The organism is Natranaerobius trueperi, from assembly GCF_002216005.1.
Lineage (GTDB): Bacteria > Bacillota > Natranaerobiia > Natranaerobiales > Natranaerobiaceae > Natranaerobius_A > Natranaerobius_A trueperi.
This window is the reverse complement of the sequence record NZ_NIQC01000003.1, coordinates 1-57,671: the sequence shown is the minus strand read 5'-3', so window position 1 is coordinate 57,671 and position 57,671 is coordinate 1. Positions and strand designations below refer to the sequence as shown.

Genomic DNA, 57,671 nt, shown 5'->3' with positions numbered 1-57,671 from the left:
AGAAGAACCCTCTTCGATATGCCGATATATATTTTCTAAAACTACCACTGAATTATCCACTAGCATTCCGATCCCTAACGCAAGACCTGATAAAGTCATAATATTTAAAGTTAAACCAGAAAAGTAAGCTAATGGAAATGTTGCTAAAATAGATGCAGGTATACTTATAGCTACAATTAAAGTACTTCTTATATTCCTTAAAAAAGTCAATAGTACTAAACAAGCTAATAACCCGCCAATTATAGCATTGTTTCGAACAATTCCTAAAGCTTCCTCTACAAAACTACCTTGGTTCCAAGTTGGAACTATAGAAATATTTTCATATTCCTCTTCTAATTGTTTGATTTCTTGGTCTACAGCCCTTGTTACTTGTACAGTATTAGCATCTGCCTTTTTTTGAATAATTAACCCTAGTGCAGGTTCTCCATTCAAACGTACTATGCTATCTGTTTGATAAATATCTTTAATTTCAGCAACATCTTCTAAATATATTGGATTCATTCTAGTATTTTCTAATAGAACATTTTGTTCTAACTCATTAGACATATTTTCAGTCATATTTAGACCTACAACAGTGTTTTTAAGATCATTAATATCCTCAAACTCTGCAACAGATCTTACTAGCAATTCTTCATCATCTTCGATCAGTCTACCCCCTGGAACGTTTACATTCTGCCCTTGTAGACTAGATGTAACTTCTTCATTTGAAATATTATAGTTTTTCATTTCATCCTTTAACAGGTCTACTCTTATTTGCCGTTTTCCATCACCCGATAAATCTACAGATGACACGCCTTCTATACGCTCAATTCTGTTTTTCACAGGGCCTGAAATCAAATCCTCTAAACTTTCTAAATTTTGGTCTTCTCTACTACAACCAACACTGATAAACATAACTGGCATCATAGAAGGATCTGCTTTAACTACCTGAGGTGATTCTACACTATTTGGAATTTTGTCTCTGACCATATCTACACGTTCTCTAAGCTCTAGTGAAGCAAAATCCATATCTGTACCCCAAGAAAATTCAACCATTATCATAGACATTTCTTCATATGAACGTGAAGTTATATTTTCTACATTAGAAGTCGTTCCTACCACCTCTTCCATTGGCCTGGTAACTTGATTTTCAATCTCCACTGGTGAAGCCTCTGGATACTGTGTGACTACTACCATCATAGGATAGTTCATTTCAGGTAGTAAGTTTAGTGGCATACGTGGGTATACTATGGTTCCTAATATTAATACACCAATTAATATCATAATAGTTGCTATTGGTCGTGTTACAGACAGCCGGGGAAGAGTCAATTTTCTCACCTCAATTATAATTATCTAATACTGGTTCAAGTTCTAAGTTAACCTGGCTATCATATTTTTATGTTAGTGACATGTTGACAATAGTTTTATTTTAATGATACTATTGGCATGTAATTGAAAAAAAACGATTTTATAATTAAATGCTTAACTCGTTAGGTGAGGCTCCTGGTTGAAAATAGGCTGCTGCCCAAAAACGTCGAGAGACGCCAATGGGTATAACAGACAATCCCGGCTTAAGGGATGTCTAACGCAGCTGATCCTGAATTTTGGATCTACGTCATCCAGTGCCAAAGCTTGGTTACGAGGAGTGTGTATTATTTTCTGCATTTCTATGCCGTAATAAACGACTCCTCGTGGGTCGTTTTTTTGTTTATTAAGTATTATAGGGAGGTGGTTAGTTGAATACTAAAAGTGATGTTCCGCTGATGTATAGTTCGAGTACAAATATCAATAAAAATTTAGTTCAGGAGGAGATAATATGCCGATTCTTGAAACTGTTCAAAATTATCTTGAAAACAAAAACATGGAGAATTTGAAAAAACTGTTAATGGAAACTGATATGCACGATTTAGTTCAACTTTTTAAAGAGTTAACTGGTGAACAGCGAGCACTTATATTTAGATTGTTAGATAAAGATAGAGCAATTGAGGTCTTTGAATTATTAGATGTAACAATTCAGCAAAGTGTTATAGAATCATTTCAAGAAAAGAATGCGACAGAAGTATTTACTGAGTTAGATCCAGACGATCAAGCTAAACTTTTAGATGAGCTTCCAGCAAAAATAGCTAATAAATTAATGTCTTCACTACCAAAAGAAGATAGAGCTGAAATATCCGAGCTACTTGGCTACACTAAAGGAACAGCAGGAAGGATAATGACACCTGAGTTTGTCAGTATAAAAAAGGATCAAACAATTCAAGACGCTTTAGAAAAAATTAAATCTAAAGGTGAAAATAAAGAAACCATTTACACTATATATGTAACTAATAATAACAGAAAGCTAGAAGGTGTTGTTTCTCTTCGAGATTTAGTTATGACTCCCTCTGACCATAAGGTTGCAGAAATAGTCAATTCAGAAACAACTTATGTATATACAAATACCGACCAGGAAGAGGCTTCACGGATTTTAAAGGATAGAGATCTACTTTCTATACCAGCGGTAGATAAAGAAGAACGACTTGTTGGAATAATAACTGTAGATGATGCTATGGATATCTTAGAAGAAGAAAATACTGAAGACTTATTTGAAAGGGTAGGGCTTACACCCTTAGCACAAGAGGAAACTGGAAGAAGCCTTAGATTATTAGAAGGTAGTTTACCACAAATCTGGCAAGTCAGACTACCATTCCTATTAATAACTTTAATTGGTGGTTTACTTGCTGGTGTTGTTATGGAAGCGTATGAAGAGACTCTAGATGCTATAGCTCCTTTAGCGTTTTTTATACCTGTTATAATGGATATGGGTGGAAATGTAGGAACTCAATCTTCCACAATTTTTACAAGATCACTAGTTTTAGGTCATATTAACCCTAAATGTTTTTTGCAACATTGGGTTAAAGAGATCGGTGTAGGAATTAGTATGGGAGCACTATTAGGAATAGCAGCAGGTTTTATTGCTGAGTTCTGGCAACCAATTGAAGGGATAGGTCTAGTTGTAGGTTTATCACTAGGCTTAACTGTTACTATAGCGACCGCTTTAGGATTTTTAATTCCATTTATCTTAGTTAAGTTAGGTTTAGATCAGGCTGCTGGCTCCGATCCTTTCTTAACAACAATAAAAGATATTTCCGGACTATTTATATACTTCACATTAACTAATATTTTCTTAGGTCATCTTTTATAATCATATAAAAAACTCGCACTATTTCCATCTATTTACTTATGGGTGGAGTGCGAGCTTTTTATATAGTTATTCTTTAACATCGATAGCATGTTCAGGGGAAAGTCCTGCTTTTTCAGAAGTAAACTGCTTATATATCTTATCAGCTAGCCCTAGTCCTTTAGTATCTGCGATTTTTTCAGAATAAGCCTGATCTAACATTTCTTCATAAGTATCTTCTGCAAATCCACCATCTAAAAGATCAGATTCTGGTATAGTCTTTCTCATAGACTCTATCATCTGTGAGACAAACATTGCTTCAAACTGTTTAGCTGCTTTTTTTAGTTTATGATCACTTTCTTGTGCTGCTTTTTCTAGCTCTAGGCTAAATTGATCTAAATCTTGACTAAGACCTTGTTGTCTAGTTATTGCCCCTTGATTATCAATACCAGGCAGTGATTCACCGATTTTCATGACAATCCTCCTCGTAACAATCTACCTTTTTAGTTGATTTGCGATACTCATCATCTCATCTGTGCTTTGTATAGATTTTGAGTTTGTTTCATATGCTCTCTGTGCAGTGATCATATTAACCATTTCGTCAGCGATATTAACATTTGACCCTTCTAAGTACCCCTGTTTTAATTGACCTACCTGCATTTCACCTGGTAATTGCTCTTGAGGTATACCTGAAGCCCCTGTGGCTTGATATTTATTACCTCCGATAGCTTTTAATCCAGCAGGATTATTAAAGTTAGCTAATGTGAACTGTCCAATTTCCTCAGTTTCACCATCTTCTAAAACAGCCGTTACAACCCCTTCAGAGTTTATAGAAATGTTTGAATGCTCCTCATCTATGATGCCGTCAAAGCTAGTCACTTCAGTTCCATCGGAAGTAACTAAGTTTCCTTCAGCATCTATTTTAAAAGATCCATCACGAGTAAATTGTTGTTCTCCATTAGGATCCTCTAACATAAAGAAACCATCACCTTGTATAGCTAGATCAAACTCTTGACCTGTTTCTATCATACTACCCATCGAAAAATCTTTTAAGGTAGCTGAAACTTTAGAACCGTGTCCTAGCTGAATTCCAGCAGGTGTTGTTCGCTCTCCTCTAGCAGGAGCCTCTGGACGTTCAAGTGTAGAATACATTAAATCTTCAAACTCAGCTCTGCTTTTTTGAAAACCTGTTGTATTTACATTTGCTAAGTTATTTGAAACAACATCCATATTTTTTTGTTGTGAATTCATACCTGATGCAGCAGTCCAAAGGGACCGATTCATAAAAAATACCTCCTAACTTACATCCAAGAAATATTGTAGTTAATTAGCTGGCCTCCCCAATTCATTAACTGCACGCTCAAGAGTTTCATCATGTCCTTGGACAGCCCTTTGATTAGATTCATAAGCTCGTAAAGCTTCAATCATACCTGTCATTTCTTTCACTGCACTGACATTAGAACCTTCTAAATAACCCTGCTTTACTGATACTTTCTCCATATTAGCTTGCTGTGGTTCTCCCGATTCTTCAGTCTGTTCTAATAAGTTTTCACCAAATCTTGACAAACCCTGCGGCTCTTCAAAATCAGCTACTATTAAGTTATCTACTAATTCTTCGTCTTGATAAATACTTCCATCACTGCTTATTGTAATATTATCTTGATCTGAAAGTTGGATCAACCCTTCTGACCCTAAAACTGGATAACCTTGTTGATTAACTAAGCTACCATCTGGTGCTTGTGTAAAACTACCATTTCTAGAAAAGAGTACTTTTTCATCAGGACCTTGTACTACAAAAAAACCTGCTCCATCAAGAGCAATATCTAAGGGATTATCTGTTTCTTTTAGAGTTCCTTGAGAAAAGTCATTAACTACCTCCTCTAGAACTACCCCTGTCCCAAGCTCTCCTATTTCGGGACGCAAATCCACTTCAGGACCTTCGGGGCCTAGTTGTTTGGGGTCATTTATCCGACTTAACATCATTTCAGAGAAACTACTTTTAACTGACATATCCTTCTTAAACGCTGTAGTATCAGTATTTGCAATATTATTTGAACGCATTTCTTGCACTCTTTGCTCTGTTAACATCCCTGATGCTGAAGTATACAGTCCACGTAACATAAGCTCACCCCTATCTCCTACCTTTTGAGAGATTCTTACTACTCATCAATGAACTCTCAAGCTTGTCCAGGTATTCTAAAGCCTTACCTGTACCCTCTGCTACAGATCCTATTGGATCTTCTGGAATAAATACAGGAGTATCCACTTCTTCTTGTAGGAGCTTGTCTAATCCATTAAGAAGTGCACCTCCACCAGTTATAACAATACCTTTATCCATAATATCTGCAGAAAGTTCTGGAGGTGTTTGTTCTAATACTTGTTTAATACAATCAATAATATTAGTAACCGGTTCGCGAAGAGCTTCATAAACTTCATCTGAGTTGATAACAATATTCTGTGGTAACCCTGATACTTGATTCCTTCCACGAACTTCCATGGTCTCTGATTTAGCTTGAGGATGAGCTGTACCAATCTGTTTTTTTATCTCCTCTGCTGTACGCTCTCCAATAATTAAATTATGAGAGTTTTTGATAAACTGTACTATTGACTCATCAAATTTATCCCCACCTACCCGTAGTGAAGAACTTGTTACAATATCACCTAAACTAAGGACAGCTACATCAGTGGTACCACCACCAATGTCAACTACCATACTACCACTAGGTTCAAAGATATCTAAATTAGCGCCTAGAGCAGCAGCCCGGGGTTCTTCAATTAAGAAGGTTTGTTTTCCTCCTGCACGAGTCGCGGCCTCTAAAACAGCCCGTTGCTCTACAGATGTTATTCCTGCTGGTACACACACCATTATTCTTGGCTTTAACATTAATTTTTTCTTACTTGCTCGCTGTATAAAGTTTTTTAGCATAACTTCAGTGACAGTAAAATCTGCTATTACGCCTTCTCTCATTGGACGTATAGCTACTATATTTCCTGGAGTACGTCCAATCATGTTATAAGCTTCTTGTCCTACAGCTAAAACTTTGCCACTGTCTTGATTCACAGCAACAACTGATGGTTCTTTTAGAACTACCCCATTTTTTTTACGATAAATTAGCACCGTTGCTGTTCCTAAATCAACCCCGATGTCAGAGTTAAAACCGAGCATATTAGATCCTCCCACAATTTCAAAATAAAATACGAAATACATTTAATATATTTATCGCTTTAATCTTCGACATCGGGGTCACTAATTCCTGTTAAATTTATGATTTATTTTATTATTGATCTTTTTATTTTAATCTTGATGTATCCGACTCCTCTAATTCGTCCTCTTGTGTATATTTTTGTTTTGTAGCTTCACCACCTCTAATATGTCTTTCTGCTTTGTTTTGATTTAGTATTTCTTTAATTTCCTTAGCTTTTTTAGGTCTAATTAAGGGGAGTCTTTCAGTGATGTCTTTATGGACGGTGCTTTTACTTACACCAAAACTTTTGGCTACCTGGCGTACGGTTGCTTTCGTATCGAGAATATATTGACTTATTTCAAGCACCCGCTCTTGAATATAATCTTGCATCTCCTCGCCCCCTTATCTCTTTCTGATAATGATTATATGTATTGACTACACGACTAATGACTATCATCTAGAAGAACCCTTTCTGGATCTATCGCATCATCCTTTATACTTACTGAAAAGTGTAAATAACTCCCTTCAGCTGCATCTAATACTGCAGATGTACCTACCGTCGCTATAACATCTCCTTGGTTTACTTCTTGACCTTCATTTACTTTTACACTTTCTAAGTTGCCATAACTATAAGAATACCCTTCTCCTGAAACGCTAAGCTTTAATCCATATGTTGTGTTTTCCTTCACTTTATCTATCTGACCATCCCAGGCAGCCACAATATCTGTACCTTTTGGTGCTTTTATATCAATCCCATCATGAAAACGATGTTGATTATTCACTTGATATAATTCCTCATGAGAAGTGATGATTTCACCTTCAATTGGCCATATGCTTTCTGGCATTTCTTCAGGTGAAGCTACCTTTTCACTTTCTTTTTCATCTTTTTTTTCAGTAGATACTTCGTCTGCTTCTCCGTCTAAAGTCTTTTTTTCTTCTTCAATATCTAGAGTCTTTTCTACCTCATTGTCTAGCGATGATTCCTCTTCTCTTTCTTCTAACTCATCAAAAATTTCTTGCATATCAATAACTTGAGACTCTTCAGTATATTCTTGCGCTTCAGGGGTATTTGTTGAATAATCGAACCTAAATAATATAAATCCACTCAGAAAAATAATAACCAAAACATAAGATCCTATTATAAATGCTTTTTTGGGTATCTTTCTTAATTTAGCACCAAGTTTAAAAATTGCTGCTTGTATATTTTGTCCCACTACATTTAACTTACTTCCTACTAATGATAGATACTTACTAATAAGTCGTTTTATTCTGTTTGATTGCAATTTTTATCACCTCCACTAAACATTTTTCCCACGGCTAGTCCAAAATATGTATTTTTACATAAAAAAATAAGCCCATTTAGGGCTTACTTGGATATTTGACCAAATTCGATTTCAGTAAAGTATTGTCTAATAATATCGCGATAATTATAACCTGCCTTTCCCATACCATCTGCACCATACTGACAAAGTCCAACACCATGACCAAATCCTCTTGTCGTAACACTTACAGAGTCACCACTTGTTTCCCAGTCAAAGTCTGTAGATCGTAGATCAAACATTTGTCTTATTTGCCTTCCACTAAATTCATTTCCCATTAAATTTACAGTTTTGACTCTTCCTATCTTCGACCTCTCTGTTACAGTTAGATCCGGTGGATTATCTGCCAGAACAGGAACTTGTACTCCCTCTCTTGACATCACTTGTTCAATCTCTTCAAAAGGTATAGTAGTCTCACTTTCAAAATGCGAAGAATGATTACAATAGTTACATTCAACATTTTCTAAATAAGGCATATCTGTTTGCCAAACTTCACCAGCTGTCTCTGTTGTACCACCACAAGTAGAATGATACGGTGCTTCTGGAATTGGTTTTCTATTATAAGTGACTATCTCCCCCATAGTTTCGGATACTGCGTTCGAAACTATGTTATAATATTTTTCACTTTTGTCTCCATATATTGAATTTACTTCACTTTCACTGTAATGTGCTTGACAATGATCTGGATTTGTACAAATATCAGCATTTTCATGATTGTTACATCCAGGTCCCCCACGTTTTTCTAACCTAGAATAAGTATAGCTTCTAGCAACTACTGCTTGTGCTTTTATGGCTTCTTTATTAAAGTTCGGGGGAACTTCTGAAATAACTACACCCACTAAATAATCTTCTAGATTTTTTTCTTTTACTTGATCCTTTTCATGAAAATAAACTCTAACAGTTAGATCTTCTTCTGTTTTTATAGGAAATAGTTCTTCAGGAGGTGTGGATTCTTCTACTTCAGATGGAGCTAACAAATAGAAACTAACACCTCCTATAATTCCAGCTATAATTATTATACTAGTCCCAACCATACCAGAAACCTTCAAAATACTTTTAAATTCATAGAGTAATCTCCTGTCCATTTTAGACCACCTTTACCTTATGGTTACTAGTTCTATAATTATGGTTGATAATAAAAAAAAATACCCACTGATTAAAATCAGTGGGTATTTTAAAATATTTTTTTAACTACTAGCAACAGTTGTTAGATGATCTTCGTTACGCCAAATATTAGCTCCGATACCTCTTAACCTTTCTACTAATCTATAATAACCTCGCTCGATATGATAGATTTCAGAAACTTCTGTTGTACCTTCAGCAATCAATCCTGCTAAAATCAAACTTGCTCCAGCACGAAGGTCTGTTGCTTTAACAGGAGCTCCTGTTAGTACTTTGCCTCCCTTAATTTGCGCTGCACGCCCTTCTATTGTTATGTCTGCATTCATTCTTAATAACTCATCAACATGCTTAAAACGGTTTTCAAACACTGTTTCAGTAACAGTGCTTTCACCAGATATTCTAGTCATTAATGCCATCATCTGGGGTTGCATATCTGTAGGAAATCCAGGGAAAGGCATAGTTTTAAGTTTAATAGGTGAAAGTTCTCCCTTACTAACAACTAATAGTCCATTATCTTGCTCTTCTACTTTTACACCAGTTTCTTCCATTTTGCGTATTACAGGTCTGATATGATCAGAAATAACGTTTTCAACTAGTACCTCTCCACCTGTTATAGCCGCGGCTACCATAAATGTACCAGCTTCAATTCTATCTGGTATTACTGTATGATCAGTACCTTTAAGCTCTTTGACACCTTCTATCTTTATAGTATCAGTACCAGCTCCAACTATCTTTGCTCCCATTTGATTTAAAAAGTTTGCCAAGTCAACTATTTCTGGCTCTTCTGCTGCACTTTCAATCACTGTAGTACCTTCAGCTAAAGTTGCTGCCATCATAATATTTTCAGTGGCACCAACACTCGGGAAATCTAAGTATATTCTATCTCCAACCAACTTATCAGCTTTAGCCTCTACATATCCATGGCCGAAAGTAACATCAGCACCTAGAGCAGAAAACCCTTTTAAGTGTAAATCAATAGGACGGCTCCCAATAGCACATCCTCCTGGCATAGAAATTCTAGCCTTACCTTTTTTTGCAAGTAAAGGTCCCATCACCAAAAAAGATGCTCGCATTTTTCTCATTAGTTCATATGGTGCTTCAATTTTAGAAAGATTACTAGTATCTATAAAAATTTCGTCTGGAGAATTATCCTTAACATCACAACCCAAATGTGACAAAACTTCACACATAGTTATAATATCTTTGAGCGGTGGTACTTCTCTAACGGTAACTGATTCACTTGCTAGTAACGACGCAGCCAATATGGGAAGAGAGGCATTTTTTGCTCCGTTTACTCGAATAGAACCCTTTAGACGATTGCCACCTACAACATTTATTTTATCCAATGTTAAATTCCTCCCATTACTATTCTCTATTATTAGGATACAACAATTGTTAAATAAAAAAACATATTATCAAAAATTATTTTTGGGATCCTACAGGATCAATAGACTGTTATTTCCATTCGACTTGTGAAGACTAAAATCCTTCAATATCTGTTAATTTCTTAACTTTAATAATCTGAATTCACTAAAGGTGTAGCCACACGGAAAGCAGTCTTACCTTTGATCTTATCATCAGATAAGACTAAACTAATGTTCTGTTTTTTATCATCAACCATTATAAGGTTTTCAATTTTACTACTATAACCTGATTTTTTAACTACATTACTATTTTCAAAACTTCGTTCATTTACAATATCACGTTTGTCAATTTTTTCACCCAAGAGATTTCTCTTCTCATCTTTAGTTAGTTTATCACTTAAAAAACCTGAAAGGCAAGTGGTAATTTCTCCTTCTGCACCCAAAATTGAAAATACACTTCTGATTCTCTTGTGGTAGTCATTAATTATTTCTAATTCATCTGTTTTATCAGTTATATTAATTACAATATGAGTTTGTGCATCTAATAATATATCTTTATTAGCTATACTTTGTATAGAAACATGTAACTCACATTCATCATTATTAAGAACTACTCTAGCTGTTTTGATATTATGATTTTTTGACTTATCAATAGTATATTCTTCTGAAAATAAATTCGAAACAGCTAATTCGTTCATTACAGATTGTAATACTTGTTCCATTTCATCAAATGATAGATATTTACTCTCTATGGCATGTCCTGTGAGTTCACCAAGCTCTATTTCACCATCCATATCATCAACAATGTTTTTTAAGTAAGTTACATCTTCTTCAAGGTTTTCTTCAGCTCTTATCGATTCATCCATTGAAGTGTACAATAAAAATAAAGTTATACAAACAGCTAATAAAGGAATTGTTAAGGTATTTAATGAACGTACCTTACTCAAATTATATCCCCCCGATCTAATATTATTAAGACATTACTCTCCTAATTTATAAGTATTGACATCTTTTTCATTAGTTATTCAGGGGAATTAAAAATTTTTTAAAAAAATTTTAATTATTACATGAAATACACTCTCTACCTAACATTTTATCTAGAAAAGAGATCTTTTTATAATTAGATAGCTCCTCTGGCGCTTTTTCTTCTAATTCTTTGATACAATCACTACATATATATTCCTCTTTAGCATCTATTAATTCTTCAGATAATCCTTTTTCTAATAATTTATCCTTTCTTGTCTGTACATATATTTCATTATTATCGAATGCATCATCACTAACTACAACTAAACCAATCGGTCCTACAAAGTCTGGGTCGTCTACGGTAGTAAAATTTAACCCTTGCTCCCTTGCTAATTTTATATAGTCTCTTGCATAGTCTAAATCAACTTTTCTACTTATAATTAAACGTTTTGCCTTTGGGTGCTTTATAGCCTCATTAATCTCCGGATATGTCCCTTGTTCTTGGACTTGATCAAAAGTTAAAGCTTTTATAACTCGTTCTTTAAATTCACCTAAGTGACGATTTTTTTCATCCTTTTTAAGTTCTGGTGATCCGTGTACCCCAGCAAATATTTTCCGCTCTAGTTCAGATTTTGAGGAAAGATTTTTATCATTTTGTTCTGACACTATTAACACCTCCATTTATATAATTCTCTTTTATATATTTTTTAATTACTATTATACGCTTAATTATAAAATCAAATTGAACTAAATAAAAACTCCATAGTGGACCTAACTGTAATACAATTAAATCACCTCAATAACTAATTACAGAAAGGTACACACTATGGATCATTTTAATGATACACCAATTTCCCACAAGAATAAACACTTAAATGATTTCGAGCGAGAAAAATTGAATCACTACACTATCGTTAAAATTTTAAATAGAGCATCAAACGCTAACGTAAAAGAACTACAATAACCCAAACAAATGATACTCTCAAAAGAATATATGAACTAGTCTTTAGCACTATATTAGTATTTTTAATATTAAGTAAAATTACTTATATTTCAGTAGAAAACTAGTTCAATTTAATATTACAATTAGGATTATTATTGTAATAAATTATATATATAAAGCCCTTGCGAATATCGCAAGGGCTTTACTAAACTATTTATCCTCATCTGTTCTATCTGCAGCATTTATACGTGCAATAGCTCGTTTTAAACTCGCCTGTGCCCGTGTAAAATCCGTGTTTTCTTTATTTAACCGCTCTTCTGCTCTTTTTTTAGCTGCTTTTGCACGCTCCACGTCAATTTCATTTGATAATTCTGCAGTTTGACATAGGACAGTAACTTTTTCCGGGGTGACTTCTAAATAGCCTGAACCACTAATGGCTACTGTTTCAGTCTCACCCTCAGGTTTTCTAAAATTAAAAGGTGCTATTTTTAATTTAGTTACAATTGGCCTATGATCATGTCTAATTCCAAGTCTGCCATCTTCTGCATAAGCATCAACAGACTCAATTTGGTCTGAGTACACTACTCGTTCCGGAGTGACAATCTCTAATAAAAACTCGTTTTTAGCCATACAATATCACACCCTTTCCCCGGAAAAGACCTTAATCATCCATATTTTCTGCCTTCTCAAGAGCTTCTTCAATAGTACCAACCATGTAGAAGGCGTTCTCAGGAAGGTCATCATGCTTTCCATCTAAGATTTCTTTAAATCCTCGAACAGTTTCTTTAACCTGAACATACTTACCGGACATACCTGTAAACTGTTCAGCAACAAAGAATGGTTGACTCAAGAATCTTTGAATTTTACGTGCTCTAGTAACAGTTAATTTATCTTCATCAGACAATTCATCCATACCTAGAATTGCAATAATATCCTGTAGTTCTTTGTAACGCTGTAGTACTTGCTGCACTCCTCTTGCTACATTGTAATGCTCTTCACCAAGTACTTGTGGATCTAATATTCTTGAACTAGATGCTAACGGGTCAACTGCTGGGTATATACCTTGCTCAGCAATAGACCTTTCTAAGTAAGTACTCGCATCTAAGTGTGCAAACGTTGTTGCAGGTGCCGGATCAGTTGGGTCGTCAGCAGGAACATAAATAGCCTGAATCGAAGTGATTGATCCTTTTTTAGTTGATGTAATACGTTCTTGTAGCTGACCCATTTCAGTTTGTAGTGTAGGTTGATAACCAACAGCTGAAGGCATTCTACCTAACAAAGCTGAAACTTCCTGTCCTGCCTGTGTAAATCTAAATATGTTATCAATAAATAAAAGTACATCCTGACCTGCTTGGTCTCTAAAATATTCTGCCATTGTAAGGCCAGTTAGACCAATACGCATTCTTGCACCAGGAGGTTCGTTCATCTGACCAAATACTAGTGCTGTTTTATCAATAACTCCTGATTCACTCATCTCTAGCCATAAATCATTACCTTCACGTGTTCTTTCACCAACACCTGAAAATACTGAATAACCTCCGTGTTCTTGTGCAATATTTCGTATTAGCTCCATAATTAAAACTGTTTTTCCAACACCAGCTCCACCAAAGAGTCCGATTTTTCCACCACGAGAATATGGAACTAATAAGTCTAACACTTTTATCCCTGTTTCTAATATTTCAGTTGAAGTTTCTTGATCTTCAAATTTAGGAGAAGGTCTGTGTATAGGATATTGATCTTCACCTTCAACAGCTTCTCTGCCGTCTATTGGATCACCTAAAATATTGAAAACACGTCCTAATGTTGGTTCTCCAACTGGAACCTTAATAGGTTCACCAGTGTCATGTGCTTGCATTCCACGTACAATACCATCTGTTGAACCCATAGCAACACAACGAACAACTTCATCTCCTAAATGCTGAACAACCTCTAAAGTTAAATCAATTTGATTTTGACCTTCTTCATAACTAACGGGTTCTCCCCGTTCATTTAGTCCCGCTTTTATGGTAACAGCGTTATATAATTCGGGAAGTTTTCCCTTTTCAAACTCAATGTCAACCGCAGGACCTATAATTTGTTGTACCTTCCCGACATTCATGCTATTATTACCTCCCTTTATTACCAATCTACTCTAATGCTTGGGCTCCACTGACAACTTCTAGTATTTCTTGAGTAATAGCACCTTGACGAGCTTTATTATAAGTTAAAGTTAGATCTTCAATCATATCATCCGCGTTGTCTGTGGCACTTTTCATGGCTGTCATTCTTGCACCTTGTTCAGAAGCTTTAGCTTCTAATAATGCTCTGAACAATGAGCTTTTTAGATAACTAGATAATAAGCCACCCAAAACGACGCCGGGAGAGGGTTCAAATTTATATATTTGATCTTCTAACCCTGCCATTTCTCCCGTTTCAAAAGAAGCTTTGGCTTCATCATTGCTCTCATCACCAGTACCAAATAGTTCTGAACTCATTGGTAAAACTTTTCTTGTTACTGGTGTTTGTACCATGGCATTTTTAAATTCGGAAAAAGTTAAATAAACTTCACCAACAACTCCGTCATAAAACATTTGCTCAACAGCTTCTGCTATACTCTTAGCCCGATCAAACGAAGGATAGTCATCAATATCAACATATTCCGATACAACTTGATAATCACGTTTCTTAAAATAATCTCTAGCATATTTACCGACTGCAATTATCTTAGTATCTTCTTTTTGTTCACCTATTTTACTTGCTGCTTCTTTTGAAACATTGACATTATAACCACCACATAATCCACGATCAGCTGCGATAATAATATGCGCAGTTGGTAAATCTTGTTTAGGATCTCTCATCAAAGGATGGTCTACAAGTTTTGCTTGAGATAAAATCCTATGAATAGATTGACGCATCCTTTCTTCGTAAGGTCTATTGCTTTCAACACGCTGTTGAGATTTTCTTAATTTAGCTGCAGATACCATTTCCATAGCACGAGTGATCTGTTTTGTACTATTAACACTTTTAATTCTTCTTTTAATCTCTCTTGTGCTTTGCACTTTTACTCACCACCTAGGTTTAACAGTGGACTTTTAATTTAACAAAATTGTCAAATTAAATTCACTTTATCCTGACAATTCTTTCTCTTCTTTAAAAGCTTTTTTTGCTTTTTCAATCACTTCTCTTAACTTTTCTTTAAACTCATCAGATAATTTCTCACCAGTAGCTATTTCTTTTTTGATGTCTGAATGGTTATCTTTAACGTAATCTAGAAGATAAGATTCAAATTCACTAATCTGTTCAACTTCAATGTCGTCTAATAGCCCATCTGTTGCACTATATATAATCAAGATCTGATCTTCTACTTTCATAGGACTATATTGATTTTGCTTTAAAATTTCAAATGTACGTCGCCCACGAGCAAGTTTTTGTTGGGTAGATTTATCTAAATCTGTTCCAAACTGAGCAAACGCTTCTAACTCTCTAAACTGAGCTAAGTCTAAGCGTAATGTTCCGGCAACTTGCTTCATTGCTTTTAACTGAGCAGAACCTCCAACCCTAGAAACTGAAATTCCGACATCAACTGCTGGTCTCTGTCCTGAATAGAATAAGTCACCTTGTAAGTATATCTGCCCATCTGTTATTGAAATAACATTTGTTGGAATATAAGCTGAAACGTCACCAGCTTGGGTTTCAATTATAGGTAGTGCAGTTAAGGAACCTCCACCATTTTCATCACTCAGTTTAGCTGCCCTTTCTAATAAACGAGAATGTAAGTAGAAAATATCACCAGGATAAGCTTCACGACCTGGCGGTCTTCTTAATAGTAGTGAAAGCTCACGATAACTTGCTGCTTGTTTTGACAAGTCATCATAAACTACTAAAACATGTTTACCTTCATGCATAAACTTCTCACCAATACTACAACCAGCATAAGGAGCCAAATAAAGTAGTGGAGCTGGCTCATCGGCAGTTGCAGCAACTACTGTAGTATACTCCATAGCACCGTGCTTCTCAAGAGTATCTACTACTTGAGCTACAGTAGACTTTTTCTGACCAATCGCTACATAAATACAATAAACATCAGAATTTTTCTGATTAAGGATGGTATCGATACCTATGGCACTTTTTCCAGTCCCCCGGTCACCTATGATCAACTCACGCTGACCTCGACCGATAGGAATCATAGAGTCTATGGCTTTTAATCCTGTTTGAAGTGGTTCTTCAACTGGTTGTCTATCGATAACACCAGGTGCTTCACTCTCAACAGGACGGAATTCTGTGGCTTCAATTGGTCCTTTACCATCTCTAGGCTCACCTAATGGGTTAACAACACGTCCAACCATTTCTTCACCTACTGGCACTTCAATGATTCTTCCTGTACGTTTAACCTGGTCGCCTTCTTTAATATGATTATATTCACCTAGAATAACACAACCAATGTTGTCTTCTTCAAGGTTTAAAGCCATTCCATAAACTTCTCCTGGAAACTCTATCATTTCTCCTGCCATAACATTTTCTAATCCGTGCAATCTGGCAATACCATCCCCGATGTATAGTACGGTGCCCACTTCTAATACATCAACATGAGACTGGTAATTTGCAATCTTATCTTTTAACACCGCACTGATTTCATCAGGACGAATACTCATAGGCCTTCACCTCAACTTGTGATAGTTGTCTTTTGTAATTGCTCACGGAGATTATTTAATTGACCTTTTATACTGTAATCAAAGACTTGATCTCCGATCTTCACAACTATTCCTCCAATTATGGATTTATCAATAGTTGTTTCAATCTCTACTTCCCCAGATGAGAGTTCAGATAAAGTTTGGGAAAGTGAATTAATGTCTTCATCATCTAGATTTGTAGCTGTTCTTATCTCACACAACGTAATATTTTGTTCCTCTCTTACCAATCGGCTAAAGCTTTCATACATATCAAATAAATCTTTTTCACGTTTATTATCTATTACAACCATCATAAAATTTTGAAACTCTGGTTCTAGTTGCTCTGTCAGTTCTTGTATCAGTTGCTTTTTTTCATTTATATCCATCAATGGATGACTAACTATTTGAAAAAAATCATCATTATCCGAAATACTTTCGATTAAGGCAGAAAAAGAATCAGAAACTTCAGCTAATCTTTCTTCTTCTTTAGATAGTTGAAATAAAGCTTCTGCGTATCTAGAGGCTATACTCATGATACTCGACCTACCTCTTCAAGATATTTTTTAACTAGCTGTTTTTGTTGTTTTTGATCAATTGTGTCTTGAAGAACCTTTTCTGAAATTTGAATTGTCAAGTCAGATACTTCTGTCTTTAGTGTATCAACAGCCTTTTTCTTTTCTTGTTCAATTTCACTTTTTGCTCTTTCTAACATAGCATCCGCTTCTTCTTTTGCCTCTTTTCTAGCTTCTTTCAGAATTTCTTCTTCGCGTTGGCGAGCCTTTTGAATAATTTCTTGTGCTTCACTTTTTGCACCCTTAAGCTTTTCTTCATACTGCTGTTTTAATTTTTCAACCTCTTCTCTTTCTTGCTGTGCGTGATCTAAGTTTTTCTTGATTTCATTACTCCTATTTTCCATAAAGTCACTAATTGGTTGGAATAAAAAACGCTTTAACAAATAAAACAAAACTAAAATGTTAACAATTGTCATTATAAACGTAATAGCATTAGGATCTACCAAGGTCTTTAGACCCCCTTTCTACAGCATTTCACCTAAAGCAATGGATTCGCAAATAATAGTAATAAAGCTACTACTAATGCGTAAATACCAGTTGTCTCAGCAACAGCAGCTCCTAAAAGCATAGTTCTGATAATATCGCCTTGGGCCTCAGGTTGACGACCAACAGCTTCAGCACCTTTACCAGCAGCAAAACCCTGACCAATTCCTGCACCAATTCCTGCAATCATTGCAAGACCGGCTCCAATTGCACTAGCAGCTGATATTAAAGATTCACCATCAATCATGTTAGACTCCTCCTTATAAATAGATTTCAAATTATTTTACTTAACATAAACCCCGGTTATTATAATAAGGGGTTTGCAAACAAGAGTAATAAGGAAATGACTAAAGCGTAAATACCCGTTGTTTGACCTACTGCTTGCCCTAAAAGCATAACCTTTACAATATTGCCATGGTGTTCTGGGCGTACGCTAACGGTTTCAGCACTTTTCCCTGCTGCAAACCCTTGACCAATACCTGGTCCTATACCAGCTATCATGGAAAGCCCAGCACCTATAACAGAGGCTATTACAACAAGAGCTGCAACTTCAGCCCCGATTAGTGGATTAGCAAACAAGAGTATCAAGGCTACAACTAAGGCAAAAATCCCTGATGTTTCAGCAACTGCAGCTCCAAGTAACATTACAACTGTTACTTGTCTTCCTTTAGTCGGATTAGTGCCAACTGCTTCAGCACCTTTCCCTGCTGCAAATCCTTGACCAATACCTGGTCCTATACCAGCTATCATGGCAAAGCCTGCCCCTATTACACTTGCAGCCGCCACAAGAACTGCAATATCAAATTCTAGCAACCATTTTAAAAACGCATTAATAAAATCTAAAGTGCCCTCCACATTTATTTACCTCCTTTCCTGAGAGGTTAAGGAGATCTGGATCTCTAATAATTTTAAACTAGTCTTTTGCTAAAGAAATGTAAGTCATAGTAAGCATAACAAAGATAAAAGTCTGAATGATCCCTGCAAAAATATCAAAATACATATGTGGTAAAATTGGAATCAAAATTGGTGCAAATGAGTAAATCAGATACATAATGATAAATGCACCTACCATATTACCAAATAAACGAAAAGCAAGTGAAAAGGGTTGTGCTATTTCACTAACTAAGTTTAATGGAAGTAAAAATGGCATTGGTTCTAAAAAACCCTTTAGATAACTACCTACGCCTTTCGCTTTCATACCAGAGAAATGTATTAAAACGAAAGTGATAAAAGCGAGACCAAAAGTAGTATTAACATCTGCTGTAGGTGGTCGTACCATAATCAGGCCAGTTAGGTTAGCAATAGCTAAATACAGAGTTAAAGTTCCCATATAGGGTAAAAATCCTCGATTTTCTTTTCCCATGGTACTATCTACAAGCCATAATATTCCTTCGTATACTGCTTCCATGAAGTTTTGTAAACCTGATGGTATCTTTTGAAGATTCCTAGTTGTGATTATTGAAACTAATACAAGTAATGCCATGATAATCCACGATGTAATGATCGTTTCTGTAATTGTAATACCAAAGAGATCAAATTCAGCAGGGGAAAAATCCGTATCCACTTACAGACCTCCTTTCTGCGCCAGTAGCGCCATGATAATTGAGTTTTATCAAATTATTCAATTTTATTAGAATTGCTTTCCCGGTGGTCTTTTTTTAAATATTCTAAAATTACATGGTCCCAAAAAATAACCGCCTTGGGCAACAATAAGGCTAAGATTGCACCTAAAATATGCATGTCTTCTCTCATAGCTGCTATATATAATGCTATAAATAAAATAGTAAATCTAATAAAAAAGTGTAATACAGTATAAACCTTAGCTTTAGTTGATGTAAAGCTGACAGACTTTTCAATAGTTTTAGATAATAAAAGCCAATTTAATATAGCTAATATTGTTCCAAATAAAAACCCAAAGGCAAAGGAACCATAACCTAATAAGAATAACGCAATTACTACAATTACTCCAACTAGTAATGCTTTTTTAATCACTTGTATTTTCAAATTTAATACTTGTTTCATAACCGCCACCATTTCATTAGCATTTTATAAGCACTTAATAACCCTCCTAAAAGACCGATAAGAGCCATTACAACAACCAATCCGCCGGGAAAGGCAAATCTTTCCTGCATAAAAGAACCAATAAAAAAAGCGCCTACCACAGGGGTAATGATGACCAAGCCCACTTGGGCCAATACCACTAAATATTTGTAATTTTTCCAGATTTTAATCACCTTCCGTCTTGACACTTACTGCAAATATTAAAAATATTACAAACATTGATAATTAAACACCTTCTTAAGCTATCCTATGTAAATATATTCTACATTTTCTGAAAAAATTCCTCCCAATAAACTAAAGACTGTTTGTAATTTTTCTTCACAAGCATTATCCTTTTTTTCCAGTGCCTTTAACACTTTTATTGTGTAATAATTCACCACTTATCTGGGATTTTTTAAAAAATATATTTACATATTAAAATAAAACTTTTCAAAAAAAGTTAAATAGGTTAAGATACTGCATATAGATATTTCATTATATTCTACTATGAAAGGCGGGATCTTATGAATACAGGTGTGTTTGAAGTACTAGGGCCCATTATGATTGGGCCATCCAGTTCACATACAGCAGGAGCTTGTAGATTAGGCTTAATGGCCAGGCAAATTTTACAGGGTGAACCTGTAAAAGCAACTATCTATTTGCATGAATCATTTCAAAAAACACGAAAAGGCCACGGAACGGAGGTAGCTATCCTTGGTGGAATACTAGGGATAACTCCTGATGATGAACGACTTAGAAAATCAAAAGAAATTTCAATTTCAAAAGGAGTGGAATATCAATTTTTAGAAAAAGAATTAAAGGGTCAACATCCTAATTCTTGTCAGATAAGTTTAACTAGTAAAAATGGAAAACATCTAAGTGTCACTGGTTCGTCCATTGGAGGTGGCCAAATCTCTATCTCTCAAATTGATGACTTTTCTGTGAACCTATCTGGGCAGTATAACGCTATTTTAACTAAACATAAAGACAGACCAGGAATTATAAATAGAGTAACAAAAATGATTTCTAGTAAGGGTATAAATATTGCGTATATGCAAATTTCTCGCACCAAAAAAGGAGATAGTGCCTCTTTGATCGCAGAAACAGATGAACCAATAACTGATAATATTCAAAAAGAATTGGAAAGTCATGATGATATATATCAAGTAAAAGTTATAAGGCCTTTATAAAGAGAGGGGGATTAATATGAACCACAAAAAACAAATAGCTTTCTCTAGCTTAGAAGATTTAGTAGAATTGGCCCATGAGTTTAATCAACCAATCTCTTGGGTAATTAAACAGTATCAAAGTCAGTTATTTGAAAGCAGTATAGAAAGTATAGAAAATCAAATGGAAAAACATATACAAATTATGGAAGATTCTGTTGAAGAAGGGGTAAATAATCCTAAAAGGTCATTAGGTGGTTTAATTGGTGGAGAAGGGAAAAAGTTAAATGAATATGTACAAAACCAAGGGGCTCTAATGGGACCTTTAGGAGGTAAGGCAGTAGCTAGATCACTTGCTGTTTCAGAGGTAAATGCATCCATGGGTAAAGTAGTAGCATCTCCAACAGCTGGAGCTTGTGGGATCTTACCAGGTGTATTATTAACAGTTTTTGAACAACAAAACCAATTACCTAAAGAAAAGCTACATGATGCTTTTTTTACTGCATCGGGAATAGGAATTGTAGTCTCTATGCGCGCAACTTTAGCTGGAGCAGAAGGTGGATGTCAAGCTGAATGTGGTGTCGGTGGAGCAATGGCAGCTGGTGGAGCAGTCGAGCTTTTAGGCGGTTCTCCCGAAATGGTAACAAACGCTGTGGCAATTGCTCTAAAAGGAGTTATGGGATTAGTATGTGATCCTGTAGCAGGGCTTGTAGAGGTACCTTGTCAAAAAAGAAATGCATCCTCTGTTTCCGTTGCTTTATCTTCAGCTGATATGGCTTTATCAGGAATTGAAAGTACTATTCCAGCAGATGAAGTAATAGATGTTATGTATGAGGTAGGTAAAAGTATTCCCCCGGCACTTCGTGAAACAGCCGAGGGCGGCTTAGCTACAAGTCCGACTGGGGAAAAAATCTCTCAACAGTATCAAGAGTCCATGAAAGAAAAATAATTAATCTTGACCCGTCACTAAATAATCTTTAGGGCGGGTATCTATGTTTTTAAAAAAGTAGTCTATAGCATCAACTATTCGTTTAGAGGCATTACCATCTCCATAAGGGTTTTGTCTATTTTTCATTGTATTATAGAATTCTCCATCAGTTAGTAACCTACTAGCATCTTTATATACTCTATCTGTTTCATTTCCTGTTAGAAGTATGGTCCCCTGACGCAAACCCTCAATACGTTCAGTTTTATTTCTCAAAACTAAAACAGGTACACCAAAAGATGGTGCTTCTTCTTGTATACCACCTGAATCTGTTAATATCATATAACTTCGAGCTATTAGATTATGAAAATCTCTAGTTGCAAGTGGGTCTGTTAAAATTATTCGTTCGTGATTACCAAGAATTCTTTCAGCAGGTTCTCTGACAGCTGGGTTTCTATGAACAGGAAATAACACAAAAATTTCAGGAAAGTCATCGACTAGTTTTTTAACACCTTTAAAGATGTTCTCTATAGGTTCACCAAGATTCTCTCTTCGGTGAACTTCTAGAGTAACCAGTTTAGTATCATTGTCTGATGTTAAAGAAGGTAATGCTAGATTAGCAAGTTTTTCATCACTAAATTTGTAATCAGACTGTACAGATGTCTTCAAAGCATCTACTACTGTATTACCAGTTACAAATATATTATCTGTAGGTATACCCTCTGATAACAGGTTGTCACGTGCTCCGACAGTTGGAGCAAAATGTAGATCAGCGAGAGATCCAACTAAATTTCTATTCATTTCTTCTGGAAAAGGAGCATACTTATCCCCTGTTCGTAAACCAGCCTCTACATGACCGATTGGTACTTTATTATAATAAGCAGATAAAGCTGCAGTAAAGGTAGTTGAAGTATCTCCATGTACTAATAAGAGATCTGGTTTTTCTGATGAGATAACTTCATCCATCTTAAGTAAGACATTAGTAGTTATTTCAGATAAACTCTGACGTTTCTTCATTACATCTAAATCCTTATCAGGTTTTATCTGAAATAACTCTAAAACTTGATCAAGCATCTCTCTATGTTGAGCAGTAACAACTACAGAAGAATCCAAGTTTCTAGAATTATCAATAGCATTAACTAATGGTGCCATTTTAATTGCTTCAGGTCTAGTACCAAAAACGCTAACTATTCTATGAGTCATTACTATACCTCCTGATATTAATACCAGCTTCTTGTAATATATCCTGGGACAGCTGGTCAGGGTAATCTCTATCGGTCACTATTTCTTTAACACCAGCATTAATAGCAATTTTAGCACATGAGGAACAAGGATGATCTGTTGTATACAAAACACTATTAAGTGTACTTATACCATGTAAAGCTGCTTGAATGATGGCATTTTGTTCAGCATGAAGTCCTCGGCAAATTTCATGGCGTTGTCCTGATGGAACTTGAAGCTGTTCACGAAGGCAACCAGTTTCACTACAATGACTAACATTTTGAGGGGCACCATTATAGCCAGTAGCCAAAATTCTTCGATCCTTTACTAACACTGCTCCGACTTGACGTCTTAGGCAGGTAGATCTTTTTTTAACTGTACTGGCTATCTCCATAAAATAAGTGTCCCAATTAGGTCTATTAATCATTTCGTTCCGAATAATCTATCACCGGCATCGCCTAGCCCTGGAATAATGTAACCATGTTCATTTAACTTCTCATCAACAGAACAAGTCCAAATATCTACATCGGGATGTGCCTTTTGTAGTTCTTCGATACCTTCTGGTGCAGCATTGATACACATGAATCTAATATTCTTACCACCACGATCTTTAATAAACTGAATACTAGCAACAGCTGAACCACCAGTTGCAAGCATAGGATCCATTACTATAAGCTCTCTTTCATGGATGTCCTGAGGTAACTTACAATAGTACTCTACAGGGTTTAGTGTTTCAGGGTCACGATAAACACCAATATGACCAACTCGAGCAGCTGGGACAATATCCCTTACACTTTCAAGCATACCTAGTCCAGCGCGTAGAATCGGAATTAATCCAAGTTTTTTTCCTGATAATACCTTTGTTTTAGCTGTTGTTATTGGAGTTTCAATCTCTTTTTCTTCAGTCGGAAGCTCTCTCATCACCTCATATGATAACAACATTGAAATTTCACTTACTAGCTCTCTAAAGATCTTAGAACCTGTATGCTTGTCCCGAATAATTGTTAATTTGTGTTGAATTAGGGGGTGATCTACTACATGTAGCTGACTCACTGATAAGGACCTCCTTTTATTTAGTTAATTTTACTTTAATATTTGAAACGGGGTGGGCTGTTAAAGTTGCCCAAACCCCGTTTATCATATCATAATTGTCAAATAATATGAATGGAAAATTTCAAAAAATATTTGGGATTTAAGTGTTATTTTTATCCTTTATAAAGGGGAAATTTATCACATAGTTTTTCTACCTGTTGTTTTGTTTTTTCTAAAACTTTCTCATCGTCAATATTTGTAATTACTTGGTCTAATAGTTCTGCGATTTCTTTCATTTGTTCTTCTTTAAATCCTCGGGAAGTAACAGCTGGAGTTCCTAGACGAAGACCACTAGTTACAAATAGACCTTCAGGGTCATTTGGTACAGCATTTTTATTAACTGTAATATAAACCTCATCTAGAACTTTTTCTGCTTTCTTACCAGTAACTCCCTTTTTCCGCAGATCTACTAACATCAGATGATTATCTGTACCACCAGCTACCAAGTCAAATTCTCTTTTTTGTAGTTCATTAGCTAGCCCCTGTGAATTCTTTAATACTTGCTTTTGATACTCCTTAAAGTCTTTAGATAAAGCTTCTTGAAAACTAACAGCTTTAGCAGCAATGACATGCATCAAAGGCCCGCCTTGTAAACCCGGAAAGATAGCCTTATCTAGCTGTTTCTTATACTCTTCTTTACATAAGATAACTCCTCCGCGAGGTCCTCTAAGGGTTTTATGAGTTGTAGTTGTTACAAAATCTGCATAAGGAACCGGACTTTTATGTAAGCCAGTAGCGACAAGTCCAGCTATATGGGCCATGTCTACCATTAAATAAGCTCCGACTTCATCAGCAATTCCTTTAAACTTAGAAAAATCGATTTCTCTAGGATAAGCACTAGCGCCAGCTACAATTAATTTTGGTTGATGTTTATGAGCTAGGTCCCTTACACGATCAAAATCAATTTGACCTGTATCTTCAACTATACCATAGTGCTGAAAATTAAAGTACTTACCTGAAATATTCACAGGGCTACCATGAGTAAGGTGACCTCCATGATCTAAACTCATTCCAAGTACTGTATCACCAGGATCTAATATAGCTAAGTAAACACCCATATTTGCTGAAGCACCAGAGTGTGGTTGAACATTTGCATGATCAGCACCAAATAATTCTTTAACTCTACTAATTGCTAGCTCTTCTACCTTATCTACAAATTGGCAGCCACCATAATAACGTCGGTTAGGATACCCTTCAGCATACTTATTAGTGAGAATAGTTCCTTGTGCTTCTAGTACTGCAGGTGACACAAAGTTCTCTGAGGCAATTAATTCAATCCCTTTTTCCTGACGCCCTGCCTCTTCCTGAATCCAAGAATAAATAGCTGGATCAACTTTCTTTATATTTTCCATGCTATGCATAATATTTCCCCCTTTAGAAATTTTTATGCTTCTTTTCTATCTCTAAAATTTTATTCACCCTTTTTTCATGACGTCCACCATCAAACTCTGATTCTAGGAAAGTATCCACTACTTTTAATGCTAGCCCCGAGCCAATAACACGCTCTCCCATAGCTAGGACATTTGCATTATTATGTCTTCTAGCCATTTCAGCAGAAAATGTATCATGGCATAAAGCTGCTCTAATTCCTGGTACTTTGTTAGCACTTAACGATATACCTATTCCAGTTCCACAAACTAAAATTCCTAAACTTGCTTCTCCTTCTTTAATACTATCAGCTAATTTAACCGCAAAGTCCGGATAGTCTACAGATTCTAACCCATAGGTCCCTAAATCGTTTATTTGATAACCTTTGTCTTTCAGATGATCAATAACCTTTTGCTTTAAGTTATAACCACCATGATCACTAGCAACACCAATAACCTTTGTCATTTTATATCACCCTTTTCTAATCTAAAATAATCTGCTCACGAAAGAGGTTTTAAAATTCTATTCTTTATGCTAAAAGAGCTGTCATGGAAATAATATCTGAATATAATTTCAGTCTGATAACATTATCATTATATGAACTTTCCTAAAGCTAACGAAGCTGTTACTAGTGGAAACGTCACAAGTAAATAACCATTTATAGCACCAACCCTCTAAAAGAGAGGAACTATCTTATGTTGTCAACAAGATAATTAATTATAACTTCAATAGCAGTGTCTAGCTCATGGTATACTTCCTCATATTGTTCTAAAGTTCCTCCTACAGGATCAGTAACTTCCTTACTACTGAAAACATCTCGATCCACTTTATTAGCATATTCTTTAATCAAATGTACCCGAGAGTTATTATTTGTCATTAAGTTGTTTAGTATAAATTGTTTGTGATCTTCTGTCATAGTTAAAATAAGATCACCTTGATCAACTAGATCTTTAGTAAGAGTTTTTGCCTTATGATCTGCTAAATCTCCACCATATTTTCTAACAACTTCTTGAGCATTGCTTGAAGCAGAAAAACCATCAATAGCAAAAACACCAGCTGATTTAGCCTTAATTTTATAATTTACTGAAAGGGATCTTGCCTTAAGATTAAATATCTCTTCCGCCATACTACTTCTACATGTGTTACCTGTACACACAAATATTACTGTGTAAATATGTGAACCCTCCTCTTTCTATAAAATGCGATCTCTAGCAGCTTTTTTTAGTCTATTCATTAAAGCGGTGCCCATACCTATCTTTGGAAAGGTTCTACAAAATATTATTTCTACACTATTATTATCCATTTCTCTCAGTCCATTATATAAGTTTTTAGCAACTTGATTTAGGTTATCTATGGGGCCTAAATCATACATATATATATGATTTAAGTCAGATAGATTGTCTGTTAAATAAGATTTTAATTCATCTGTTACTAGTACTCCTACACGGTAGTTCTGATTAGAATACTTCTCTACTAATTCTTTAATTTTTTCAAGTAATCTCTCACCCTCACCATCTACTAAAAACAGTTCCCCCTTTGGTGCATAATGACGGTATTTTAAACCTGGTGATTTCGGTGTTTGATCTTGACTTTTTATCTTAGCAGTCGTTTGAAGTAATTCTTTAGTCAGAACACTTTCTAGATCCTCAAAAGTAATCCCCCCAGGTCGCAGTATAGTAAATGGCTTAGTAGACAGATCAATAACTGTTGACTCTAGACCAACACCGGTTTCTCCTCCATCAATAATCATGTCAACACGCCCATTCAAATCAGAATTTACATGTTCAAAAGAGGTTGGACTAGGTCTACCTGATATATTAGCACTAGGTGCAGCAATCGGTAAGTTAGCCTCTCTAATTACAGAAAGAGCTATCGAATGATCTGGCATACGAACTGCTACAGTTTCTAGTCCTCTAGAGACCTCATGTGGTATAGCATCATTTTTTGGAATAATCATAGTAAGTGGCCCTGGCCAAAACTTTTCAGCTAATTGATAGAACTCCTTGGGTGCTATCCCAATCTGGTTTACTTGCTCTAATGAATGAACATGTAAAATTAGAGGATTATCATTTGGTCTCATTTTTGCATCAAAGATTTTTTGTACAGCAGTGGAGCTTAAACCGTTAGCCCCTAACCCATAAACAGTTTCAGTAGGAAAAACAACAGTTCCATTATTTTGTAAAATATCTGAAGCTTTTCTTATAACTTCTAATTCTGGCTTGGATTCATTTACTGACATAATTTCAGTCATTATACCACATCCTTATTCATCGATTTAGGACTTTTTAGCATTTCTTTATATTTCTACAAATAACCTAGATTTCCTGTCGATTGACCTAATTTTATCCATGACATATAATCTTCTTAGGTTTTAGTATTAAGTTTTATATTGAGGTGATAAAATTGGATCAGGATAAAATATTCGAAATTCTAACACAAGTTCAGAAAGGTACAATAACACCAACCTCTGCGTTGAATCAATTGTCTCTAGAATCAACACAGAATGGGTTTCAAGATTTAGTATATGCCAAGATAGATCATGACAGAAGTTCTCGTAATGGTTTTCCTGAGGTGATTTATTGTGAAGATAAAACACCTACTCAAGTTAGTGAAATTTTTTATAACTTAACACTTAAGAATGATAGAGTGCTAGCAACTAGAGCTACTAATAAATGTTATAATCAAGTTATTAAATATGTCCCTCAAGCAAAGTTTAATGAGCTATCAAAAACTATTGTATACCAAAATGATAGTTATAACACAGAGACCAGACATAAAAATTACGGAAAAATTGTAATAGTTTCAGCTGGCACTTCAGATCAGGCTGTAGCAGAGGAAGCTTATGAAACTGCTACAATTATGGGTGCCCCTGTTGATAGAATTTACGATGCTGGAGTTGCTGGAATTCACCGGCTCCTACACTATACAGATAAGCTTTCTAAAGCAAGTTGTATTATAGTAGTGGCTGGAATGGAAGGTGCTTTAGCTAGTGTCGTTGGTGGATTAGTTAAGGTTCCAGTAATTGCTTGTCCCACAAGTGTTGGGTATGGTGCTAATTTTAACGGTGTTAGTGCTTTATTAACTATGTTAAATAGTTGTGCCTCTGGAGTAAGTGTAGTAAACATTAATAACGGTTTCGGGGCTGGTTATCAAGGAGCTCTAATTAGTCAATTAAAAAACGGAGGTGAAGAGGGTAATGACTAAAATTTTATATCTAGACTGTTTTTCTGGTATATCAGGAGATATGTTTTTAGGATTACTTTCAGATTTAGGTGTTTCACTTTCAGAGATTGAAGATGAATTGAAATCATTGCCATTACCTAACTTTTCATTAAAGGAAGAGCGTATACAGTATAATGGTATCACTAGTACAAATCTAAAAGTTGAGGTACCTGAAGAACATCACCACAGAAACCTAGATGATATTCTTGAGATGGTTGAAAATAGTTCTTTTAATGAGCGTATTAAAAACAATACACGAATCATTTTTGAAAAATTAGCTTCTGCAGAAGCCAAGATTCACGGGACAACCCCTAATAAAGTACATTTTCATGAAGTTGGTGGCTTAGATTCTATTATAGATATTGTAGGTTCTGTTATTGGTTTATTTAAGCTAGATGTAGATCAAATATACGCTTCTCCTATACATGTTGGTACAGGTTTTATAAATTGTCAGCATGGAAAGATACCAGTACCTGCACCAGCAACATTAGAATTGTTAAAAGAAGAAAATGTTCCAATTTATTCAGAAGGTGTTTCAGCTGAATTATGTACTCCTACAGGTGCGAGTTTACTTATAAGCTATGTCAACGATTACGGACCACTTCCATCAATGCATGTATCCAAAATTGGTTACGGAGCAGGAAAGAAAAAGCTTACGCACCCTAATTTATTACGTGGAGTTTTAGGATTAAAAAGTTTACATACTCCTAGTAAAACTGATAAAGTTCATTTATTACAAGCAAATATCGATGATATGAACCCTGAACTTTTTTCAGATGTAATGGAAAAATCTTTTGAATTAGGAGCATATGATGTGTTTTTTTCTTCAATACAAATGAAAAAACAACGCCCCGGAGTAACTATTGAAATTCTTTCTCCACCAAATAAAGTAAACCAGTTACGCGAGTTATTGTTAAGACATACAACCACCTTTGGTGTAAGAAGTTGTTTAATGGATAGAGTAAAGCTTACTAAAAAGCAAACTACTATTGAAACACCACTTGGGCCTGCTGATATTAAGTTAGGTATAAAAGATAATCAAACATATAGTTGGAGTGTTGAATATGAAAGCGCTAAAACATTAGCTAAAGAAAATTCTCTACCACTAAAAGAAGTATACCAGATAATTATGAAAAGTTATGTAAGCTAAACTTAACCCCTCACTTTTAGGTGAGGGGTTAATTAATATTTTTCACAAATTATAAGGTTTCATTCATACTTCCTGTTCTATAACCATCCAAATCCAGTGTAATATATTTAAAACCTAACTCTTTTAGTTCTGTAATTATTTTTTCACGACTGTCAATCGCTAATTGTAATTCATCTAGAGATAATTCTAACCGAGCCACTTCACCATGATATCTTAACCTGTATTGAGAAAAACCAAGTTCATCTAACACATCTTCACCGCGTTCAACCTGCTTTATTTTATCTGCACTAAGTTCTTCTCCATAGGGAAATCGCGATGATAGACATGCTTTTGCGGGTTTTTTCCAAGTTATAAGTCCTAATTCTTTTGATAAGTCACGAACATCTTGTTTTGTAAAACCTGCCTCTTTTAGTGGGCTCGTTACCTGTAACTGTGAAGCAGCTTCTAGTCCTGGACGAAAGTCACCACTATCGTCGTAATTAGAGCCATCTAATACATGGGAATAACCTTCTCTAGCTGCGATTTTCCACAACTCCGTAAACAGCTCTTGTTTACAATAAAAACATCTATTGGGTGAGTTTTTACGAAAACCTTCTTTTTTTAATTCATTGGTATAGATAATCTCATGACTTACCCCAATCTTTGCAGCTAATTCTTTAGCATGCTCTAATTCTCTTGTTGGGATTGTTTCTGATGCAGAAGTTACAGCTAAGACATCATTTTTTAATACATCTTTAGTAACTTTTAAAAGAAGTGTACTATCTACACCTCCAGAAAAAGCAACTACAGCACTTCCTTTTTCTTTTAAGTTAACCCACAGTTCTTGATACTTATCTTGTAATTTTTCGGAAAGATTTAAATTAGTTGTCAATTATCTTTTCCTCCTTTTCCCTGAATCGGAAAGGAACAGAAAACCTGCTGCTACAGAAGTCAAAGGTATAACAACTACTAAACCTATAGAACCTGCTAAAGCTCTAATAATTTCTGTTGCCATTAAATCCATATTCATTATTTCAATTAGAGGAGTGTCGTACATTAATAATAATAGTAATAGGGGCATAGCACTACCTGTATACGCTAATACCAAAGTATTTGCCATAGTTCCCATGATATCTTTCCCTACATTCATTCCAGATTTTATTAACTGATTTCTATCTGTGCGTGGATTAGCTTGCACTATTTCATAACTAGAAGAAGCTATACTCATACCTATATCCATTACCGCACCTAATGCACCTATGATAATACCAGCAAATAACAACCCTTGCAAATCTATACTTCCAGTTTCTGCGAAGTGAAGCATTTGAGCTTCTTCACTTGAAAGACCCGTCAGTGAAGCCCGGTTCCCAACAAATAAAGCTAGTGTTCCAGCGACGATTAGACCTCCTACAGTACCAAACAAAGCAACCAAAGTCTTTTTACCTAATCCACCTATAGTGGCTAATGTAACTATAGCGACAAAAGAGCTGATTGCAATAGTTAACCATAAAGGGTTGTATCCTCTTAATATTAAAGGAAGCAGGACATTTACAATCATAAAAAAAGTGAATGCCAAAGTGAGAATAGTTTTTAAACCTGTGACTCCACCTACAATCACCATTAAGACTAAAAAAGCACCAAGCGTATAATAAATATAATGGTCACGAGCAATATCATAAATATCTAATTGAATCAACTTATAATTATCATAACTTGCCATTAAAAGGACTTCATCACCTTCTTCTAAGTGAATATCATAATAAGGGTGGTCGGTTAATAGATTCTCTATTTCATGTATTTCACCTTCATTAGGGCCTGAAGTAATCTCAACTTCTGCCAATTGATATTCAGTGAAAAAATTATCTTCATCTTCGACTCGTTCTTCTACTGATAATACACTACCCCTTATTATCTCTGTATCAACCATGTCTTGGGGCGTTTCTTCAGGTACATCTTGAGGAACTTCTTCAAAATCATTTTCTTGTGGTAGATCTTCTTCACTAGAAATATCCTCTGTAAAACCAACGCTTGTCCCAAAAAAAGTCAAACATAAAATAAATACTAAAACATATCTAAAACACCTTACAACTCCCATCAGTTACTCCCCCTTCTGCTGGCAGTCTTTACAGTATCCATAAAACTGAAGTCTATGATCGTAAATTTTAAACTCTTGTTCTCGTTCAATATTTTCTTCTAATTTAAAAAGAAGATCATCTTTCACTTCTAAAATTGCATCGCATTTTAAACATACTAAGTGGTGGTGATGATGTTCTTTTTCAGTGTGAGTTAATTCATAACGACTTCTACCATCTCCAAAGTTCATTTTATGAATTATTTCTAGTTCTTCTAATAAATCTAATGCTCTATATATTGTTGCAAAACCAATATCAGAATTTTTTTCTTGTGCTAACTGTAAAACTTCTTCTGCACTAAGATGATGATCACTATTTTCAAAAAAAACTTCTAACACAGCTCTCCTTTGAGGAGTAAGTTTATAATCCGTAAAACGGTTTTCAATCTCTTTAATACTAGGCTTATCACGCATTATTTACACCACCTTAAGAAAGTACCGTCTACTAATCACGACCAAGAATTATTCCACATAAATTTGTGGAATGATCTCCAATACGTTCAAAATTACTTAAAATATCTAAATATATCACGCCAGACGAGGGATGACAACGTTTTTCATTTAACCTTAACATATGGTGTTTTCTAAGGATTTTTTCCATTTCATCTATTACATCATCATAGTCTACTACTTCTTGAGCTTTTTCGTAGTTTTCGTTTTCAAAAGCATCAATAGCCATCCCATACATTTCTGAAAGCTTTTCATGAAAATCCGTTAACTCTTTCTTTGCAGTATCTGAAAAAGGTAGGTTATCTTCTATAGTACTCTTTGTAAGATCAATCAAATTTTCACTATGATCCCCTATTCGTTCAATATCATTAATTGCATTTAATAGATCAGTCACCTGTTTACTTTGATTCTTTGTTAAAGAACTATAAGAAATGGTAGATAAATAAATTGAAATCTCTTTCTCTAGCTGATCTACTACTTCTTCTTTTTGTTCTACTAACTTCATTTTACGAGAATCACCTGATAAAAAGGCTTCAAAAGCTTCACTCACCATCTCATGAGCTACTTTACTCATTCGAATAACTTCTTTACGAGCATTAGATATTGCTACACTCGGTGTAGATAATACCCTCTTATCTAAATATTTACTACCTTGTTCTGGAGCATCTTCTTCACCTGGAACAAGCTTTGTAACTAACCTAACAAATTGACTTGTAAATGGTAAAAATAATAAACCCATTCCAACATTAAAAATTGTGTGTGCATTTGCTACCTGACGCGGGACTGAATCTGCTGTTAATACTACTATTTCGGAAAAAGGCCTTAAAACGATTAAAATTAATAATGTACCAACAGTATTAAATACTACATGAGCAGCTGCAGTTCTTTTAGCAGCTAAATTTGAACCAATACTTGCAAGTAAAGCAGTTACACAAGTTCCTATATTTGTACCTAATATAAGAGCCATCCCTGATTCAAAAGTTAACAAATCCTGAAGAGTCAAAGCAATTATTACACCTGTTGAAGCACTACTACTTTGAACCGCAACAGTAAAGATAGCACCAGCTAAGACACCTAATAAAGGAAACTGACCGAAATTTTTCATCATTGAAAGAAAGTATGGGCTATCTTGTAATGGTTCAAGAGAATCACTCATTAAGGTCATACCAAGAAACAAAATACCGAAACCCAAAATAGCTCTTCCTACATATTTTCTAAGTCGGCGTTTTGCAAATGAATTTAATGCTACACCAACTCCAATAGCGGGAAGAGCAAACATCCCTAAATCAAAAGAAACAATTTGTGCTGTAATAGTAGTTCCAATATTTGCACCAAAGATAGTCCCTGCTGCTTGTCCTAAACCAATCAAACCTGCATTTACAAAACTAACTATCATAACCGTACTTGTACTACTGCTTTGAACTAATACAGTTAATATTATACCAGTAAACATAGACACAAGTGGATTTTTAGTTAGAACTTCTAATATGTTTCTTAGTTTGTCACCTGCTGCTTTTTGCATACCCTCCGACATTATCTGCATACCAAAAATGAAAAGACCCAAACCACCTAGAAGACCTGCAAACACTGAAAATACTTGCTCCACTTCTATTTCCCCCCGCCATTGTAATCAATATTATAGTAGATGACTGAAAATATCTCTCAAATACTGAGACTCTATGCCATTATAATTTATATTGTAACCATTCGCAACAGTAGTAATGATACAATCAACTTAATAAATCAAACAGCCAGTCTACTACAACAAATTTAACCTCTGGTTTTTCTTGCTTTGTATCGTCTTTTTGACTGTCACCAGCAACAGTTAGGTCAACATAGCATAAAGGGGGAAATAATACACACCACCAATTACTACCATTCCCTTCTCCAATTACCACTTCTAAAGCCTCATATTCTCCTCCAGGGATTACTTCACCACGATATCTTCTAGTAGGGAACTCTTTAGTTTTTATATTCACATATGCTTCTTTGTTTACATTTCGTTTTTTGAGATATTGGTGTAAATCTTTTTCAATAGTATTTTTATTTATATTTAAAAAGTCTATGAACTGTTCTTGTGAATTTATTTGATCTTTAGCTGGCTGTAAATAATTAATTATCCAATCCCTTACATGATACTTCATTTCTTGATCTTCTTTTAAATCACTATTTGCTCTAACATGCAGACGTAATATATCATCAGAATGGTTATTCTGGACTTTTTGTATACCTTGGATAATTGAAACCCCTAAAACAATACATCCAAGTACACATAATATTGAAATTAAGACCTTTCTTTCTTTGATTTTTTCCCAATCCAATTCTTTAGACATTACATTCCCCTCCTTCAACCTTGGGTTCATTTGACTCTGTATCAATCTTTTCCTGCATTAGGTTCCGTATATTTAACAAGGCACTTTTTTCTAAACGTGAAACTTGAGCTTGAGATATATCAACTTCTTGTGAAACCTCTACCTGAGTTTTTCCCTGGAAAAAACGAAGTTCTAATATCATCTTCTGTTTGTCTGGAAGCTTAGCTATGGCTTCTTTTAAAGCTATGTTCTCAACCCAACTCTCTAATGTCTGTTTTTTATCACTTAATTGATCTACTAATAACACTGGATCTGTACTATCAGTATATACGGGATCATAAATACTAACAGGATCAGAAACTGAGTTCATAGCTTCAACAATTTCTTCCCTTGAAACATCCATTTTTTCAGCAATCTCGTCTACAGTTGGCTCGTATGCTTTTGCTTTTCTTAGCTCTTCAGTAACTTGTGCTGCTTTTTGCCCTAAGTTCTTCAAACTTCTGCTTACTCTCATAGGACTATCATCTCTTAGATATCTTTTAATTTCACCTGTTATCATTGGCACAGCGTATGTTGAAAACCTTACCCCTTGCTCTGGATCAAAGTTGTCAACAGCTTTTACTAGTCCTACACATCCCACTTGGAATAAATCATCTAGATTTTCCCCTCGATTTTTAAATTTATTTATAACACTTAAGACTAATTTTAAGTTACCATTAATTAACTCCTGTTTCGCCTCTTCTTCCCCATTATTTAACCTATCAAACAGCTTTTTTGTTTCTTTATGACTTAAAACTGGAAGCTTGTACGTATTCATACCGCTTAGTGTAACCCTGTTTAATTTCATATCAATACCCTCCTTTAAAGCTTGAGGCGCCTCTATAGGAAAGTATTGACATTTAGTTAACAATTTAAGCATATTAACTAAAAAATTTTTTAAATACTTATTAAATAGTTCTTTTCGAAAGGGGGGTTAAATAATTTTTTAATCTTATATTTAAAATAGGAATAGTACTTTATTAATATACGAAATAAAGCAATATATAAGCTGTTACAATAAAAAAAGATGACCCCTGTTCAATCCAGAGATCATCTTCTGATATCAGCCTAGGCTTTTTTAATTGTCCTTTACTAAGGATACACTTCATTTCCCAGGTGTTCTACTTAAACTTAAATTTTAGTTATTCCAACTAGCCGGTCAATACCAGCTAAGTCTTGCTCTATCCAAGTAGTAAGGTCTTTTTTTAAAAAGAGGTTAGAAACATCTTGTGCTTGATTATCCCCTACTTCTAAAAGTAGTGTGCCATTATCTACAATAGAATTTCTAAATTCTTCAGCTATCTTTCGATAATACAATAATCCATCAGATCCTGCTTTCAAAGCTTTAACTGGTTCATTCTTAACATCTATAGATAACCCACTATAATCACTTTCAGAGATATAAGGTGGATTAGCAGTTATTATATCGTACTTTTCTGATACCTTTGAAAACATATCACTTTCAAGAAAAGTGCATTTTGATTGTAGCCCTAAAGAATGAGCATTTTCTTTAGCTATTTGTAGTGCATCACTCGAAATATCTAAAAGAGTTATTTTAACAGGCTTTGATGAGTAATAACCTATTGATAACCCAACATTTCCAGAACCAGTACACATGTCTAGCACCTTAATTGGTTGTTCACAAGAAAATGTTTTTATAATATTAAGGGCACTTTCTACTAACAATTCTGTTTCTGGTCTTGGAATTAAGACATCTTTTGTTACTTTTAAATTTAAACCCATAAACTCTTTGTTATTAGTTAAATATGCATAAGGTTCACCTTGGGCACGTTTTTTAACTAGTTCAATAAACAAAGATTTTTCAGAAAAAGTTAACTCTTTTTCATGATAGGCAAGTAGTTTACTTCTATCCATTCCCATAACATAACATAAAAGATAATCGCCTTCTTTTATTGGTTCATCAAGATCTTCTCTGATTTTTAAAAAAGAAAAGGCCCAGTTTCGGGCCTCTTTAATAGTCCATATAGAACTCATTAAGCTCCCACCTCTTTTAGCTTCTCTGCCTGATAAGTGGTAATCAAAGATTCAACAAGTTCATCTAATTCTCCATCTAACACATATTCAAGTTTATGGACTGTTAAGTTTATTCGGTGATCAGTAATTCGTCCTTGTGGAAAGTTATAGGTCCTAATACGTTCACTTCTATCTCCGCTTCCCACCTGGCTTTTTCGTTCTTCTGCTTCTTCTTGTTGTTGTTCTTCTAAATATTTATCATATAACCTAGCCCGTAGTACTCTCATAGCTTTATCACGGTTTTTATGCTGAGACTTTTCATCTTGGCAGCTAACTACTATACCTGTTGGTTCATGTGTAATCCTTACAGCTGATTGGGTAGTATTTACACTCTGACCTCCTGGTCCTGTAGCACAAAATGTATCTATTCGTAATTCGTTTTGACTAATTTCTATTTCAACATCTTCTGCTTCCGGAAGAACTGCTACAGTTGCTGTTGAAGTATGAATTCTACCAGATGATTCAGTAGAAGGTACACGTTGAACCCTATGGACACCACTTTCAAACTTTAATTTAGAGTAAGCACCTTTACCTTTAATCATGAATATAACTTCTTTAAAACCACCTGCATCCTTATCATGTGTTTCGATAATTTCAGTTTTCCAGCCCATGCGTTCAGCAAATCTAGTATACATTCGATATAAGTCTCCAGCAAAGAGAGCTGCTTCATCGCCTCCAGCACCTGCTCTTATCTCAACAAAAACGTTTTTATCATCATTAGGATCTTTTGGTACTAATTGTAACTTAAGTGACTCATATAACTTTTCAACTTCTTTTTCTAATCGCGGAATTTCATCTTTTAAAAAATCTTCCATATCATCTTCTTGATTTTCATTTAACATTTCTTTCGCTTCTTCTAATTCTTGTTTAGTTTCTTGATAATTTTGATAAGTTTTCACTATTTCTTCTAGTGATGCATGTTCTTTAGAATATTCTTTTAATTTATTTGGATCATTTATCACTTCTGGATCCGACATAAGTCTCTCTAATTCTTCATGACGCTTTTTTATTTCAGCCAAACGATCTAACATGATTTCACCTCTCTTTTTTCATCTTCAGATGTCAAACTAGAGAGAGCTGTGATAGCAACTTCTATTTGATCATTATCTGGTTCTCTAGTTGTGAACTTTTGTAGAAAAAGTCCTGGTATAGACAAGATTTTTGTAATATAATTATTTTTCTTTCCAGCTAACTTAATCACCTCATATGATAGTCCTGCTACTAGTGGTAAAATAGCTAATCGGATAGCAAACCTCATCAGTAGGTTAGGCCAACCAAAGAAAGAAAATAATATTATACTAGTAAGCATAACAATTAATAAAAAACTTGTACCGCATCTAGGGTGAAGTGTGGAATATTTTTGCGCATTTTCTACCGTTAAAGGCTTACCTGATTCATGACAGTGAATAACTTTGTGTTCAGCTCCATGATATTGAAACACTCGTTGAATATCTTTCATCCTCGATATTACAAGTACGTAAGCCAAAAATATACATATTCTAATTAAACCTTCACCTAAGTTTATAAATAAAGGTATTTCTAGAGGTCCTCTAATAAGTCCCATGATAAATGTCGGGAGTAAGAAGAAAAGGCTTACTCCAAAAGCAAGGGATAACATAACTGTAAAAAAGATCTGCATATCAGTTAGCTCTTCTTCCTCTTCTTCATCAAGGACTTCATTAGCAGAATAGGTTAAAGTTTTAACACCTAATATTAATGATTCGAAAAAAGCTACCATCCCTCTAAGTATAGGTAGTTTAAAAAAAGAATACCTGTCTCCAAGGGAAAGTATCTGCTGACATTTAATTGAAATATCTTCTTCAGAACGCCTAACAGCTATTGAAAGTCTATTTTTAGACCTCATCATGACACCTTCTATGACGGCCTGACCACCAATTTGCCCGTTTTGGTTCATAATTTAACCCCCTACAAAAAGAGCAGAGCAATTACGCCCTGCTACATCAAATGTTACAATAATAATCTTTATGCAATATTATTTCAGGCCGTATTTTTTCTTAAATTTCTCTACCCGGCCTCCACTGTCAACAAGCTTTTGCTTTCCAGTGTAAAACGGATGACAGCCTGAACAAATTTCAACTTTTAATTCATCTTTAGTGGAACCGGTTTCAAAACTATTACCACAGGCACAAGTTACTTTTGCCTTTTTGTATTCAGGATGAAGCTGTTTTTTCATTGCATTTCACCTCGCTCATTTAAATTCGCAAACATAATAATAACACATATTCCTTTATAGAGCAACAACCCTAATCCTGTTACTATCTGCTATTAATTATAATTATGCAGGTTACTTAAGAATTCTTCATTAGAAGTTGTCTTCCGTATTTTTTGACTAACATTTTCTAGAAATTCTTCTGATGTAGCGTCCATCATAGCCCTTCTAAGGGTCCATATAAGTTCTAACTGATTTTTAGATTGTAATAATTCTTCACGGCGGGTACCTGATTTTGAAATATCAATAGCAGGGAAAATTCTTCTATTTGCTAATTTTCTACTTAAATGAAGTTCCATATTACCAGTTCCTTTAAACTCTTCATAAATAACATCATCCATTCTACTTCCTGTATCCACTAAAGCAGTTGCTAGAATCGTTAAGCTACCACCTTCTTCTATATTTCTTGCAGCACCAAAGAATTTTTTAGGTTTATGAAGAGCAGAAGGGTCAATCCCACCTGAGAGGGTTCGTCCACTTGGAGGAATTACTAAATTATAGGCTCTTGCAAGCCGTGTCATTGAATCTAGTAATATAACCACATCTTTCTTGTATTCTACCATTCTCTGAGCTCTTTGAAGTACAAGCTCTGATAGTTTTACATGATTTTCTGGGTGATTATCAAAAGTTGAACTTACCACCTGTGCGTTTACAGAACGTTCAATATCTGTAACCTCTTCAGGGCGTTCATCTATTAGCAAAATTATGATCTCTGTTTCAGGAGTATTTTCTGAAATACAGTTAGCCATTTGCTTTAATAGTACTGTTTTACCAGCCTTCGGGGGGCTCACTATCATCCCTCTTTGTCCTTTTCCAATAGGTGAGAATAAGTCTATCATTCTAGGGGCTAGCATATCTGATTTCATTTCAAGATAAAAGGGTTCATCAGGATGAATGGGTGTTAATTTAGAAAAGTCTTTACGCTTTTTTGCCTCTTCAGGATATCGAGAGTTTACAGCTTCTACATGTAAAAGAGCCATATACCTTTCATTATCTTTTGGTGGTCTTACCTTCCCTGAAACAAGATCACCAGTTTTTAACCCAAAACGTTTTATCTGTGATGCTGATATATATATATCATTACTGCCTTGTGTGTAACCATCTGGTCGTAAAAAACCATAACCATCCGGCATAATTTCTAATACACCTTCTGCAAACCGATAACCATCTTCTTCTGTTGATCTTTCAATTATTTTAAAAATCAAATCCTGTTTTTTATACTTTGTATAATTTTTGATGCCTCGTTCTTTGGCGATTCCATGTAATTCAGAAACCGTCTTTTTTTCTAACTCCTTGATATCCATCGTCATTCCTCCTTAAAATCGTACCAAACGAACAAACTATAAACAGTATAATGTATATATTTACACACTTATATAGGGACTTTTCACTTCACATTTTGGATTTAATAAGGGAAGGCAGAAAGTAGCTTTAAAAGATCAGCCCTGACTTAATGAGGTCAGGGCTGATAGTAAGGCAAAAACTACTAACAGGTGGGGTCATCCTGATAAAATTCCGGTTTTTTATCAAGTTGATGATATGCATCCACAAAACGAACCGTACCTGTTTTAGCGCGCATAACAAGACTATGGGTTTTAGCTCTCCCACCAGCTTTATATCTTACACCTTCAAGGAAATCTCCACTAGTAATTCCGGTTACAGCAAACATAGCGTCATCACCGTTAATTAGATCTTTCATATAAAGTTTCTTTTCAACATCATCTAACCCCATGTCTTTTATCCTATCAACCTCTGCTTGGTTTTTTGGCTTAAGTCGTGCTTGCATCTCTCCTCCTAAACATTCAAGAGCAGTAGCTGCTATAACACCTTCTGGTGCTCCTCCTATACCAAATAAAACATCTACCCCTGTATCTTCTATAGCTGTAGCAATAGCTGCGGCTACATCACCATCACTTATAAGCTTTATTCTAGCCCCGGCCCCTTGTATCTGTTGTATAATCTTTTCATGACGAGGCCTTTCTATTACTATAGCCACAAGATCAGAAATATTTTTATTTTTAGCTTTAGCTATTGATTTCAGATTTTCTTCTATAGATGCATCTAAGTCAACACACCCTTTTGCTTCTTTACCTACTGCAATTTTATCCATATACATATCGGGAGCATGTAACAATCCATCCCTTGGAGCCACAGCAATAACTGATAGTGCGTTGGGGCGTCCCTTTGCTACTAAGTTTGTTCCTTCTACAGGATCAACAGCTATATCAACTGGAACACCGTCTCTTCTTCCTACTTGTTCACCAATATAAAGCATTGGTGCTTCATCTTTTTCACCTTCTCCTATTACTACTCGACCATCAACTTGTACTGTATCAAACATATGACGCATTGCATCTACTGCAGCTTGATCAGCACCTTCTTTGTCACCTCGCCCCATAAGCCTTCCTGCGGATAATGCTGCTGCTTCTGTCACTCTAACTAATTCTAGGGCTAATTCTCTCTCCATCTTTTTTCCTCCTCATAACTTCTCTTTAGTTGTTATTTTCCCAGTCTTTTAAAAACTTTTCAATCCCTTTATCTGTTAGTGGATGTTGTGTCATCTGATAAACCACTTGTTGAGGAACAGTTGCAATATCACAACCTATCCGTAAAGCTTCACTTACATGTCTGGTATGTCTAATACTAGCCGCTATAACTTGTGTTTCTAGATTATACTGTAAAAAAGTAGAAACAATCTCATCAACTAGTTGCATCCCATCTCCACCAATATCATCTATTCTTCCAACAAATGGGCTTACATAAGTAGCACCAGCTTTTGCGGCTAAAACTGCCTGATTTAAAGAAAATATTAAAGTTACATTTGTCGGTATTTTTTTCTCTGATAAAATTTTAGTTGCTTTTAATCCTTCGTCAGTCATAGGAATTTTTACAACTACATTAGAGGCAATCTTTCTTAACTCTATAGCTTCTCTTACCATCTCTTTATGTTCAGTAGCAATTACTTCAGCACTAATAGGCCCATCACATATTTCAGCTATCTCAGAAATTCTTTTAATTAAAGATATACCTTCTTTAGCTACTAATGACGGATTTGTCGTTACACCATCAACAACTCCTAAGGAGACAGCTGACTTTATCTCATCGATATTAGCTGTATCTAAAAAGATTTTCATATACTACACTCCTTAATAAATTAGGCTTTACCCGAAGATCCAAATAAACGCATTTTTTCTTTAATAACTTCTTTCATATTATCTTTGGCAGGCCCTAATAATTTTCTTGGATCATATTCTTCAGGTTTTTCTGATATTACATTTTTAAGCCCCGAAGTAAATGCTTGGCGTAAATTTGTATCTATATTAACTTTACATATACCTAATTCAATCGCCTTTCGAATTGAATCTTCAGAAACACCCGATGCTCCATGTAATACCAAAGGTATATCTGTTGTTTTTTTGATATTTGCTAGTCTATCAAAATCTAGTTTTGGTTCACCCTTATAAGGTCCGTGCGCAGTTCCAATAGCAACTGCTAAATAATCCACTTCTGTTTCATCAACAAATTTTTTTGCTTCTTCTGGTTTTGTCATATATGCATCTTTTTCATCTACGCTAATATCATCTTCTGTACCGGCAATTTTACCCAATTCACCTTCTACAGAGACATTTGTCGCCTGTCCTACTCTTACCACTTCTCTAGTTCTCTTTATGTTTTCTTCTAACGAATATTTTGAACCATCAAACATTACTGATGTAAACCCTTTTCTAATACATTCCATGTTCTGATCGAAACTTGTACCATGATCTAAATGCAGTGCCAAAGGAACACTAGTCTGATCAGCAGCGGCTTTAACCATAGCTGAAATAAAATCAATCCCAGCATATTTAATCGCACCTTGACTTGCTTGCAATATCGCTGGGGAATTCTCCTCTTCTGCTGCTTCCAAGATAGCCTTAATTATTTCTAAATTATTTACGTTAAAAGCGCCTATGGCATAACCACCTTTATCAGCCATACTAACAAGTTCTTTTCCTGTAACTAATGGCATAATTCAGTCCCTCCTGATATTAATAATTGTTATTATTATGAAAACGCCAAATATAAAGCTACGACGCCCCCTTTTTAGGGAAGCGGTACTTTTTCTATAAATAATATTATATTTAAGCAGTTATTTGATCAAGACTTTTTTCCACTTTTTTAATCAGTTCTTGAAGATCGAAGGGTTTTTCTATATAGGATGCAATTCCCATCGATTTAATCTCTTTTTTGGTATCAGGGCACCCTAATCCACTAATTACGATCACTTTAGAAAGTGATACATATGTTTGTAATTCTTTAAATAGTTGATACCCTTCATAATCAGGTATTTTTAAATCTACTATAAAAAGATCAAAGTTATGAGATTTCACCTTATCTAAAAAAACCTCTCCAGTTGAAGCTACTTCAACTGGATACCCTTCTTCTTCTAACACTTCTTTAATAAGCATTCGGATACCGGCTTGATCATCAACAACTAAAATCCGGTTATTCATATATAGCCCCCCATCCTTATGGGATTGTCTAGATTAACAAAGTTGTAATTGATATTGGTTTCATAATTTAAATTTTTTGAATTTTGTTAAATATTTACACCACTCTTGTTTGCTTTTGTTCTACATTTCCATAAAAATTCCTGCTAATTGGTACAATAAATTTATAAAATTCTAACGTTTTACTCTATTTTTGAATACCTTCGACTAATTTATAAAAATTATAACTCCGTTCAAAAATATTACTACGTTTTATAGTTCTCAAATATGACAATTTTTATTCAACCGTCCATAAAACACCGTCACTGCAGAGCCTTCTACAGCTATTTTATTGTTTTCATAGGGGGTAAAAAATAATCTTGAGGGTCTTTGAAGTTTGGTACCTTGTTCTATAGTCAGCTTAGTACCAAATGTGACTAAATTATGGCATGCTAGATAAAGCTGATCCTGAATCAGCTGTTCAAGTAGCAGCCTCTTCATTAATCCCACCAAAGGATCAAAGTTTCTTACATATAAATCAGCTTCATGACTATTATCACAAAGTAAATAAATGCAAGCCTGTGATATCCATTTGTCGTGAAAATAACCACGCAATTTGTAACGGTAACTCATTAAACGATAAAATATTCTGTTTCAAAAGATTCATCTTCCCCTTCATCAAATTTTAATAGTTCATCTATTGCTTTATTAGAAACTTCTGACCTTAATTTTACCTCTTCATTATATGTACATATTAAAGGGTTTTTAGGGTATTTATTATAAACCTTAATAAAATATTCACAGTTATAAGTCTTTTGTCGATACGTTGTTCTGGTACTAGAAGGTGTTATACACCCAACATCTCCATTGCATAAAAAGCAGTCAAAGTTGCATGACCACAGTAGGGTACTTCTTCTTTAGGAGTAAAAAAACTGAAATATAAGTTAGAAAAACAAAAGCAGTTTCAGGTGCGTTTACTTCTCTCGCAATTTTACACATAATATCTTCAGATAATTTTTTATCGGAAAAAACTACTCTCGCTGGGTTTCCCCCAAAAATAGGCTCCCTCTCACTCGGATTTAAACCTACGAACCAACTTCCTCAATAATTTTTTAAATAAACCTCTGATAAATACAAGAAGTGGGTTGATGTCTTTTGGGTGATAAATTGCGTGGCTTAAGGGACCAATATAAGAGGAAATCCATTTAAATAGTGTCAATTCATTATTGGATATATAGTCTAATGAAGCTCTGATATCCTCGTATAAATAGACAAACTTCAGACCTTCTTCTCTATTGATCTGTTTTGTTAGTTGTTCTCCAATCAATTCATAATATAGTGTTGCTGGCAAGTTGATACCACTTTTGAGTATTACATTATTAAAATTAGTGAGTCGAGGATTGATTTCTATCATATAAAATTTACCGGTTCGTGGATCTTTTTTAAACTCTATCTCTACTATACCGTGATAGCCTAGCTTTTTCAAAAATTCTTCTCCTAAGTGAATTATATTTGGTTCAAAGGTGCTTTCTGTAAAAACAGATGCTCCGAAGTGAATAGGAAACTGCCGTTTTTTTCTGTTTGTAAAAACTTTAACTGGATTACTATTTTTATCAAAATAAGCATTATAAGTATACATATGATCATCAGATCCTGAAATTATCTCTTGAACCATGACTGATAAATTAGCATCTATAGCTACCCTAACTGCTTCTATTAATTGAGATGTATTGTTTGCTATAAATAATTTTTTTCTAAATTTCTTTACAAATTCATGACTTAGCTCGGGTTTGACGATACAAGGATAAGTTATATCTGATTTTAAGTTCTTTAAATCTTCTTCAGTTTCTGGGAAAAAGGTTTTAGGTATTGGCATACCATACTTTTGTGCAAATTCATAAAGCTTTCTTTTATTTACTAAATCTGCAACTAGCCCTCTGGGCATCGGTGGAAATAAAAAGTACTCTTCTAGTTGATCAGTATTATTAGAGATAAAAATTGCGTAGGAATCTGCCGCAGGAATAAGTACCGGCTTTTCATCTAATTTTTTAGCATATGAAATCAAAAATTCTAATAGTCCATTTTCATTTTCTTTTATATCTGGAATTATAACTTTTTCTGATACGTATTTTGAATACATCCCATATGCTGATTCATCGTTGTCCATTGCAGTGACATGTATCCCTTCTAATCCTAAAGATCTTATTACACTAAGCCCTATATAATAATTCACACCTAAGACTATTGCCGGCTTCTTAAGGTTCATAAAGATTCCTCCGTAATTAAAATCCCTGTTAATATAGGAACGGGGTGAAGGCAAAGCTCCTACCCCGTACTAATAATTAACAATATGTTTTACTGTTAAGTCCTATTTAATACATCCTTATTCAGCAGGAACACAGGCATCTACAGGACAAACATCCGCACAAGCTCCACAATCAACGCATGCGTCAGCATCAATTACATATGCTTCTTCACCTTCTGAAATTGCCTCAGTTGGGCATTCAGCTTCACATGCACCACACTTGATACATTCTTCTGTAATAGTATAAGCCATAGTTGACTCCCTCCTTTTTTAGTCTCAATTTCATATTAGCACTTTTTTGCAAAAGTTACAACATGCACTTTGGATTATTTAACTTAATTTAGGGAATAATGTGTCTGAGGTGGTTGTATGCATCGAAACACTCTAAATAAAATATATCTTTCTATAATTGGGTGGATAACTGGTTTAATAAATGGCCTTCTTGGAGTAGGTGGTGGCACATTTTTAATACCTGCTTTAACTTATTTTAGAGATCTCAAGCAACATATTGCTCATGGGACCACTATATCTGTGATATTTCCTACAGCTATAGCTAGTGCAGTTATATATGGAGCTAATCAACAGGTAGATATTGGTTTAGCTATGAAAGTTATAGTAAGTGGAGCCCTGGGTAGTTTTTTAGGTGCTAGATTAATGTCATTTATAAACCCTACCCTTCTCAAAATGATATTCGCTACATTTATCATTATTACAGGAGTTAGGTTGATTCTATCATGATATATTTAATTGGACTAATTACAGGGGTAATAACCGGTTTAGCTTTAGGTGGCGGGGCCATCTTAATACCATTTCTTGTAATTTTCATGGAAGTGCAGCAACATATGGCACAAGGAGTCACTCTTATATCGTTTTTACCAATGTCAATCATAGCTATAATCACACATTATAAACAAGGTAATATTCAGACTAAACTCATTGTACCTTTAGCTTTAGGGAGCATAGTAGGTGCAATTGGTGGTGCAATTATAGCTATGCATTTTTCATCAGATTTACTTACAAATATTTATGGGACATTTCTTGTTTTAATGGGTTGTTACGAGTTCTATAGCGCAAGAGTAAAATAGCTCCCCCTCTATGGTTACAATTAATTGTAACTCATAGAGGGGGAGCTATAATGTAGTCAATAATATTGCTTTTATTGTCTCGCAAATACTCTCATCTTGTTATAAAACTTCTTATATAAAAATTATTTAGCATAAGTATGATACTGTTATTAACAGTAATGGCTCTAGTATAATACCGATAAAGTTATAACCGAGCTCACAAATATCGAAATAATATTCGTTATTGGTAGCATTTTTACATTGTATCTACCGTTGTTCTTTAATTATTACAGTATTAGGGCTTTCAGCCACGCTTTTAATCGTGAGATGAAAGCCTATTTTTTTAATAAAATACAGGTAGCATAAAAAAAACATATACAATTAAATCATTTGAAACAAGAATAACAAGTAACACAATCAAAAAGTATGTTGAAGAACAAAAAACAAGGGGGTGACCTAATAAAGAAGCAGTAAAAATAAAACTAGTGCCAACTAAAAAACAAGAAAAACATCTGACCAATATTTCAAAAGAATATATTAACTATCTATCAATACTTTGGTATCTAAAATGGTACAAGAAGAAAAAGCATTAAAGCGTCGTCAAAAGATGTTCAAGCATCTATGCCAAGTGCAGTAAAAAATCAATCTATTCGTGAAGCAAAAGTGTCTACCGCAGATCTAAGAAGATAAAAAGAGTACCAGTCTTAAAAAAGCCCGTCTGCATATGGAACAACCAAAACTATATGATAAAAGAAAACACGGTTGAATTTTCAGTGTATCAATGGTAAATCAAAACGGATTGCAGTAAAAGCTATTTTAACAGAGTACCAACAGAATCTATTATTAGGGACACTTCGCATCACAAAAAAATCAAATAAATGGATCGCCCAAGTATGTGTAACTTATTGAGTACAAAGCAAAACTAAGAGGTATAGCAGTAGAATATGTAGATCCAAAATATACGAGTCCATCCATGCACCTGTGATAGATGGATTAGCGTAAGCAAAAGTCGATCAGCCTATACTGCTATATGCACTGGTATGGGAATGGTACTGGCATACCCTTTGCTTGGGAGCTGTCTAAAGCAGAAATGAATTGAGGACGCATAGCTACCCGAAAATCCCACGCATTCATGCGTGTGGGAGTGTCAATTCTTTACTCCTCGGTTTTATGTTTAGTCTCTTAACAATCCAATTTACAACCTAATTCTTGAATTCTATGTGTTGGTCTTTACTTAGGTTACTCTAATACAGCTCTTCAATGAATTAAGTAGTATTGCGCTCACGTCTTTAGAAGGCTGCAGACATAGCGTCAGGGTTTCGTTATAATAGTTTATCTGAAGTGATAATTATCTGAGCTTCAAAGTCCACTTTTAGGCGCTATGGCCTTTTTAATAAATGTTTTCCGAGAAGTGATTGCCATTATATGTATACCTTTTGTAGCCAAGCATCTAGGTGGAATCGCATCACTTGCACTAGGCGGTGCGACAACTATGGATATAACGATACAATTATTTTTAAAGGAGCTGAGAAACATTTTATTCCAATTGTTTTTTTATTGGAGCAATTCTTTCTATTCTAGTCCCTTTTTTAGTAAACTTTTTCATAAAGCTTAATTAAACGGCCACCATGGCCAATCAAAGTCGTCATCTTCATCGTCGTCATCGGGATACTCATATTCTTCATGAACTTCACACGTTTTTTCTGGTACTGTATTAGGTAAAAAGTTTTCTTCTATTACAGTTTCATTTGGACAACTAGGAGTTACAAGTTGTCCGGACTCTTCACAAATTTCTTCTATTATTAGACCATCAGGTCTTGTAAATTCACCTAAATCTAGTTCTCCTTGGATCGAATTCATAAAACTCTCCCATAAAGGTGCTGCTAGTGAACCACCTGTTCCTGGTAAAGCTTCCTGATTTTCATCATCAGTTATAAAAACGCTTACAACTAAGTCTGGAGTATAGCCTACAAAGACTGCGTCTTTATGTCCTTGAGAAGTACCTGTTTTTCCTGCAGCATCAAAGTTTACTTGTATATTTGAAGCTGTTCCATTTTGACCTAAAACGTCTCTTAATAAATCAGTCATTAGATAAGCTTCTTGTTCCGATAAGACAACTGACTTTTCAGGATCTTCATCATAAATGACTCTTCCTGATGAGTCTTCAACACGTTTTATCATACTTGGCTCAACAGAAATCCCTCCATTAGCAAAAGGAGCATAGGAGGAAGTAACCTCTAACGGCCTAACACCAATTTGTCCCATTGGAAATGCGACCCAAGGAGAAACAGATCTTTCTATCCCCAGCTCTTCAGCCATCTTTACACTAGGTGTTCTACCTATCATGTCATGTACTTTAATAGCAGTCACATTACAAGATTCTCTTATAGCTCTACGGATAGTGAGATCTTCATTATGATACGTACCCCCATAATCTGACGGTATATAAGGTTCGTCACGACCAGGCTCTGGAGGGAATTCTGTCTGTTCACACGTCACAACAGATGCAGCACTTATCTCTCTTTCACTTAAAGCTGCCATATATGTATAAGCTTTAAAAACTGAACCAGCATGTCTTCTTGGGACACCAGGATTTGCACGATTAAGTTGGGTCTCATGATAGTCTCTGCCCCCAACTAAGGTACTAATATAACCCGTGTTAGGATCTAATGCTACAATAGCACCCTGGGGTTGACGAATTTCATCTTCTCCCTCACCTCTTGTAACAACTAACTCTTCATCAAGAATTGTTTGTGCATTTATTTGCATATTTTGATCTAAACTCGTATAAACTCTTAAACCGCCTTGATTTATCTGTTCATGATATTCTTGTGGAAGTTTTTGTCTTAATCTTTTTCTGACTTCTTCTGCAAAATACGGAGCTTCTCTTAAAGGGCCTTGAGTTTTTTCTATATCAATTTCTGCATCTTGAGCAATTTGAGCTTTTTCTTCTGTTATCACCTCTTCACTAGCCATTTCGCTTAATACTGCATTTCTTCTATCATAAGCATTATCTGGATTTCTAAGTGGTGAATAAAGATTAGGACCTCGTGGTAAACCAATCAAAAGAGCAATTTCTTCTATTTCTAAATCATTAACATTTTTATTAAAATAATATCTACTAGCAGTCTCTATACCATAAACTCCATGACCAAAATATATTCCATTTAAATATTGTTCCATTATTTCTTTTTTGCTTAATGTCCTTTCTAGGTGAAGAGTTAGAAACATTTCACGAATCTTTCTATCAATAGTTCGGGAATGATCTAAATAGTAGTTCTTGGCTACTTGCTGGGTAATAGTACTACCACCTTCTAATATATCTCTTGCCCGAAGATTTCTAATTGCAGCTCTACCAATTCCTCGTATATCAATTCCATTATGCTCTCTAAACCTACGGTCCTCAATGGCGATCATTCCTTTTATCAATTCTTCTGGCATTTCTTCTAATGGAGTATATAATCGGTAGTCATCATAGAAATAGTGAAATTCTTCACCTTCTCTATCTAATAATATACTAGCACTATTAAATCCTGGAGGAGGTGTATCCTCTAAAGCTCCTACAACAAAGGGGACCAATACTATTACTGCGAAAAATAATATCACAGCCGTCAAAAAGAACACACGAAACCAGCGTCTAGGTGAAAAAATTCTTCTAATCAACGATTCTCTTCTTTTTCTTTTGGGTGGCAAGGGCCTTCTTGAACGGCTCAATTTTATTACCTCACTTTTTTATAATATCTCTAACACTCTTTTATAACCACTTCTACTAGTTAATATTCATTAAAAAATGTAGCTACATTTAGTATGGTACAAAAACGATCACTTTAATTCTCTATAACACCTTTTTAATTAATTTGATATTAATAACCTAAAATGATATCCTTTAAGACAATAAATAAGAAGGTGTCTTTTTTATTTGAAAAAACTGCCGAATAGTTGGCAAGAAATATATACCTCGGAAGGAGGGAATGTGATGGATAACGATTTTAAAAAGGATATTTCTGAGTCATCATTAAGAAATATAGATCTATTTGAAAGTATGCAAGCTGTTTTAAGTACAGTTGATGAGGGTATCCATATTATAGATCAAAAAGGATACACAGTTTTTTATAATCAAGCTGCCTCTCGTCTCGATAATTTATTACCTGAAGAGGTGTTACACAGACACTTATTTGATGTATTCCCTAACTTAACTGAAGACACTAGTACACTTCTAAAAGTTTTAAAATCACATGAACCAATTCTTAATCAACATCAAACTTTTACTAATTTTAAAGGAGAAAAAATAACAACTATTAATTCAACTTTGCCATTATTTGAAAATGACAAAGTAGTAGGAGCATTAGAAATTTCGAAAGATATTACACATGTTAAAGAATTATCTGAAAAAGTTAATCTTTTACAACAAGAACTTTACAAAATACAATCATCAGAACAAACGTATGAAAGAAATACCAGGCATCAGGTAGAAACTAATCCAGGAACCCAACACACTTTCAGCAACATAATTTATGAAAGCGAAAAAATGGAGCAATTAGTCAAACTTGCTAAAAGAGTCAGTCATACAGATTCACCTATATTAGTTTATGGAGATAGTGGCACAGGCAAAGAATTATTAGTCCAGGCTATGCATAACGAAGCAATACGAAAAGATGGCCCCTTCTTATCTCAAAACTGTGCAGCTTTACCAGGAAATTTATTAGATAATGTTCTTTTTGGTACTGTTTCGGGAACTGCTCTAAGTGCAGAAAATAAACCAGGGTTATTCGAATTAGCTGATGGTGGAACACTATTTTTAGATGAAATCACTTCACTTTCCTATGAAACTCAAACAAAACTTTTACAAGCTTTAGAAGAAGGTGGGGTTAGAAGAATAGGTGATACAGAAATTCGACCTGTTAATGTCAAGGTCTTTGCAGCAATGGATCAACATCCACCAGATGCTTTAAGAGATAACTTATTAAGAAAAGATTTATATTATCGTTTAAATGCAATTTCTTTGAAAATTCCTTCACTTGCTGAAAGAAAAGAAGATATTCCTATTCTAGCACGCTATTTTTTGGATAAATACAAGAAAAAACTTAATTCACCAGCCAAAAATTTTGATACTTCTGTTTTAGAATTATTTAAAAAACATAATTGGCCTGGAAATGTTAGAGAACTTGAATATGTCATTGAAGGGGCTGTCACATTAGCTACTGATAAAACAGTTCAACTTAAAGATTTACCTCCACACTTACAAGAGCTTGGAGCACATACAACCGAGAATTTAGAGGATGACCTTAAAATACAACCTTTAAGAGACGCTATTCAAAGTGTAGAAAAACAGTTAATAGAAAAAGCGCTTAATAGTTCTGGTGGTAATATTAGCTGGGCAGCTCAATTATTACAAATCCCGCGTCAAACCCTTCAATACAAAATGAAAAATTATGGTTTCAAATCCTAATAGTATTCATATGTGTGTGGTAGCACAAATTCCAAGAAGTCGTCTTGGAATTTTATGGATGTCTTTGAGAGTGGCAATCAATCCTAAATATATTAGTTTAATGGATCAAAACAACTAGATTGTCCAACTACTAACGATTAAGTTTTTAATGTAGTTGAATACATTAAAAATACACCCAAGTTGGGATGTGTTGACTTAAAGAGGTGACGGGTATTAATTTTTGTTGAAACGTTTATAGTATATTTGAGATAAATTACACAAAATAGACCATGTAAAAGTCATTAGAATTAGTAACAACTTAGTAAATAGACTAAAAAAATATCAACCATTTTAATCATCCTAAAAAAGAAAATTTAATTAGAATAACAAAGTTAGCAAAAGGAAAACAAGTTCGTTTAGAACCTAAAGAATTGGAAAGAACTAAACGTAGGTAATTTAGTTTAATTTTATTACTAAAAACATATTGCAAAACACCGGCTGTTATTAGATAATAGAAGGCATGGAGTATAACATGCAGGAGGGTGCCGGAAATGACCAAATACATTTTTATTACAGGCGGAGTAGTGTCCTCATTAGGCAAAGGGATTTCTGCAGCCTCTATCGGGAGATTGTTAAAAAATCGAGGCTTAAATGTTACTATACAAAAGTTTGATCCGTATATTAACATTGACCCTGGAACAATGAGCCCTTATCAACATGGTGAAGTTTTCGTAACAGAAGATGGGGCAGAAACCGATTTAGACTTAGGACACTACGAAAGATTTATTAATGAAAAGCTCAGTAAGATTAACAACATTACTACAGGTAAAATTTACTGGTCGGTACTTAATAAAGAAAGAAAAGGTGAGTACCTAGGTAAAACTGTTCAGGTTATTCCTCATATAACCGATGAAATTAAGGAACGTTTATACCGTGCTAGTAAAGAAAATAATGCTGATGTAGTTATCACAGAAATTGGAGGAACAGTTGGTGATATTGAAAGTTTACCGTTCTTAGAAGCTATTCGTCAAATGAGAAGCGATATTGGTAGAGATTCAGTAATGTATATTCACGTAACTTTAATACCTTATCTAGATAAGTCAGGTGAATTAAAAACAAAGCCTACTCAACATAGTGTTAAAGAATTAAGAAGCCTAGGAATTCAACCTAATATGATTATCTGTCGTACACATCACCACTTATCTCAAGAAATTAAAGAAAAACTAGCTTTATTCTGTGATATCGATGTAGAAGCTGTTATTGAAAATCAAGATGTAGAAAGCATTTATGAAGTTCCACTTTGTTTAAATGAACAAGGTGTAGATGAATTGATTAACAGTCGGTTAAATCTTCAAACAGAGCCAGCCGAACTTAATGGCTGGAAAACTTTAGTAGAAAATATTAAAAACTTAAAAAACACTGTAACAATAGGTTTAGTTGGTAAGTATGTATCACTTCATGATGCATATATAAGTGTTACAGAGGCCCTAGATCATGCTGGCTTTAAGCATGACACCGAAGTAAAAGTTAAATGGATTCAAGCAGAAGAATTAGAAAAAGATAATGGAATTAAGCAGCTTGAGAACTTAGATGGTATTTTGGTACCAGGAGGTTTTGGGGACCGCGGAATAGAAGGTAAGATAATCGCTTCAAAATTTGCTAGAGAGCATAGGATACCTTTTTTAGGCATTTGTCTTGGTATGCACTGTGCAGTTATAGATTTTGCTCGCCATGTAGGTAACTTTAAGGATGCTCATAGTTCTGAGTTCTTTGAGAATACTGATCACCCAGTAATTGATCTTTTACCTGATCAAAAAGAGGTAAAAGACCTTGGTGGAACTATGCGTTTAGGAGTTTATCCTTGTAAATTAAAAGAAAATAGTAAAACCAGAGAAGCTTACAAAGATGAAGTAATCTATGAACGCCACAGACATCGTTATGAATTTAATAATTATTATGCAGAAGAATTAGAAAAAAATGGGCTTATTTTTGCCGGTACTTCCCCTGACGGACGTCTTGTTGAAATAATAGAACTAAAAGATCATCCTTGGTTTGTAGCTACTCAATTTCATCCCGAATTTAATTCTCGACCTGAAAATCCACATCCATTATTTGATCAATTTGTTAAAAGTTTACTTCATAATTCATAACTTGAAAGACCCCACCTATAACATGGGGTCTTTTTTTATCCACAATTTAATTTAAAGAATTATTAAATTTTTTAATTATTAACAAGTAATTTAATTTTCCCCATGTTAATCCACAAAAAACACAGGGTTTTCCACAGGGTTATCCACATTATTCACAATTTTTATTCACATACTGTTCACAACTGACTTTTTACTTGTGGAATTATCAATAATAAAAAGGATGACTTTTTAGCCATCCTTTAAAATTTAAATTATTAATCATGTCTAATAACTGCAACAAAATGAGGAAGTACTTTGAATCTAACCTTATCGCCCTCTTTAACTTCTTCTTCTGGGTGAATATGAGTTAACAAATCCTTTTTAGATCCATCATTTAATTCTACCTCAACTATAGCATCAATAGATTCACCTGTAAAAATAGTTTCTTTTATAATTCCTGCAATCTTACCTGTATTATCCATCTCTAAACTATCAGGCCTAATGGATATATATACTTCTTCTCCTTCTTTAAAGCCATGAGTGTGATTACATGGTATTACTCCTATATCAGTTATTACAGACTGTTCATCTTTTCCCATTTTACCTTCTAAAATATTTGATTGACCAACAAAGTTAGCGACAAACTTATTTTCCGGGTATTGATAAATTTCTTTTGGTGTTCCGCACTGTTGAACTATACCTTCATTCATAACTACTATCCTATCTGAAATAGCTAGTGCATCTTTCTGATCGTGAGAAACAAGAACTGCAGTTGCTCCTGCCTCTTTAATAATTCGTTTAACTTCAATACGCATATTAGTACGCATATCAGCATCTAAATTACTAAAGGGTTCATCTAATAATACCACAACTGGCTTAGGTGCAAGTGCCCTCGCTAGAGCTACCCTTTGTTGCTGTCCACCTGACAATTCATGTGGATAACGTTTTTCATATCCTTTCAAACCAACTAAATCTAGAACTTCCATAACTCTATTTTTTCGGTCTTTTCCTTTATAGCCAAAGCCTATATTATCAAAAACATTGAGGTGAGGAAAAAGAGCATAATCTTGAAAGACCATTCCTACTCCCCGTTTTTCCGGAGGAACCCATGTTTTATTATCACTTACGATTTTTTCTTCTAAAGCTATCCTTCCTGTTTCAGGTCGCTCAAATCCTGCGATTAATCTAAGAGTGGTTGATTTTCCACAACCACTAGGTCCAAGTAATGTTATTATAGATCCTTTTTCAACAGTAAGATTAATATCATTCACAGCCGGATCTCTAGATCCAATATATGTCTTACTAACTCCATTTAACTCTATTGTATTCATACTCCTCACCTCCTAATATTTAGTTAACATATACTTTAAAGGTATAATTGAAACCAAAATAATTATTAACGCCCCTGGTGCTGCTAAGTGATAAATTCCTTCGTGAGCTTCGTAGTAAACTCTTACTGCTAAAGTGTCAAATCCTGCTGGTCTTAACATAAGGCTTGCAGGCAGTTCTTTAATTGAACTAACAAAAACCAAAGCACCACCAGATAGAATTCCTGGTAACATATTCGGAAGGATAACTTTAAACATAACCTTCCATGGCGGATATCCTAAACTACGTGCAGCCTCATCAATTTTAGGTGATATCAAACCCAAAGATGCTTCTCCAGCCTGTAACGCCTGAGGTAAAAACCGTACAACTAAAGCTAAAGCTATCATATAAAAAGTTCCATAAATCCATGGAAGGTGGTTATTAAATATAAAGACAAAACCCAAAGCTACTATTACTCCTGGTAGTGCATACCCGGCATAACTAAATTTATCAATAATACTAGAAATTTTTGAAGGATATCTAGACTTCAAATATATTATCGGCATAGTAAATAACATACAAATTATAGCTGCAATACTAGAAACTAACAAACTATTAAAAGCATAACCAAAGAAATCTGAATCTAAAGCTCCCATTTGGATACCAATATTTGACCAATAAATTAAGACAGTAACAGGTATCACAACAGAAAATAGAAGAATTAAGCTTACATACAGAAAAGCTACAAGTTTCCACTTGCCTAATTCTAAAATACTAGGTTTTTTAAAACTGTTAGAAGTTTGATAAAATTTATTTTTTCTTCTAGTACGAGATTCAAACCAGAGTATAATTACAGTTATTAATATAAGCACTAAACTTAATACTGAAGCTGAAGCCGTATCAAACCCAGCTCTTTGAAAGTATATAGCAGCAGTAAAAGTAACATATCTAAGCATAGCTATAGCCCCAAAGTCAGAAAGTACATAAAGTGAAACCAAAATACCACCTGCACCAATAGCGGGTCTTAACATTGGTAAATTTACTTTCCTAAAAATCTCAAAAGTACCCATACCTTGAGCACGAGCCACTTCTTCGAAGCTACGATTCATTTTACAAAGTGAAGCACTTGTAATTAAAAATACATATGGGTAAGTGAACAAGATGAGTACTAAAAATACACCCCAAAAAGAATAAATATCAAAGGGATAATTACCAACTAAATTGGTTACTAGCGATGAATTTGACCAAAAATCCTGTAACCAACCACTAGGACCGAACACAATAATAAAGGTAACTGCTCCTACATAAGGTGGTATAACTAACGGAAGAGCTAACAACCACTGCCACATTTTTCTTCCTGGTATATCTGTCCGAACAACTATCCAGGCTAAAGATACTCCAATTAGTATAGCACAGACTGTTACAGCAACAGTAAGAGAAATAGTACTCCATAATAATTGCGGTATCCTGTCATCAAGTAGGCGCATCCAGCTACTTGTTCCGGCTGAAATAGATTGCAAGATAACATAAATAATCGGAACTATCATAACTAGTGAAATACTAAAACCCAAGATGAGAAGGGGAAGTCCAGGTGGATTTCCCTTCCAGATTTCAAACCATTCTCGTTTTAGAAAATTGTTTGGGGTATTTGTTTTTTCTCCTCTTATCTCAGTATTTTCATTTATATTATAATTAATTGTTTTATTATTTTTCATATTTATCTCCTCCAAAAAAGGGAAAGAAAATCGAGTAGGAGGTAGATAATTAATTTATCTACCGACCTCTCACACCACCAAGCATACCGTCCGGTACTTGGCGGTTCAATGGTTTGAGTGCAATGCCTCGTATCTTTTGGATATGTCATCATATC

61 protein-coding genes, 1 pseudogene and 1 riboswitch (1 of these 63 running past the window's edge) are annotated in these 57,671 nt (G+C 34.7%); of the genes and pseudogenes, 11 read left to right on the top strand and 51 right to left on the bottom strand.

Features of this window, described 5'->3' with window-relative positions:
• Positions 1 to 1,317, bottom strand: the beginning of a protein-coding gene (locus CDO51_RS02330; RefSeq protein WP_158212278.1) for an efflux RND transporter permease subunit. It extends 1,776 nt beyond the left edge of the window; the window shows 1,317 of its 3,093 coding nt (coding positions 1-1,317); the start codon lies at positions 1,315 to 1,317; its stop codon lies off the left edge, out of view.
• A 141-nt stretch (positions 1,318 to 1,458) separates the two neighbouring features.
• Positions 1,459 to 1,632, top strand: a riboswitch (M-box (ykoK) riboswitch).
• Positions 1,633 to 1,795: 163 nt separating this feature from the next.
• Between CDO51_RS02330 and mgtE the strand changes: the two genes are divergently transcribed.
• Positions 1,796 to 3,160 (top strand): magnesium transporter, encoded by a 1,365-nt coding sequence (gene mgtE / locus CDO51_RS02325; protein ID WP_089022687.1) that lies wholly within the window; start codon positions 1,796 to 1,798, stop codon positions 3,158 to 3,160.
• A gap of 66 nt (positions 3,161 to 3,226) precedes the next feature.
• Here the strand turns inward: mgtE and CDO51_RS02320 are convergent, their stop codons facing one another.
• The 21 genes from CDO51_RS02320 to CDO51_RS02220 form a co-directional block, all read right to left on the bottom strand.
• Positions 3,227 to 3,610 carry a rod-binding protein gene (locus CDO51_RS02320; protein WP_089022686.1) on the bottom strand — a complete coding sequence of 128 codons (384 nt, stop codon included), beginning with the start codon at positions 3,608 to 3,610 and terminating at the stop codon, positions 3,227 to 3,229.
• Positions 3,611 to 3,631: 21 nt separating this feature from the next.
• A complete protein-coding gene (flgG, locus tag CDO51_RS02315; RefSeq protein WP_089022685.1) occupies positions 3,632 to 4,420 on the bottom strand; it encodes a flagellar basal-body rod protein FlgG in 789 nt (262 codons plus the stop codon).
• 39 nt (positions 4,421 to 4,459) lie between these two features.
• Entirely contained in the window at positions 4,460 to 5,257 is a 798-nt protein-coding gene (flgF, locus tag CDO51_RS02310; RefSeq protein WP_089022684.1) for a flagellar basal-body rod protein FlgF, read from the bottom strand.
• Between the two features lie 10 nt (positions 5,258 to 5,267).
• Positions 5,268 to 6,302, bottom strand: a complete 1,035-nt coding sequence (mreB, locus tag CDO51_RS02305; RefSeq protein ID WP_089022683.1) for a rod shape-determining protein — start codon at positions 6,300 to 6,302, stop codon at positions 5,268 to 5,270.
• 124 nt (positions 6,303 to 6,426) lie between these two features.
• Entirely contained in the window at positions 6,427 to 6,711 is a 285-nt protein-coding gene (spoIIID, locus tag CDO51_RS02300; RefSeq protein WP_089022682.1) for a sporulation transcriptional regulator SpoIIID, read from the bottom strand.
• A gap of 53 nt (positions 6,712 to 6,764) precedes the next feature.
• Positions 6,765 to 7,604 (bottom strand): M23 family metallopeptidase, encoded by an 840-nt coding sequence (locus CDO51_RS02295; RefSeq protein WP_089022681.1) that lies wholly within the window; start codon positions 7,602 to 7,604, stop codon positions 6,765 to 6,767.
• A gap of 83 nt (positions 7,605 to 7,687) precedes the next feature.
• The gene (gene spoIID, locus CDO51_RS02290) at positions 7,688 to 8,725 is read right to left on the bottom strand and encodes a stage II sporulation protein D (RefSeq protein WP_089022680.1); all 1,038 of its coding nucleotides are present in this window, start codon (positions 8,723 to 8,725) and stop codon (positions 7,688 to 7,690) included.
• Positions 8,726 to 8,827: 102 nt separating this feature from the next.
• Positions 8,828 to 10,108 carry a UDP-N-acetylglucosamine 1-carboxyvinyltransferase gene (murA, locus tag CDO51_RS02285; RefSeq protein ID WP_089022679.1) on the bottom strand — a complete coding sequence of 427 codons (1,281 nt, stop codon included), beginning with the start codon at positions 10,106 to 10,108 and terminating at the stop codon, positions 8,828 to 8,830.
• Between the two features lie 167 nt (positions 10,109 to 10,275).
• Positions 10,276 to 11,073, bottom strand: coding sequence for a YwmB family TATA-box binding protein (locus tag CDO51_RS02280; protein WP_089022678.1), 798 nt, complete (start codon positions 11,071 to 11,073; stop codon positions 10,276 to 10,278).
• A 109-nt stretch (positions 11,074 to 11,182) separates the two neighbouring features.
• Positions 11,183 to 11,758, bottom strand: coding sequence for a YueI family protein (locus CDO51_RS02275; protein WP_240503466.1), 576 nt, complete (start codon positions 11,756 to 11,758; stop codon positions 11,183 to 11,185).
• Between the two features lie 487 nt (positions 11,759 to 12,245).
• Positions 12,246 to 12,665, bottom strand: a complete 420-nt coding sequence (gene atpC, locus CDO51_RS02270) for an ATP synthase F1 subunit epsilon (RefSeq protein WP_089022677.1) — start codon at positions 12,663 to 12,665, stop codon at positions 12,246 to 12,248.
• A 31-nt stretch (positions 12,666 to 12,696) separates the two neighbouring features.
• Positions 12,697 to 14,133, bottom strand: coding sequence for a F0F1 ATP synthase subunit beta (atpD, locus tag CDO51_RS02265; RefSeq protein WP_089022676.1), 1,437 nt, complete (start codon positions 14,131 to 14,133; stop codon positions 12,697 to 12,699).
• Positions 14,134 to 14,161: 28 nt separating this feature from the next.
• Positions 14,162 to 15,073: an ATP synthase F1 subunit gamma gene (gene atpG, locus CDO51_RS02260; RefSeq protein ID WP_089022675.1), complete on the bottom strand. Its 912-nt coding sequence runs from the start codon at positions 15,071 to 15,073 to the stop codon at positions 14,162 to 14,164.
• A gap of 66 nt (positions 15,074 to 15,139) precedes the next feature.
• Entirely contained in the window at positions 15,140 to 16,666 is a 1,527-nt protein-coding gene (gene atpA / locus CDO51_RS02255) for a F0F1 ATP synthase subunit alpha (RefSeq protein ID WP_089022674.1), read from the bottom strand.
• Between the two features lie 11 nt (positions 16,667 to 16,677).
• A complete protein-coding gene (gene atpH / locus CDO51_RS02250; protein ID WP_089022673.1) occupies positions 16,678 to 17,217 on the bottom strand; it encodes an ATP synthase F1 subunit delta in 540 nt (179 codons plus the stop codon).
• The gene (gene atpF / locus CDO51_RS02245; RefSeq protein WP_089022672.1) at positions 17,214 to 17,702 is read right to left on the bottom strand and encodes a F0F1 ATP synthase subunit B; all 489 of its coding nucleotides are present in this window, start codon (positions 17,700 to 17,702) and stop codon (positions 17,214 to 17,216) included. Before atpF ends, atpH begins: the two co-directional genes overlap by 4 nt.
• 32 nt (positions 17,703 to 17,734) lie before the next feature.
• Entirely contained in the window at positions 17,735 to 17,986 is a 252-nt protein-coding gene (gene atpE, locus CDO51_RS02240) for an ATP synthase F0 subunit C (protein ID WP_089022671.1), read from the bottom strand.
• Positions 17,987 to 18,045: 59 nt separating this feature from the next.
• A complete protein-coding gene (atpE, locus tag CDO51_RS02235; protein WP_089022670.1) occupies positions 18,046 to 18,594 on the bottom strand; it encodes an ATP synthase F0 subunit C in 549 nt (182 codons plus the stop codon).
• 58 nt (positions 18,595 to 18,652) lie between these two features.
• Positions 18,653 to 19,303 (bottom strand): F0F1 ATP synthase subunit A, encoded by a 651-nt coding sequence (atpB, locus tag CDO51_RS02230; RefSeq protein WP_089022669.1) that lies wholly within the window; start codon positions 19,301 to 19,303, stop codon positions 18,653 to 18,655.
• Between the two features lie 53 nt (positions 19,304 to 19,356).
• A complete protein-coding gene (locus CDO51_RS02225; protein WP_158212277.1) occupies positions 19,357 to 19,761 on the bottom strand; it encodes an ATP synthase subunit I in 405 nt (134 codons plus the stop codon).
• Positions 19,758 to 19,973 (bottom strand): hypothetical protein, encoded by a 216-nt coding sequence (locus CDO51_RS02220; RefSeq protein ID WP_143824660.1) that lies wholly within the window; start codon positions 19,971 to 19,973, stop codon positions 19,758 to 19,760. Before CDO51_RS02220 ends, CDO51_RS02225 begins: the two co-directional genes overlap by 4 nt.
• Before the next feature lie 330 nt (positions 19,974 to 20,303).
• On the opposite strand from CDO51_RS02220, the gene sdaAB reads away from it, so the two are divergent.
• Positions 20,304 to 20,969, top strand: a complete 666-nt coding sequence (gene sdaAB, locus CDO51_RS02215) for an L-serine ammonia-lyase, iron-sulfur-dependent subunit beta (RefSeq protein ID WP_089022666.1) — start codon at positions 20,304 to 20,306, stop codon at positions 20,967 to 20,969.
• Positions 20,970 to 20,985: 16 nt separating this feature from the next.
• Positions 20,986 to 21,894, top strand: coding sequence for an L-serine ammonia-lyase, iron-sulfur-dependent, subunit alpha (gene sdaAA / locus CDO51_RS02210; RefSeq protein ID WP_089022665.1), 909 nt, complete (start codon positions 20,986 to 20,988; stop codon positions 21,892 to 21,894).
• On the opposite strand, the gene wecB is transcribed toward sdaAA, so the two are convergent.
• The 7 genes from wecB to CDO51_RS02175 all read right to left on the bottom strand — a co-directional run bounded on the left by wecB (position 21,895) and on the right by CDO51_RS02175 (position 27,802).
• Complete coding sequence (gene wecB, locus CDO51_RS02205) at positions 21,895 to 23,073, bottom strand: non-hydrolyzing UDP-N-acetylglucosamine 2-epimerase (RefSeq protein WP_089022664.1); 1,179 nt, start codon at positions 23,071 to 23,073, stop codon at positions 21,895 to 21,897.
• On the bottom strand, positions 23,063 to 23,518 hold the full coding sequence (locus CDO51_RS02200) for a deoxycytidylate deaminase (RefSeq protein ID WP_089022663.1): 456 nt from the start codon (positions 23,516 to 23,518) through the stop codon (positions 23,063 to 23,065). Before CDO51_RS02200 ends, wecB begins: the two co-directional genes overlap by 11 nt.
• The gene (gene upp / locus CDO51_RS02195; protein WP_089022662.1) at positions 23,515 to 24,144 is read right to left on the bottom strand and encodes a uracil phosphoribosyltransferase; all 630 of its coding nucleotides are present in this window, start codon (positions 24,142 to 24,144) and stop codon (positions 23,515 to 23,517) included. The genes CDO51_RS02200 and upp overlap by 4 nt, the downstream gene beginning before the upstream one ends.
• 152 nt (positions 24,145 to 24,296) lie before the next feature.
• The gene (locus CDO51_RS02190; RefSeq protein WP_089022752.1) at positions 24,297 to 25,535 is read right to left on the bottom strand and encodes a serine hydroxymethyltransferase; all 1,239 of its coding nucleotides are present in this window, start codon (positions 25,533 to 25,535) and stop codon (positions 24,297 to 24,299) included.
• 22 nt (positions 25,536 to 25,557) lie between these two features.
• A complete protein-coding gene (rpiB, locus tag CDO51_RS02185; RefSeq protein WP_089022661.1) occupies positions 25,558 to 26,016 on the bottom strand; it encodes a ribose 5-phosphate isomerase B in 459 nt (152 codons plus the stop codon).
• Positions 26,017 to 26,239: 223 nt separating this feature from the next.
• Positions 26,240 to 26,707, bottom strand: a complete 468-nt coding sequence (locus tag CDO51_RS02180) for a low molecular weight protein arginine phosphatase (RefSeq protein WP_089022660.1) — start codon at positions 26,705 to 26,707, stop codon at positions 26,240 to 26,242.
• Between the two features lie 36 nt (positions 26,708 to 26,743).
• A complete protein-coding gene (locus CDO51_RS02175; protein WP_089022659.1) occupies positions 26,744 to 27,802 on the bottom strand; it encodes an L-threonylcarbamoyladenylate synthase in 1,059 nt (352 codons plus the stop codon).
• Between the two features lie 152 nt (positions 27,803 to 27,954).
• Between CDO51_RS02175 and larB the strand changes: the two genes are divergently transcribed.
• Positions 27,955 to 28,755, top strand: a complete 801-nt coding sequence (larB, locus tag CDO51_RS02170) for a nickel pincer cofactor biosynthesis protein LarB (RefSeq protein WP_089022658.1) — start codon at positions 27,955 to 27,957, stop codon at positions 28,753 to 28,755.
• A complete protein-coding gene (larC, locus tag CDO51_RS02165; RefSeq protein WP_089022657.1) occupies positions 28,748 to 29,923 on the top strand; it encodes a nickel pincer cofactor biosynthesis protein LarC in 1,176 nt (391 codons plus the stop codon). Before larB ends, larC begins: the two co-directional genes overlap by 8 nt.
• Positions 29,924 to 29,972: 49 nt before the next feature.
• Here larC and larE read toward each other — a convergent pair whose 3' ends face one another.
• The 19 genes from larE to CDO51_RS02070 all read right to left on the bottom strand — a co-directional run bounded on the left by larE (position 29,973) and on the right by CDO51_RS02070 (position 46,124).
• The gene (larE, locus tag CDO51_RS02160; RefSeq protein WP_089022656.1) at positions 29,973 to 30,794 is read right to left on the bottom strand and encodes an ATP-dependent sacrificial sulfur transferase LarE; all 822 of its coding nucleotides are present in this window, start codon (positions 30,792 to 30,794) and stop codon (positions 29,973 to 29,975) included.
• Entirely contained in the window at positions 30,795 to 31,997 is a 1,203-nt protein-coding gene (locus CDO51_RS02155) for a YibE/F family protein (RefSeq protein WP_089022655.1), read from the bottom strand. It lies immediately after the preceding gene.
• Positions 31,998 to 32,000: 3 nt separating this feature from the next.
• A complete protein-coding gene (locus tag CDO51_RS02150; protein WP_089022654.1) occupies positions 32,001 to 32,447 on the bottom strand; it encodes a Fur family transcriptional regulator in 447 nt (148 codons plus the stop codon).
• A 31-nt stretch (positions 32,448 to 32,478) separates the two neighbouring features.
• Positions 32,479 to 34,089, bottom strand: coding sequence for a Na/Pi cotransporter family protein (locus CDO51_RS02145; protein ID WP_240503465.1), 1,611 nt, complete (start codon positions 34,087 to 34,089; stop codon positions 32,479 to 32,481).
• Positions 34,090 to 34,213: 124 nt separating this feature from the next.
• Positions 34,214 to 34,816, bottom strand: coding sequence for a stage II sporulation protein R (locus CDO51_RS02140; protein WP_158212276.1), 603 nt, complete (start codon positions 34,814 to 34,816; stop codon positions 34,214 to 34,216).
• A complete protein-coding gene (gene sigG, locus CDO51_RS02135) occupies positions 34,809 to 35,642 on the bottom strand; it encodes an RNA polymerase sporulation sigma factor SigG (protein ID WP_089022652.1) in 834 nt (277 codons plus the stop codon). The genes CDO51_RS02140 and sigG overlap by 8 nt, the downstream gene beginning before the upstream one ends.
• A 323-nt stretch (positions 35,643 to 35,965) precedes the next feature.
• Positions 35,966 to 36,829, bottom strand: a complete 864-nt coding sequence (gene prmC / locus CDO51_RS02130; protein ID WP_089022651.1) for a peptide chain release factor N(5)-glutamine methyltransferase — start codon at positions 36,827 to 36,829, stop codon at positions 35,966 to 35,968.
• Positions 36,829 to 37,899, bottom strand: coding sequence for a peptide chain release factor 1 (gene prfA, locus CDO51_RS02125; protein WP_089022650.1), 1,071 nt, complete (start codon positions 37,897 to 37,899; stop codon positions 36,829 to 36,831). The genes prmC and prfA overlap by 1 nt, the downstream gene beginning before the upstream one ends.
• The gene (locus CDO51_RS02120) at positions 37,893 to 38,783 is read right to left on the bottom strand and encodes a DUF1385 domain-containing protein (RefSeq protein ID WP_089022649.1); all 891 of its coding nucleotides are present in this window, start codon (positions 38,781 to 38,783) and stop codon (positions 37,893 to 37,895) included. The genes prfA and CDO51_RS02120 overlap by 7 nt, the downstream gene beginning before the upstream one ends.
• 78 nt (positions 38,784 to 38,861) lie before the next feature.
• Positions 38,862 to 39,062: a 50S ribosomal protein L31 gene (gene rpmE, locus CDO51_RS02115; RefSeq protein WP_089022648.1), complete on the bottom strand. Its 201-nt coding sequence runs from the start codon at positions 39,060 to 39,062 to the stop codon at positions 38,862 to 38,864.
• A gap of 92 nt (positions 39,063 to 39,154) precedes the next feature.
• The gene (gene rho, locus CDO51_RS02110; RefSeq protein ID WP_089022647.1) at positions 39,155 to 40,402 is read right to left on the bottom strand and encodes a transcription termination factor Rho; all 1,248 of its coding nucleotides are present in this window, start codon (positions 40,400 to 40,402) and stop codon (positions 39,155 to 39,157) included.
• Positions 40,403 to 40,584: 182 nt separating this feature from the next.
• Positions 40,585 to 41,565, bottom strand: a complete 981-nt coding sequence (gene glpX, locus CDO51_RS02105; protein ID WP_089022646.1) for a class II fructose-bisphosphatase — start codon at positions 41,563 to 41,565, stop codon at positions 40,585 to 40,587.
• Positions 41,566 to 41,590: 25 nt separating this feature from the next.
• Positions 41,591 to 42,232 carry a fructose-6-phosphate aldolase gene (gene fsa, locus CDO51_RS02100; protein WP_089022645.1) on the bottom strand — a complete coding sequence of 214 codons (642 nt, stop codon included), beginning with the start codon at positions 42,230 to 42,232 and terminating at the stop codon, positions 41,591 to 41,593.
• A gap of 20 nt (positions 42,233 to 42,252) precedes the next feature.
• The gene (locus CDO51_RS02095) at positions 42,253 to 43,107 is read right to left on the bottom strand and encodes a class II fructose-1,6-bisphosphate aldolase (RefSeq protein ID WP_089022644.1); all 855 of its coding nucleotides are present in this window, start codon (positions 43,105 to 43,107) and stop codon (positions 42,253 to 42,255) included.
• A 112-nt stretch (positions 43,108 to 43,219) separates the two neighbouring features.
• The gene (locus tag CDO51_RS02090; protein ID WP_089022643.1) at positions 43,220 to 43,591 is read right to left on the bottom strand and encodes a response regulator; all 372 of its coding nucleotides are present in this window, start codon (positions 43,589 to 43,591) and stop codon (positions 43,220 to 43,222) included.
• 258 nt (positions 43,592 to 43,849) lie between these two features.
• Positions 43,850 to 44,200 (bottom strand): hypothetical protein, encoded by a 351-nt coding sequence (locus tag CDO51_RS13690; protein WP_158212275.1) that lies wholly within the window; start codon positions 44,198 to 44,200, stop codon positions 43,850 to 43,852.
• Between the two features lie 249 nt (positions 44,201 to 44,449).
• Positions 44,450 to 44,626 (bottom strand): PhzF family phenazine biosynthesis protein, encoded by a 177-nt coding sequence (locus tag CDO51_RS15285; protein ID WP_089022641.1) that lies wholly within the window; start codon positions 44,624 to 44,626, stop codon positions 44,450 to 44,452.
• A gap of 10 nt (positions 44,627 to 44,636) precedes the next feature.
• Entirely contained in the window at positions 44,637 to 45,833 is a 1,197-nt protein-coding gene (locus tag CDO51_RS02075) for a carboxylate--amine ligase (RefSeq protein WP_089022640.1), read from the bottom strand.
• Positions 45,834 to 45,950: 117 nt separating this feature from the next.
• Positions 45,951 to 46,124, bottom strand: a complete 174-nt coding sequence (locus CDO51_RS02070) for a 4Fe-4S binding protein (protein ID WP_089022639.1) — start codon at positions 46,122 to 46,124, stop codon at positions 45,951 to 45,953.
• Between the two features lie 117 nt (positions 46,125 to 46,241).
• On the opposite strand from CDO51_RS02070, the gene CDO51_RS02065 reads away from it, so the two are divergent.
• From CDO51_RS02065 to CDO51_RS15275, 4 genes and pseudogenes are all read left to right on the top strand, one after another.
• Entirely contained in the window at positions 46,242 to 46,610 is a 369-nt protein-coding gene (locus tag CDO51_RS02065; RefSeq protein WP_089022638.1) for a sulfite exporter TauE/SafE family protein, read from the top strand.
• Positions 46,607 to 46,957, top strand: coding sequence for a sulfite exporter TauE/SafE family protein (locus CDO51_RS02060; RefSeq protein WP_089022637.1), 351 nt, complete (start codon positions 46,607 to 46,609; stop codon positions 46,955 to 46,957). The genes CDO51_RS02065 and CDO51_RS02060 overlap by 4 nt, the downstream gene beginning before the upstream one ends.
• A gap of 883 nt (positions 46,958 to 47,840) precedes the next feature.
• Entirely contained in the window at positions 47,841 to 47,921 is an 81-nt protein-coding gene (locus tag CDO51_RS15280; protein ID WP_143824663.1) for a zinc ribbon domain-containing protein, read from the top strand.
• A gap of 375 nt (positions 47,922 to 48,296) precedes the next feature.
• Positions 48,297 to 48,551 (top strand): annotated as a pseudogene (locus tag CDO51_RS15275) (LysO family transporter); the annotation flags it as partial.
• Here CDO51_RS15275 and CDO51_RS02050 read toward each other — a convergent pair.
• Positions 48,548 to 50,629, bottom strand: coding sequence for a transglycosylase domain-containing protein (locus tag CDO51_RS02050; protein ID WP_205842073.1), 2,082 nt, complete (start codon positions 50,627 to 50,629; stop codon positions 48,548 to 48,550). The pseudogene CDO51_RS15275 and the gene CDO51_RS02050 sit on opposite strands and share 4 nt — an antisense overlap.
• Before the next feature lie 283 nt (positions 50,630 to 50,912).
• On the opposite strand from CDO51_RS02050, the gene CDO51_RS02045 reads away from it, so the two are divergent.
• Together CDO51_RS02045 and CDO51_RS02040 are read left to right on the top strand one after the other, a co-directional pair.
• The gene (locus CDO51_RS02045) at positions 50,913 to 52,385 is read left to right on the top strand and encodes a sigma-54 interaction domain-containing protein (protein ID WP_089022634.1); all 1,473 of its coding nucleotides are present in this window, start codon (positions 50,913 to 50,915) and stop codon (positions 52,383 to 52,385) included.
• A 530-nt stretch (positions 52,386 to 52,915) separates the two neighbouring features.
• Entirely contained in the window at positions 52,916 to 54,514 is a 1,599-nt protein-coding gene (locus tag CDO51_RS02040; protein ID WP_089022633.1) for a CTP synthase, read from the top strand.
• Between the two features lie 254 nt (positions 54,515 to 54,768).
• Here CDO51_RS02040 and CDO51_RS02035 read toward each other — a convergent pair whose 3' ends face one another.
• Positions 54,769 to 55,824 (bottom strand): ABC transporter ATP-binding protein, encoded by a 1,056-nt coding sequence (locus tag CDO51_RS02035; protein WP_089022632.1) that lies wholly within the window; start codon positions 55,822 to 55,824, stop codon positions 54,769 to 54,771.
• A gap of 12 nt (positions 55,825 to 55,836) precedes the next feature.
• On the bottom strand, positions 55,837 to 57,516 hold the full coding sequence (locus CDO51_RS02030; RefSeq protein WP_089022631.1) for an ABC transporter permease: 1,680 nt from the start codon (positions 57,514 to 57,516) through the stop codon (positions 55,837 to 55,839).
• Positions 57,517 to 57,671 lie beyond the last annotated feature (155 nt).

Bases quoted from the DNA above. Each gene is read 5' to 3' on its own strand.
- mgtE (WP_089022687.1), top strand. From the start codon at position 1,796: ATGCCGATTCTTGAAACTGTTCAAAATTATCTTGAAAACAAAAACATG.
- CDO51_RS02320 (WP_089022686.1), bottom strand. From the start codon at position 3,610: ATGAAAATCGGTGAATCACTGCCTGGTATTGATAATCAAGGGGCAATA.
- flgG (WP_089022685.1), bottom strand. From the start codon at position 4,420: ATGAATCGGTCCCTTTGGACTGCTGCATCAGGTATGAATTCACAACAA.
- flgF (WP_089022684.1), bottom strand. From the start codon at position 5,257: ATGTTACGTGGACTGTATACTTCAGCATCAGGGATGTTAACAGAGCAA.
- mreB (WP_089022683.1), bottom strand. From the start codon at position 6,302: ATGCTCGGTTTTAACTCTGACATCGGGGTTGATTTAGGAACAGCAACG.
- spoIIID (WP_089022682.1), bottom strand. From the start codon at position 6,711: ATGCAAGATTATATTCAAGAGCGGGTGCTTGAAATAAGTCAATATATT.
- spoIID (WP_089022680.1), bottom strand. From the start codon at position 8,725: ATGGACAGGAGATTACTCTATGAATTTAAAAGTATTTTGAAGGTTTCT.
- atpC (WP_089022677.1), bottom strand. From the start codon at position 12,665: ATGGCTAAAAACGAGTTTTTATTAGAGATTGTCACTCCGGAACGAGTA.
- atpD (WP_089022676.1), bottom strand. From the start codon at position 14,133: ATGAATGTCGGGAAGGTACAACAAATTATAGGTCCTGCGGTTGACATT.
- atpA (WP_089022674.1), bottom strand. From the start codon at position 16,666: ATGAGTATTCGTCCTGATGAAATCAGTGCGGTGTTAAAAGATAAGATT.
- atpH (WP_089022673.1), bottom strand. From the start codon at position 17,217: ATGAGTATAGCCTCTAGATACGCAGAAGCTTTATTTCAACTATCTAAA.
- atpE (WP_089022671.1), bottom strand. From the start codon at position 17,986: ATGATTGATGGTGAATCTTTAATATCAGCTGCTAGTGCAATTGGAGCC.
- CDO51_RS02225 (WP_158212277.1), bottom strand. From the start codon at position 19,761: ATGAAACAAGTATTAAATTTGAAAATACAAGTGATTAAAAAAGCATTA.
- sdaAB (WP_089022666.1), top strand. From the start codon at position 20,304: ATGAATACAGGTGTGTTTGAAGTACTAGGGCCCATTATGATTGGGCCA.
- sdaAA (WP_089022665.1), top strand. From the start codon at position 20,986: ATGAACCACAAAAAACAAATAGCTTTCTCTAGCTTAGAAGATTTAGTA.
- wecB (WP_089022664.1), bottom strand. From the start codon at position 23,073: ATGACTCATAGAATAGTTAGCGTTTTTGGTACTAGACCTGAAGCAATT.
- CDO51_RS02200 (WP_089022663.1), bottom strand. From the start codon at position 23,518: ATGATTAATAGACCTAATTGGGACACTTATTTTATGGAGATAGCCAGT.
- CDO51_RS02190 (WP_089022752.1), bottom strand. From the start codon at position 25,535: ATGGAAAATATAAAGAAAGTTGATCCAGCTATTTATTCTTGGATTCAG.
- rpiB (WP_089022661.1), bottom strand. From the start codon at position 26,016: ATGACAAAGGTTATTGGTGTTGCTAGTGATCATGGTGGTTATAACTTA.
- CDO51_RS02175 (WP_089022659.1), bottom strand. From the start codon at position 27,802: ATGACTGAAATTATGTCAGTAAATGAATCCAAGCCAGAATTAGAAGTT.
- larC (WP_089022657.1), top strand. From the start codon at position 28,748: ATGACTAAAATTTTATATCTAGACTGTTTTTCTGGTATATCAGGAGAT.
- CDO51_RS02155 (WP_089022655.1), bottom strand. From the start codon at position 31,997: ATGGGAGTTGTAAGGTGTTTTAGATATGTTTTAGTATTTATTTTATGT.
- CDO51_RS02150 (WP_089022654.1), bottom strand. From the start codon at position 32,447: ATGCGTGATAAGCCTAGTATTAAAGAGATTGAAAACCGTTTTACGGAT.
- CDO51_RS02140 (WP_158212276.1), bottom strand. From the start codon at position 34,816: ATGTCTAAAGAATTGGATTGGGAAAAAATCAAAGAAAGAAAGGTCTTA.
- sigG (WP_089022652.1), bottom strand. From the start codon at position 35,642: ATGAAATTAAACAGGGTTACACTAAGCGGTATGAATACGTACAAGCTT.
- prmC (WP_089022651.1), bottom strand. From the start codon at position 36,829: ATGAGTTCTATATGGACTATTAAAGAGGCCCGAAACTGGGCCTTTTCT.
- prfA (WP_089022650.1), bottom strand. From the start codon at position 37,899: ATGTTAGATCGTTTGGCTGAAATAAAAAAGCGTCATGAAGAATTAGAG.
- CDO51_RS02120 (WP_089022649.1), bottom strand. From the start codon at position 38,783: ATGAACCAAAACGGGCAAATTGGTGGTCAGGCCGTCATAGAAGGTGTC.
- rpmE (WP_089022648.1), bottom strand. From the start codon at position 39,062: ATGAAAAAACAGCTTCATCCTGAATACAAAAAGGCAAAAGTAACTTGT.
- rho (WP_089022647.1), bottom strand. From the start codon at position 40,402: ATGGATATCAAGGAGTTAGAAAAAAAGACGGTTTCTGAATTACATGGA.
- glpX (WP_089022646.1), bottom strand. From the start codon at position 41,565: ATGGAGAGAGAATTAGCCCTAGAATTAGTTAGAGTGACAGAAGCAGCA.
- fsa (WP_089022645.1), bottom strand. From the start codon at position 42,232: ATGAAAATCTTTTTAGATACAGCTAATATCGATGAGATAAAGTCAGCT.
- CDO51_RS02095 (WP_089022644.1), bottom strand. From the start codon at position 43,107: ATGCCATTAGTTACAGGAAAAGAACTTGTTAGTATGGCTGATAAAGGT.
- CDO51_RS02090 (WP_089022643.1), bottom strand. From the start codon at position 43,591: ATGAATAACCGGATTTTAGTTGTTGATGATCAAGCCGGTATCCGAATG.
- CDO51_RS13690 (WP_158212275.1), bottom strand. From the start codon at position 44,200: ATGAGTTACCGTTACAAATTGCGTGGTTATTTTCACGACAAATGGATA.
- CDO51_RS02075 (WP_089022640.1), bottom strand. From the start codon at position 45,833: ATGAACCTTAAGAAGCCGGCAATAGTCTTAGGTGTGAATTATTATATA.
- CDO51_RS02070 (WP_089022639.1), bottom strand. From the start codon at position 46,124: ATGGCTTATACTATTACAGAAGAATGTATCAAGTGTGGTGCATGTGAA.
- CDO51_RS02065 (WP_089022638.1), top strand. From the start codon at position 46,242: ATGCATCGAAACACTCTAAATAAAATATATCTTTCTATAATTGGGTGG.
- CDO51_RS02060 (WP_089022637.1), top strand. From the start codon at position 46,607: ATGATATATTTAATTGGACTAATTACAGGGGTAATAACCGGTTTAGCT.
- CDO51_RS02045 (WP_089022634.1), top strand. From the start codon at position 50,913: ATGGATAACGATTTTAAAAAGGATATTTCTGAGTCATCATTAAGAAAT.
- CDO51_RS02040 (WP_089022633.1), top strand. From the start codon at position 52,916: ATGACCAAATACATTTTTATTACAGGCGGAGTAGTGTCCTCATTAGGC.
- CDO51_RS02035 (WP_089022632.1), bottom strand. From the start codon at position 55,824: ATGAATACAATAGAGTTAAATGGAGTTAGTAAGACATATATTGGATCT.
- CDO51_RS02030 (WP_089022631.1), bottom strand. From the start codon at position 57,516: ATGAAAAATAATAAAACAATTAATTATAATATAAATGAAAATACTGAG.